General features: G+C 62.4%; 56 protein-coding genes. 23 read left to right on the top strand and 33 right to left on the bottom strand.

Annotated elements, in window-relative coordinates:
- Positions 1–54: 54 nt before the first annotated feature.
- From AC1D1Z_RS00555 to AC1D1Z_RS00540, 4 genes are all read left to right on the top strand, one after another.
- Positions 55–1,575, top strand: coding sequence for a sugar ABC transporter ATP-binding protein (locus AC1D1Z_RS00555; protein WP_131605508.1), 1,521 nt, complete (start codon positions 55–57; stop codon positions 1,573–1,575).
- A complete protein-coding gene (locus tag AC1D1Z_RS00550) occupies positions 1,559–2,581 on the top strand; it encodes an ABC transporter permease (protein ID WP_018447874.1) in 1,023 nt (340 codons plus the stop codon). The genes AC1D1Z_RS00555 and AC1D1Z_RS00550 overlap by 17 nt, the downstream gene beginning before the upstream one ends.
- Positions 2,582–2,727: 146 nt before the next feature.
- Complete coding sequence (gshB, locus tag AC1D1Z_RS00545; RefSeq protein ID WP_477849154.1) at positions 2,728–3,675, top strand: glutathione synthase; 948 nt, start codon at positions 2,728–2,730, stop codon at positions 3,673–3,675.
- A 214-nt stretch (positions 3,676–3,889) separates the two neighbouring features.
- Positions 3,890–5,422 carry a YifB family Mg chelatase-like AAA ATPase gene (locus AC1D1Z_RS00540; RefSeq protein ID WP_128408390.1) on the top strand — a complete coding sequence of 511 codons (1,533 nt, stop codon included), beginning with the start codon at positions 3,890–3,892 and terminating at the stop codon, positions 5,420–5,422.
- A gap of 584 nt (positions 5,423–6,006) precedes the next feature.
- Here the strand turns inward: AC1D1Z_RS00540 and AC1D1Z_RS00535 are convergent.
- The 3 genes from AC1D1Z_RS00535 to AC1D1Z_RS00525 form a co-directional block, all read right to left on the bottom strand.
- Positions 6,007–6,261, bottom strand: a complete 255-nt coding sequence (locus AC1D1Z_RS00535; protein ID WP_205928507.1) for a hypothetical protein — start codon at positions 6,259–6,261, stop codon at positions 6,007–6,009.
- Positions 6,262–6,425: 164 nt separating this feature from the next.
- The gene (gene cysK / locus AC1D1Z_RS00530; RefSeq protein ID WP_064648382.1) at positions 6,426–7,388 is read right to left on the bottom strand and encodes a cysteine synthase A; all 963 of its coding nucleotides are present in this window, start codon (positions 7,386–7,388) and stop codon (positions 6,426–6,428) included.
- A gap of 143 nt (positions 7,389–7,531) precedes the next feature.
- A complete protein-coding gene (locus tag AC1D1Z_RS00525) occupies positions 7,532–8,149 on the bottom strand; it encodes a LysE family translocator (protein ID WP_131605473.1) in 618 nt (205 codons plus the stop codon).
- Positions 8,150–8,382: 233 nt separating this feature from the next.
- On the opposite strand from AC1D1Z_RS00525, the gene AC1D1Z_RS00520 reads away from it, so the two are divergent.
- Positions 8,383–8,901 carry a Dps family protein gene (locus AC1D1Z_RS00520; RefSeq protein WP_018447826.1) on the top strand — a complete coding sequence of 173 codons (519 nt, stop codon included), beginning with the start codon at positions 8,383–8,385 and terminating at the stop codon, positions 8,899–8,901.
- Positions 8,902–8,946: 45 nt separating this feature from the next.
- Here the strand turns inward: AC1D1Z_RS00520 and AC1D1Z_RS00515 are convergent, their stop codons facing one another.
- A complete protein-coding gene (locus tag AC1D1Z_RS00515) occupies positions 8,947–9,861 on the bottom strand; it encodes a DMT family transporter (protein ID WP_205929479.1) in 915 nt (304 codons plus the stop codon).
- 99 nt (positions 9,862–9,960) lie between these two features.
- Here AC1D1Z_RS00515 and AC1D1Z_RS00510 point away from each other — a divergent pair, with 99 nt between their 5' ends.
- Positions 9,961–10,425, top strand: coding sequence for an Lrp/AsnC family transcriptional regulator (locus AC1D1Z_RS00510; protein ID WP_131605475.1), 465 nt, complete (start codon positions 9,961–9,963; stop codon positions 10,423–10,425).
- A gap of 73 nt (positions 10,426–10,498) precedes the next feature.
- On the opposite strand, the gene AC1D1Z_RS00505 is transcribed toward AC1D1Z_RS00510, so the two are convergent.
- Entirely contained in the window at positions 10,499–11,398 is a 900-nt protein-coding gene (locus AC1D1Z_RS00505) for a GNAT family N-acetyltransferase (protein WP_131647536.1), read from the bottom strand.
- Entirely contained in the window at positions 11,398–11,868 is a 471-nt protein-coding gene (dut, locus tag AC1D1Z_RS00500; RefSeq protein WP_028731714.1) for a dUTP diphosphatase, read from the bottom strand. The genes AC1D1Z_RS00505 and dut overlap by 1 nt, the downstream gene beginning before the upstream one ends.
- Positions 11,869–11,959: 91 nt before the next feature.
- Here dut and AC1D1Z_RS00495 point away from each other — a divergent pair, with 91 nt between their 5' ends.
- The gene (locus AC1D1Z_RS00495; RefSeq protein WP_131605476.1) at positions 11,960–13,543 is read left to right on the top strand and encodes a peptide chain release factor 3; all 1,584 of its coding nucleotides are present in this window, start codon (positions 11,960–11,962) and stop codon (positions 13,541–13,543) included.
- A 35-nt stretch (positions 13,544–13,578) separates the two neighbouring features.
- Here AC1D1Z_RS00495 and AC1D1Z_RS00490 read toward each other — a convergent pair whose 3' ends face one another.
- Positions 13,579–14,472: a LysR substrate-binding domain-containing protein gene (locus AC1D1Z_RS00490; protein WP_131605477.1), complete on the bottom strand. Its 894-nt coding sequence runs from the start codon at positions 14,470–14,472 to the stop codon at positions 13,579–13,581.
- A gap of 114 nt (positions 14,473–14,586) precedes the next feature.
- Here AC1D1Z_RS00490 and AC1D1Z_RS00485 point away from each other — a divergent pair, with 114 nt between their 5' ends.
- On the top strand, positions 14,587–15,294 hold the full coding sequence (locus AC1D1Z_RS00485; RefSeq protein WP_131605478.1) for a glutathione S-transferase family protein: 708 nt from the start codon (positions 14,587–14,589) through the stop codon (positions 15,292–15,294).
- A gap of 44 nt (positions 15,295–15,338) precedes the next feature.
- Here AC1D1Z_RS00485 and AC1D1Z_RS00480 read toward each other — a convergent pair whose 3' ends face one another.
- The gene (locus tag AC1D1Z_RS00480) at positions 15,339–15,725 is read right to left on the bottom strand and encodes a RidA family protein (protein WP_131605479.1); all 387 of its coding nucleotides are present in this window, start codon (positions 15,723–15,725) and stop codon (positions 15,339–15,341) included.
- A gap of 24 nt (positions 15,726–15,749) precedes the next feature.
- Between AC1D1Z_RS00480 and AC1D1Z_RS00475 the strand changes: the two genes are divergently transcribed.
- The gene (locus AC1D1Z_RS00475) at positions 15,750–16,331 is read left to right on the top strand and encodes an Lrp/AsnC family transcriptional regulator (protein WP_130653481.1); all 582 of its coding nucleotides are present in this window, start codon (positions 15,750–15,752) and stop codon (positions 16,329–16,331) included.
- 40 nt (positions 16,332–16,371) lie between these two features.
- On the opposite strand, the gene AC1D1Z_RS00470 is transcribed toward AC1D1Z_RS00475, so the two are convergent.
- The 4 genes from AC1D1Z_RS00470 to AC1D1Z_RS00455 all read right to left on the bottom strand — a co-directional run bounded on the left by AC1D1Z_RS00470 (position 16,372) and on the right by AC1D1Z_RS00455 (position 20,477).
- Complete coding sequence (locus AC1D1Z_RS00470) at positions 16,372–16,773, bottom strand: GFA family protein (RefSeq protein ID WP_131605480.1); 402 nt, start codon at positions 16,771–16,773, stop codon at positions 16,372–16,374.
- A 109-nt stretch (positions 16,774–16,882) separates the two neighbouring features.
- The gene (locus AC1D1Z_RS00465) at positions 16,883–18,412 is read right to left on the bottom strand and encodes a S10 family peptidase (RefSeq protein WP_131605481.1); all 1,530 of its coding nucleotides are present in this window, start codon (positions 18,410–18,412) and stop codon (positions 16,883–16,885) included.
- 98 nt (positions 18,413–18,510) lie between these two features.
- Positions 18,511–19,803, bottom strand: coding sequence for a CynX/NimT family MFS transporter (locus AC1D1Z_RS00460; protein WP_477849145.1), 1,293 nt, complete (start codon positions 19,801–19,803; stop codon positions 18,511–18,513).
- On the bottom strand, positions 19,800–20,477 hold the full coding sequence (locus tag AC1D1Z_RS00455; protein ID WP_477849143.1) for a FadR/GntR family transcriptional regulator: 678 nt from the start codon (positions 20,475–20,477) through the stop codon (positions 19,800–19,802). The genes AC1D1Z_RS00460 and AC1D1Z_RS00455 overlap by 4 nt, the downstream gene beginning before the upstream one ends.
- 464 nt (positions 20,478–20,941) lie before the next feature.
- Between AC1D1Z_RS00455 and AC1D1Z_RS00450 the strand changes: the two genes are divergently transcribed.
- The gene (locus AC1D1Z_RS00450) at positions 20,942–21,802 is read left to right on the top strand and encodes a class II glutamine amidotransferase (protein WP_477849141.1); all 861 of its coding nucleotides are present in this window, start codon (positions 20,942–20,944) and stop codon (positions 21,800–21,802) included.
- Positions 21,803–21,832: 30 nt separating this feature from the next.
- On the opposite strand, the gene coaBC is transcribed toward AC1D1Z_RS00450, so the two are convergent.
- From coaBC to AC1D1Z_RS00435, 3 genes are all read right to left on the bottom strand, one after another.
- Positions 21,833–23,038 carry a bifunctional phosphopantothenoylcysteine decarboxylase/phosphopantothenate--cysteine ligase CoaBC gene (coaBC, locus tag AC1D1Z_RS00445; RefSeq protein WP_018244466.1) on the bottom strand — a complete coding sequence of 402 codons (1,206 nt, stop codon included), beginning with the start codon at positions 23,036–23,038 and terminating at the stop codon, positions 21,833–21,835.
- Positions 23,039–23,215: 177 nt separating this feature from the next.
- Positions 23,216–23,965, bottom strand: a complete 750-nt coding sequence (locus AC1D1Z_RS00440) for an SDR family oxidoreductase (protein ID WP_018244467.1) — start codon at positions 23,963–23,965, stop codon at positions 23,216–23,218.
- Between the two features lie 135 nt (positions 23,966–24,100).
- Positions 24,101–24,865 carry an SDR family oxidoreductase gene (locus tag AC1D1Z_RS00435; RefSeq protein WP_131605483.1) on the bottom strand — a complete coding sequence of 255 codons (765 nt, stop codon included), beginning with the start codon at positions 24,863–24,865 and terminating at the stop codon, positions 24,101–24,103.
- A gap of 125 nt (positions 24,866–24,990) precedes the next feature.
- Between AC1D1Z_RS00435 and AC1D1Z_RS00430 the strand changes: the two genes are divergently transcribed.
- Positions 24,991–25,896: a LysR family transcriptional regulator gene (locus tag AC1D1Z_RS00430; protein WP_018244469.1), complete on the top strand. Its 906-nt coding sequence runs from the start codon at positions 24,991–24,993 to the stop codon at positions 25,894–25,896.
- A 100-nt stretch (positions 25,897–25,996) separates the two neighbouring features.
- Here the strand turns inward: AC1D1Z_RS00430 and AC1D1Z_RS00425 are convergent, their stop codons facing one another.
- A complete protein-coding gene (locus AC1D1Z_RS00425; protein ID WP_018244470.1) occupies positions 25,997–26,872 on the bottom strand; it encodes a LysR family transcriptional regulator in 876 nt (291 codons plus the stop codon).
- Positions 26,873–26,963: 91 nt separating this feature from the next.
- Between AC1D1Z_RS00425 and AC1D1Z_RS00420 the strand changes: the two genes are divergently transcribed.
- The gene (locus AC1D1Z_RS00420) at positions 26,964–28,214 is read left to right on the top strand and encodes an MFS transporter (RefSeq protein ID WP_131605484.1); all 1,251 of its coding nucleotides are present in this window, start codon (positions 26,964–26,966) and stop codon (positions 28,212–28,214) included.
- On the top strand, positions 28,211–28,597 hold the full coding sequence (locus tag AC1D1Z_RS00415; RefSeq protein ID WP_018244472.1) for a VOC family protein: 387 nt from the start codon (positions 28,211–28,213) through the stop codon (positions 28,595–28,597). The genes AC1D1Z_RS00420 and AC1D1Z_RS00415 overlap by 4 nt, the downstream gene beginning before the upstream one ends.
- Positions 28,598–28,614: 17 nt before the next feature.
- On the opposite strand, the gene AC1D1Z_RS00410 is transcribed toward AC1D1Z_RS00415, so the two are convergent.
- From AC1D1Z_RS00410 to ubiE, 8 genes are all read right to left on the bottom strand, one after another.
- Positions 28,615–30,276, bottom strand: coding sequence for a urocanate hydratase (locus AC1D1Z_RS00410; protein WP_018244473.1), 1,662 nt, complete (start codon positions 30,274–30,276; stop codon positions 28,615–28,617).
- Between the two features lie 33 nt (positions 30,277–30,309).
- The gene (locus AC1D1Z_RS00405; RefSeq protein WP_020052607.1) at positions 30,310–30,639 is read right to left on the bottom strand and encodes a TfoX/Sxy family protein; all 330 of its coding nucleotides are present in this window, start codon (positions 30,637–30,639) and stop codon (positions 30,310–30,312) included.
- A 3-nt stretch (positions 30,640–30,642) separates the two neighbouring features.
- Positions 30,643–31,740 carry a DUF917 domain-containing protein gene (locus AC1D1Z_RS00400; protein WP_130718728.1) on the bottom strand — a complete coding sequence of 366 codons (1,098 nt, stop codon included), beginning with the start codon at positions 31,738–31,740 and terminating at the stop codon, positions 30,643–30,645.
- Entirely contained in the window at positions 31,721–33,001 is a 1,281-nt protein-coding gene (locus tag AC1D1Z_RS00395; protein ID WP_131605485.1) for a Zn-dependent hydrolase, read from the bottom strand. Before AC1D1Z_RS00395 ends, AC1D1Z_RS00400 begins: the two co-directional genes overlap by 20 nt.
- Complete coding sequence (locus tag AC1D1Z_RS00390) at positions 32,998–34,377, bottom strand: dihydroorotase (RefSeq protein WP_018447803.1); 1,380 nt, start codon at positions 34,375–34,377, stop codon at positions 32,998–33,000. The genes AC1D1Z_RS00395 and AC1D1Z_RS00390 overlap by 4 nt, the downstream gene beginning before the upstream one ends.
- A gap of 24 nt (positions 34,378–34,401) precedes the next feature.
- Entirely contained in the window at positions 34,402–35,988 is a 1,587-nt protein-coding gene (locus tag AC1D1Z_RS00385) for an aromatic amino acid lyase (protein ID WP_477849133.1), read from the bottom strand.
- Between the two features lie 202 nt (positions 35,989–36,190).
- Positions 36,191–37,765 carry a 2-polyprenylphenol 6-hydroxylase gene (gene ubiB, locus AC1D1Z_RS00380; RefSeq protein WP_130718732.1) on the bottom strand — a complete coding sequence of 525 codons (1,575 nt, stop codon included), beginning with the start codon at positions 37,763–37,765 and terminating at the stop codon, positions 36,191–36,193.
- A gap of 62 nt (positions 37,766–37,827) precedes the next feature.
- Complete coding sequence (gene ubiE / locus AC1D1Z_RS00375; RefSeq protein WP_131605486.1) at positions 37,828–38,604, bottom strand: bifunctional demethylmenaquinone methyltransferase/2-methoxy-6-polyprenyl-1,4-benzoquinol methylase UbiE; 777 nt, start codon at positions 38,602–38,604, stop codon at positions 37,828–37,830.
- Between the two features lie 149 nt (positions 38,605–38,753).
- Between ubiE and mutM the strand changes: the two genes are divergently transcribed.
- The 5 genes from mutM (at position 38,754) to AC1D1Z_RS00350 (ending at position 44,569) form a co-directional block, all read left to right on the top strand.
- Positions 38,754–39,659, top strand: coding sequence for a bifunctional DNA-formamidopyrimidine glycosylase/DNA-(apurinic or apyrimidinic site) lyase (gene mutM / locus AC1D1Z_RS00370; RefSeq protein WP_131605487.1), 906 nt, complete (start codon positions 38,754–38,756; stop codon positions 39,657–39,659).
- 39 nt (positions 39,660–39,698) lie between these two features.
- On the top strand, positions 39,699–40,472 hold the full coding sequence (locus AC1D1Z_RS00365) for an enoyl-CoA hydratase (RefSeq protein ID WP_017966711.1): 774 nt from the start codon (positions 39,699–39,701) through the stop codon (positions 40,470–40,472).
- Positions 40,473–40,664: 192 nt separating this feature from the next.
- Positions 40,665–40,943: a 30S ribosomal protein S20 gene (gene rpsT, locus AC1D1Z_RS00360; protein WP_003556028.1), complete on the top strand. Its 279-nt coding sequence runs from the start codon at positions 40,665–40,667 to the stop codon at positions 40,941–40,943.
- A gap of 855 nt (positions 40,944–41,798) precedes the next feature.
- Positions 41,799–43,349: a chromosomal replication initiator protein DnaA gene (gene dnaA / locus AC1D1Z_RS00355; RefSeq protein ID WP_018244482.1), complete on the top strand. Its 1,551-nt coding sequence runs from the start codon at positions 41,799–41,801 to the stop codon at positions 43,347–43,349.
- Between the two features lie 137 nt (positions 43,350–43,486).
- Positions 43,487–44,569, top strand: coding sequence for a saccharopine dehydrogenase family protein (locus tag AC1D1Z_RS00350; protein ID WP_131605488.1), 1,083 nt, complete (start codon positions 43,487–43,489; stop codon positions 44,567–44,569).
- Between the two features lie 67 nt (positions 44,570–44,636).
- Here the strand turns inward: AC1D1Z_RS00350 and hemW are convergent, their stop codons facing one another.
- The 4 genes from hemW to rph are packed head-to-tail and all read right to left on the bottom strand — an operon-like array spanning position 44,637 to position 47,635.
- The gene (hemW, locus tag AC1D1Z_RS00345; protein ID WP_131605489.1) at positions 44,637–45,839 is read right to left on the bottom strand and encodes a radical SAM family heme chaperone HemW; all 1,203 of its coding nucleotides are present in this window, start codon (positions 45,837–45,839) and stop codon (positions 44,637–44,639) included.
- Between the two features lie 9 nt (positions 45,840–45,848).
- Positions 45,849–46,493 carry an RdgB/HAM1 family non-canonical purine NTP pyrophosphatase gene (rdgB, locus tag AC1D1Z_RS00340; RefSeq protein WP_018447798.1) on the bottom strand — a complete coding sequence of 215 codons (645 nt, stop codon included), beginning with the start codon at positions 46,491–46,493 and terminating at the stop codon, positions 45,849–45,851.
- On the bottom strand, positions 46,494–46,919 hold the full coding sequence (locus AC1D1Z_RS00335; RefSeq protein ID WP_131605490.1) for a VOC family protein: 426 nt from the start codon (positions 46,917–46,919) through the stop codon (positions 46,494–46,496).
- Positions 46,916–47,635 carry a ribonuclease PH gene (rph, locus tag AC1D1Z_RS00330; RefSeq protein WP_011650181.1) on the bottom strand — a complete coding sequence of 240 codons (720 nt, stop codon included), beginning with the start codon at positions 47,633–47,635 and terminating at the stop codon, positions 46,916–46,918. Before rph ends, AC1D1Z_RS00335 begins: the two co-directional genes overlap by 4 nt.
- A gap of 128 nt (positions 47,636–47,763) precedes the next feature.
- On the opposite strand from rph, the gene hrcA reads away from it, so the two are divergent.
- Positions 47,764–48,852 (top strand): heat-inducible transcriptional repressor HrcA, encoded by a 1,089-nt coding sequence (gene hrcA, locus AC1D1Z_RS00325; protein WP_018244487.1) that lies wholly within the window; start codon positions 47,764–47,766, stop codon positions 48,850–48,852.
- 111 nt (positions 48,853–48,963) lie between these two features.
- On the top strand, positions 48,964–49,596 hold the full coding sequence (grpE, locus tag AC1D1Z_RS00320) for a nucleotide exchange factor GrpE (RefSeq protein WP_018244488.1): 633 nt from the start codon (positions 48,964–48,966) through the stop codon (positions 49,594–49,596).
- A 41-nt stretch (positions 49,597–49,637) separates the two neighbouring features.
- Here the strand turns inward: grpE and AC1D1Z_RS00315 are convergent, their stop codons facing one another.
- On the bottom strand, positions 49,638–50,582 hold the full coding sequence (locus tag AC1D1Z_RS00315) for a nucleoside hydrolase (protein WP_131605491.1): 945 nt from the start codon (positions 50,580–50,582) through the stop codon (positions 49,638–49,640).
- Positions 50,583–50,860: 278 nt separating this feature from the next.
- On the opposite strand from AC1D1Z_RS00315, the gene AC1D1Z_RS00310 reads away from it, so the two are divergent.
- Both AC1D1Z_RS00310 and AC1D1Z_RS00305 read left to right on the top strand, forming a co-directional pair.
- A complete protein-coding gene (locus tag AC1D1Z_RS00310; RefSeq protein ID WP_003583826.1) occupies positions 50,861–51,286 on the top strand; it encodes an Hsp20 family protein in 426 nt (141 codons plus the stop codon).
- A 47-nt stretch (positions 51,287–51,333) separates the two neighbouring features.
- Complete coding sequence (locus tag AC1D1Z_RS00305) at positions 51,334–51,591, top strand: BQ00720 family protein (protein ID WP_003556039.1); 258 nt, start codon at positions 51,334–51,336, stop codon at positions 51,589–51,591.
- 278 nt (positions 51,592–51,869) lie between these two features.
- On the opposite strand, the gene AC1D1Z_RS00300 is transcribed toward AC1D1Z_RS00305, so the two are convergent.
- Entirely contained in the window at positions 51,870–52,268 is a 399-nt protein-coding gene (locus AC1D1Z_RS00300; protein ID WP_131605492.1) for a VOC family protein, read from the bottom strand.
- 89 nt (positions 52,269–52,357) lie between these two features.
- Here AC1D1Z_RS00300 and AC1D1Z_RS00295 point away from each other — a divergent pair, with 89 nt between their 5' ends.
- On the top strand, positions 52,358–53,065 hold the full coding sequence (locus AC1D1Z_RS00295) for a helix-turn-helix transcriptional regulator (protein ID WP_477849121.1): 708 nt from the start codon (positions 52,358–52,360) through the stop codon (positions 53,063–53,065).
- Positions 53,066–53,194: 129 nt separating this feature from the next.
- On the opposite strand, the gene trmB is transcribed toward AC1D1Z_RS00295, so the two are convergent.
- The 3 genes from trmB to AC1D1Z_RS00280 form a co-directional block, all read right to left on the bottom strand.
- Entirely contained in the window at positions 53,195–53,896 is a 702-nt protein-coding gene (gene trmB / locus AC1D1Z_RS00290; RefSeq protein ID WP_028731683.1) for a tRNA (guanine(46)-N(7))-methyltransferase TrmB, read from the bottom strand.
- 8 nt (positions 53,897–53,904) lie between these two features.
- Positions 53,905–55,143, bottom strand: a complete 1,239-nt coding sequence (gene metK, locus AC1D1Z_RS00285; RefSeq protein ID WP_018244493.1) for a methionine adenosyltransferase — start codon at positions 55,141–55,143, stop codon at positions 53,905–53,907.
- Between the two features lie 178 nt (positions 55,144–55,321).
- Positions 55,322–55,738, bottom strand: a complete 417-nt coding sequence (locus AC1D1Z_RS00280; protein ID WP_018244494.1) for a helix-turn-helix domain-containing protein — start codon at positions 55,736–55,738, stop codon at positions 55,322–55,324.
- Positions 55,739–55,794 lie beyond the last annotated feature (56 nt).

Below are 55,794 nucleotides of genomic sequence, written 5' to 3'. Positions count from 1 at the left end.
AGCCCCTGGGATGCGTGCTGCGTGGAGTTCGAACAGAGCGTGCATGAGGTCGACGTGTCAGACGCAACAGATGACGAGATTTTGAGGCTGGAAGGGATCGGCAAGCGCTTCCCGGGCGTCGTGGCGCTCAAGGATGTCTCCATGCGGATCGGCCGCGGCAAGGGGCACGTTCTTCTGGGCGAGAACGGTGCTGGAAAGTCGACCCTGATCAACCTGCTCGGCGGTGTCTTCAGGCCGGATGACGGTCACATCCTGTTTGACGGCAAACAATACCATCCGGCCTCGCCGCTGGAGGCGTTCAAGGCGGGCATCCGGGTCATTCACCAGGAGCTGCATCCGCTTTCCAACCTCACGGTGGCAGAAAACCTGCTGTTCGAGCATCTGCCGCGCCGATATGGCCTGGTGAACTATCAGGCGATGAACAGCAGAGCGGCGGAACTGCTGGAAGAGGTCGGCCTCGACGTGGCTCCGACGACACTGGCGAGCCGCCTCAGCGTTGCCCAGCTTCAATTGGTCGAGATTGCCAAGGCGCTTTGCTACGAAAGCAAGCTTCTCGTTCTCGACGAACCGACAGCAACCTTGACCTCCAAGGAGGTCGATCGCCTTTTTGAAATTCTCAAGCGCCTGAAGCGGCGTGGCGTGACCACGCTCTACATCTCTCACAGGCTGGAGGAGATCTTTGACGTCGGTGACGATGTGACGGTGCTGCGCGACGGCCAGCATGTGATCACGCGTCCGCTGTCCGGACTTGCTATTCCTGACATCGTCGAACTCATGGTCGGGCGGAAGCTTTCGGATCATGGCATTTTTCGCAGCGACAGCACCGTGTCCGGCGAGGCGCTCGGTGTGTCCGGCCTGAAGGTGACGCGCACTAGCCCGGAATTGTCATTTTCCGTGGCAAAGGGGGAAATCGTCGGCATTGCCGGCCTTGTCGGCAGCGGCCGGACGGAGGCGGTTCGCGCCATATTCGGCGCCGACGCCAAAGCGACCGGCGAAATTCGCGTGAATGGCGAGCCGGTTGAGATCCATTCGCCAAAGGACGCCGTTGCTGCCGGGCTCTGCCTGGCAACCGAAGACCGCAAGATGCAGGGCTTGATGCTCGATATGAGCTGCGCCGAAAATGCCACCATAACCGATCTCGCCAAGATCTCCCGCAACGGCTTGATCATGCGAAGGGCGCAGGATGATCATTCGCAGCGCCTCGTGCGCGAACTGCGCATCAAGACCCCGTCCATCCATCAGGCCGTCAGGACGTTTTCCGGCGGCAACCAGCAAAAGGTCGTCATTGCAAAATGGCTGTTCCGCGGCCCTAAGGTGCTGATTTTCGATGAGCCGACCCGTGGAATCGACGTCGGTGCAAAGGCCGAGATTTATGAGCTTCTGTGGAAGTTTGCGGCTCAGGGAAAAGGCGTTCTGGTCGTCTCTTCGGATCTGCCGGAGCTCATGGGCATTTGCCATCGCATCATCGTATTCTCCGACGGCAAGATATCGGGCGAAATAGTTCGGGAACAATTTGACGAGAGCAGGATCCTTTCGCTCGCCTACAAGGAGTACAGTCGTGTCCGCCAACATTGAAAAACAGACCGAGGCGAAAGAGGTGAGCGTCTGGGACAAGCTTATCCGGATCTCGCTGAAGGAGGCGGGCGTCGCCATTGCCCTCATTCTGATCCTGGCGTTTTTCTCGGCGACGGCGCCCTATTTCGCAACGCCGGAGAACTTCCTGAAGATCTTTGTGCAGATTGCCATCAACACCGTGCTTGCTGCCGGCATGACCTTCGTCATCCTCGTTGGCGGCATCGATCTCTCGGTCGGGTCGCTGCTTGCCCTTTGCACGGTGATCGGTGCGACGATCATGATCAATCCGGCGTTTTCGCCATGGCAGGCGATTGTTCTCGCATGTCTTGCGTCGATGGGCACGGGTGCTGCCCTTGGCGCCGTCAACGGGTGGATTTGCGAGAAGTGGAAGCTTCCTTCCTTTATCGTCACCCTTGGCATGCTGAACGTCGCGAGCGGCCTGGCGCGCGTGGTCAGCGACAATTCCACGATCACCGGCCTGCCTCAGCCTTTCGTCGATTTCGGCAACCTGATCTTCTGGGGCATATTTCCGTCGATCTTTCTGATTGCGATCGTTGTCGTCCTCATCGGCTGGTTCGTGCTGCGCTACACCGTCTTCGGGCGCTTCGTCTTCGCGATCGGCACCAATGAAGAGGCTGTCCGGCTGTCGGGGCATGAGCCCAAACGGTACAAGATTGCGGTCTTCACGATCTCAGGGCTGACGGCCGGCATTGCGGCCATGGTCTATCTGCTCCGTCTCAATGTCGGCAGCCCGGTTGCGGGCATCGGCTACGAGTTGAATGCGATCGCCGCCGTCATCATCGGCGGAACCAGCCTTTCGGGTGGCAAAGGCTCGATTGTCGGCACGCTGGTGGGCGCCTGCATTCTGCAGGTGCTGTCGACGGGATTGCAGCTCTTGGGCGCCGACGACAATATCAAGCCGATCGTCATCGGCGCCGTCATCGTGCTCGCCGTCATTCTCGATAGCTATCGCGGCCGTTTGATGCGGAAACTCGAAACGCGGTGAAAAGCAATTCCAGCAAAACTGCGCAGCGGTTTTGCGTCCGGAATTGCGCAAAAAACAAAAATGCTCCAGTGCCGAAGCCCTTGATTGGCCGTTGCGTTTGATATCTGGCCGACCTACATCTGTCCGGCATTCAGCGAGGGATGGAAATGGCCAAGATCACCAATGTAGCGGTCCAGATGGATCATGTCGCAGGCATCAATATCGCGGGTGATTCCACCTTCGCCATGAGCCTGGAAGCGCAGGCGCGCGGCTACAGGCTCTTCCATTACACCCCCGACCGCCTGAGCTTCCGTGACAACAGGCTTTATGCCAGCGTCGAGCCGATGGTGCTGCGCGACGTCAAGGGCGACCACTACGAGCTTGGCGCGCCGGAGCGCGTCGATCTCGCGACCATGGATGTCGTGCTGCTGCGCCAGGATCCGCCCTTCGATATGGCCTATATCACCTCGACGCATCTGCTCGAGCGCATCCACCCGAAGACGCTCGTCGTCAACGATCCGGCCTGGGTGCGCAATTCGCCGGAGAAGATCTTCGTCACCGAATTCTCCGATCTGATGCCGAAGACGTTGATCACCAAGGATGCCGCCGAGATCCGCCGCTTCCGCGACGAGATGGGCGATATTATCCTGAAGCCGCTTTACGGCAATGGCGGCGCCGGCGTCTTCCATTCGACCCGCGACGACCGCAACCTCTCTTCGCTGCTCGAAATGTTCGGCCAGCTTTTCCGCGAACCCTTCATTGCCCAGCAATATCTGCCCGATGTGCGCAAGGGCGACAAACGCATCATCCTGGTCGATGGCGAATTCGCCGGCGCCATCAACCGCGTGCCGGCCGAACACGACAGCCGCTCCAACATGCATGTCGGCGGCCGCGCCGAGGCGACCGAGCTGACGCCGCGCGAACAGGAAATCTGCACCCRCATCGGCCCGGCGCTGAGGGAGCGCGGCTTCCTGCTCGTCGGCATCGATGTGATCGGCGATTACATGACCGAGATCAACGTCACGTCGCCCACAGGCATTCGCGAGGTGAAGAAGTTCGGCGGTGCCGATATAGCAGCCCTTCTTTGGGATGCGATCGAGCGCAAGCGCGGCTGAGCCAGCCGCCCATGACCGTTCTGGTCCAGCGACCGAGCGCAACCAAGGTCACAGCGGATGCCTGATTCCGTTCTTTGATTGTTCTTGTTTTATTCCTGTTTCCATGCCAGATTGCAACCGCTAACCTTAATGCATGTCGCCCAAGGGGCCACGACATGCATCGAATAAAGGCTGCAGGGCGGTATATAAAAGTTTGCGGCAAGAGGATGGGTTGATGGTCGCGCGTGTCAGTACGGTTGCATTTCAGGGTATCGAAGGTGTGCCGGTCGAGGTCCAGGTCATGGTCGCTCCCGGAAAGGTCGGGATGCAGATCGTCGGCCTGCCTGACAAGGCGGTTGCCGAAAGCCGCGAGCGCGTGCAGGCCGCCCTCCACGCCTCCGGCCTGGCGCTGCCGGCCAAGCGGGTGACCGTCAATCTGGCGCCGGCCGATCTGCCGAAGGAAGGTTCGCATTTCGATCTGCCGATCGCGCTTGCCCTGATGGCTGCCCTCGGCGCCATTCCCGCCGATGCGCTGTCCGATTTTGTCGTCGTCGGCGAACTCAATCTCGACGGCACGATCGCCGCCATATCAGGCGCGCTGCCGGCCGCGATCGGCGCCAATGCGCTCGGCAAGGGGCTGATCTGCCCCGCCGAAAGCGGCGCCGAAGCCGCCTGGGCAGGCGCCGACGTCGATATCCTTGCACCCCGCAGCCTGATTGCCCTTGCCAATCATTTCCGCGGCACGCAAGTCCTATCCAGGCCGGAGGCGTCGATCCGCGCCAATGCCGCAAACCTGCCGGATCTCGCCGAGATCAAGGGCCAGGAAAGCGCCAAGCGGGCGCTCGAGGTGGCGGCCGCCGGTGGCCATAATCTGCTGATGGTCGGTCCTCCGGGCTCCGGCAAGTCGATGCTGGCAGCCAGGCTGCCGTCCATCCTGCCGCCGCTCTCGGCCGCCGAGCTGCTTGAAGTCTCGATGGTGCATTCGATCGCCGGCCAGCTCTCCGGCGGCAAGCTTTCCGATCGCCGGCCCTTCCGCACCCCGCATCATTCCGCCACCATGGCAGCCCTCGTCGGCGGCGGTCTGCGCGCCCGTCCAGGCGAAGCCTCGCTTGCCCATCACGGCGTGCTGTTTCTCGACGAGTTCCCCGAGTTCACGCCGCAGGCGCTGGATGCGCTACGCCAGCCGCTCGAAGGTGGCGAATGCGTGATTGCCCGCGCCAACCACCGCGTCTCCTATCCGGCGAAATTCCAGCTAATCGCGGCGATGAACCCCTGCCGCTGCGGCATGGCCGGCGAGCCGGGCCATAGCTGTGCCCGCGGGCCGCGCTGCATGAGCGATTACCAGGCCCGCATCTCCGGCCCGCTGATGGATCGCATCGATATCCGCATCGATGTGCCGGCCGTCTCCGCCGCCGACCTCATCCGGCCGATGGCGGCCGAAACCAGCGCCGATGTTGCCCGCCGTGTCGCCCGCGCCCGCGCAATCCAGCAGGAGCGCTTCGAAAGCACCGGCGCAAAGGGCATCGGCACCAATGCCCGCTGCTCTACGGCGATGATCGAGAAACTGGCCGAGCCCGATGCCCCTGGCCTGCAGCTGCTGCGCGACGCCGCCGAGAAGATGAAGTTCTCCGCCCGCGGTTACCACCGCGTGCTCAAGGTCGCCCGCACGCTGGCCGATCTCGACGGTAAGCCGACAGTCGGCCGCATCCATCTCGCCGAAGCGATCTCCTACCGCATCGCCGGCGAAAGGCTGACGGCGGCGGCTTAAGAAGAAGAGCGTATGCGCGCAGATATTTTGAAGTACTAGTCGTCAGGCCGCTCACCGATCTGCCGATCGCGCTGGCGCTGCCCTCAGCGAAATCCCCGCTGGTGCGCTGCCGGATTATGAGATTATGTCGCTATCCGCGAACCCAACCCCGACGGAACGATTGATCGCTGCCGTTATGGCGCGCTGCCGGCCGCGAATGCTCTTGGCAGGGGCTGACCTGCCAAAAGCGGTGCCGAAGCTGCCTAGGACGCCGATTTAAACATCCCTCCGTGTTGCTTATCCGTTAGGGGTAAGGGCCTCTCCTCACTTCGTCGCTATTTACAATATTAGATTCGGCTGAAAAAATTTCGAGAAGGATGTCTGTCCGTTCGGCACAGTCGATCGGAGGTGACGGATAAGAAAAGCTGCCGGGGATGTAGATGAGTAACTAATATCCGGGCTCGAACGCCAACGCATCGGAGGTTCTAGACTTAGCGAATGCCTACTCTCGCGCTTCGAAACTCCTGTTCGGGAAGGGTCAGAAGCGAGTTCCAATATCCATTGCCCCAGCTCGAATGTGCGCCATTCACGCTATTGAACTCTACTTAAATGCCTTCCTGCGCCATGAAGGCGTTGCCCCAGAAGAAATACGAAAACGGATGCACAATCTCGCTGAGCCTTTGTTCGTTGCCAAACTTAAACTGAGAAAGAAGACCGCCTTGCATCTCGAGGCAATGACAGCAAAGCGTGAGTACATCATATCGCGCTATGCTCCAGAGCGGACGAGAGAGCACACTGAGCTGAATCGTTTGACCGCGACGCTGGCGGAAGTCATGGCGAAGGTTGGCAAACACCTGCATTCAACGAGCTCAGATGGACATCGACAATCGTTATTACGGACTGCCACAGAACTTTCGTCCCACTTCGATTGGGATGCAGGTGACGGCACAAATGAAGGGGCGCCGAAGCGCCCCGATATTCTGCAGGATATATTGCCGGCGGAAAGGCTCCGCCATAGCCACCTTTAGCTCCCCAATCCCTCAAACAGCGCCGTCGACAGATAACGCTCCGCAAAGGAGGGGATGATGATGACGATGTTCTTGCCGGCGTTCTCGGGACGGATGCCGACCTTGATGGCGGCGGTCAGTGCTGCACCCGAGGAGATGCCGACCGGCACGCCTTCGAGCCGGGCGACGAGGCGCGCCTGTTCGAAGGCCTCGTCATTGGTCACGGTGACGACCTCGTCATAGATTCCGGTATCGAGGATTTTTGGCGCAAAGCCGGCGCCGATGCCCTGGATCTTGTGCGGACCGGGATTGCCGCCGGACAGGATCGGCGAATCGGCCGGTTCGACGGCGATGATCTTGATCTCGGGCTTGCGGCTCTTCAGCACTTGTCCGACGCCGGTGATCGTGCCGCCGGTGCCGATGCCCGATACGACGATATCGACCGTGCCGTCGGTATCGTTCCAGATTTCCTCGGCCGTCGTCTTGCGGTGGATCTCGGGATTGGCCGGGTTTTCGAACTGCTGCGGAATGACGGCATCGGGAAGCGACGCCGCCAGTTCCTCGGCCTTGGCGATGGCGCCCTTCATGCCCTTTGGCCCCTCGGTCAGCACCAGCTCGGCGCCAAGCAGCGCCAGCATCTTGCGGCGCTCGACCGACATCGTTTCCGGCATGGTGAGGATCAGCCGATAGCCCTTGGCGGCGGCGGCAAAGGCGAGCGCGATACCGGTATTGCCGGAGGTCGGCTCTATCAGCACCGTCTTGCCGGGGGTGATCTTGCCTTGCGCCTCGAGGCCCTCGATCATCGCGACGCCGATACGGTCCTTCACGGATGCGATCGGGTTGAAGAATTCGAGCTTGCCGATCAGGTTCGCCACGACGCCTTTTTCCCGCGCCAGCTTGTCGAAGCGCACGAGCGGCGTGTCGCCGATGGTCTCGGTGATCGAGGAATAGATGCGGCCGCGGCCGGGCTTGTGCGACATGGTGCTCTCCCTTTGAAATCCTGCTCTGAAATCGAGGGGGAGAATAGGGTCAAAGGCCCGTCTAGGCCAGACCGCGTTCGACCTGGAGTGGCGATCAGGAGAGAAAAAAACCTTTGAAAACCGTTTCTTGCCGAATGTTTATTTCAGGCCGCCCGCGTGGCGATGAAGGCTGCCGTGCCGGCGAGGATGCCGGCGGCAACCCGGTTCAGCGCCTGCAAGGCCCGCGGCTGCTTCAGCATTGTGCGGGCCCGCGAGGCAAGCAGCATATAGGGCACAAGCACGACGATCAGCACGACGAAGGTGGCGGCGAGCAGGATCGCATAGTCGCGTAGCCCGATATTGCCGATATCAATCAGCGTCGGCACCAGGGCGACATAGAAGAGCATCGTCTTCGGATTGCCGAGCGTCACCAGCAGGCCGGAGAGGAAGGACAGGCCGATGTTGGTCGATTTCCGTGCCGCAATATCCTGCGGCAGCAGCCCCGCCGTCCAGAGTTTCCAGGCGATGTAGCCGAGATAGAGGACGCCGGCGATCTTGATTGTTATGAACACCTCGGTAAAGGTCTGCGCCACGAAGGCAAGGCCGAGAATGACCGCTGTGAGATAGGTCATGTCRCCGATCACCAGGCCGAGACCCATGAAGAAGGTCTCGCGGAAATTCGAGCCGAGCGCACGCGCGACGATTGCGGTAATCCCGGGTCCCGGAATGGCCGCGGCGATGAACAGCGCTCCGGCATAGGTGATCAGGACGGTGAGGCTCATCTTCTTAACCCTCAGGGCTTCCACCGCCCATCTATAGGCAAGCGCCGCTTCCTCATCAATGCTTTGGCGCTGATCGGTCCATAACCATAAGGAATAGGTCTGCTAGACGATGATCTACTTGGAAAGCGACCCGGCCTTGCTATTTCTCTCTCTGCAAATGCGCGATCAGCGCGGCCCGCCGCGGTTGTCCCGGTCGGTGGCGCTAGAGATTTTCATCACCAAGGAGAGATTAAATGTCCCATACGCCAGCCGAAACCCGCAGGCTTTCGCCACTCAAGACGCCGTCCAGCCTGCCGACCAACGCCATTACCGATATTTCGGCGGCGCTGACCGCGCTGCTCGCCGATGTCTTTACGCTTTATGTGAAGACCAAGAATTTCCATTGGCACATGTCCGGCCCGCATTTTCGCGACTATCATCTGTTGCTCGACGAACAGGCGGAACAGATCTTCGCGATGACCGACGACATTGCCGAGCGTGCCCGCAAGATCGGCGGCACGACGCTCCGCTCCATCGGCCAGATCGCACGTCAGCAGCGCCTTTTGGACAATGACGCGGATTTCGTCACGCCCGAAGACATGTTGTCGGAACTGCGCGAGGACAACGCTCAACTCGTTTCGCTGCTGCGCGAGGTGCATGGCCTCTGCGACGAGCACAATGATGTCGCAACCGCCAGCCTGATCGAGAACTGGATCGACGAGGGCGAGCGCCGCACCTGGTTCCTGTTCGAAACGACGCGCCCGCAGAGGTAATATCGGCAACCGGGCGTCTCGGCCATCCCGATCGGAACGCCCGGTTCAGCTCTCCACCGCCCGCGGCCGCAGCCAGCGCGGCGTCCAGCCGAGATTCATGCCGGCGGCGGCAAGGAGAATGATCGCGGCGCCTGCGATCTGCATCGGCTGCAGCGCGTGGCCGAAGGCCAGCCGGTCGACCAGGATCGCCGCGATTGGATAGATGAAGGACAGAGCGCCGGTCAGATGTGTCGGCAGCCGCTGGATCGCACCATAGAGCAGCACATACATCAGCCCGGTATGGACGACGCCGACGGTCACCAGGATCGCCCAGCCTCCGGCATCCTGCGGCGGATTTGAAAAGTCCGTCATCGGCGCCAGCATCAGCATGCCGGTTGCGACCTGGATGAGCGCGATCAGATGCGGCGGCGTGCCGTTCAGCCATTTCGCGGCAAGGGCGGCGAGCGCGTAGAAGAAGGCGGCACCGAGCGCCATCAGGATGCCGAGGCCGTAACCGTCAGATGCCGCCCCGCCTGTCCCCGGTTTTGCCTCGACGATGGCAATCATCCCAGCGAAGGCGAGTGTCAGCCAGACCAGCTTGGTGGCGGTGATCTTCTCGCCGAGAAAAAGCGCGCCGAGCACGAGCAGCATGAAAGGCTGGGTGTTGTAAACCGTCGTCGCGATCGAGATCGTCGCATGCGAGTAGGAGGCAAACAGCAGCAGCCAGTTCAAGACGATGGCGATACCGCCTGATATGGCGATGCCGAAGGCGCGCAGCGTGATGACGCCTGGCCGCAGCAGCCCGAGAGCACCGCAGATGACGAGCAAGGTGAGCGCGCCGAACAGGCAACGCCAGAAGACCACGCCGCTGACCGACTGTCCGGACATGACGACGAACCAACCGATCGTCCCCGAGATCAGCATCGCTGCCGTCATTTCCACCGTGCCTCTTTTGATGTCACTGCCCATGATTGCCTCCATTTCGGTGGCATAAGAATATTGCGGCGATCGGCGATTTTATATAAGGATAAAAAGGAGGATGATCGATATCGCCTAATCATACGAGGAGAATGTCTCGCCGTGGCTAATGATGTGCAATCGCTCGACGAAATCGATCAGGCCATTCTGGAGGCGCTGGCCGGGAATGCGCGGATCTCGCTGAAGGAACTGGCCCAGCAGGTCGGCCTCTCCTCGCCGAGTGCGGCCGAGCGCCTGCGGCGGCTGGAGGAGCGTGGCGTCATCAAGGCCTTCACCATTGATCTCGATCCCGCCGCCGTCGGTTATCCCCTGCAGGCGATCGTGCGCGTGCGTCCGCTGCCGGGACAGCTGCACATCGTCGAGCGCATCATCGAGGAAATTCCCGAAATCATCGAATGCGACAAGGTGACGGGTGATGATTGTTTTATCGCCCGCCTGGTCATCCGCTCGATGTCCGATCTCGACGGCATCCTCGACCGGGTTGCCGAAAGGGCGGAGACCAACACCGCGATGATCAAGGCCTCGCCCGTCAAGCGCCGCCTGCCACCGCTTTCCCGGCGGAAATAGGGGGCGGCGAAACGCCTTTTTGTTTTTGCGCATTCCGGTCGCAAAACCGCTGCGCAGTTTTGCTGGAACTGCTCTAGAATTCCGCCATCGGCGACAACATCGCCGGAAAATCCGGGGTGGCATGGCCGAGCCCGCGCAGCATCAACCTCGTGCCGCTTTCCAACGGTTGCGGAACACCGTCCCAGCCGAGCTTGTCGGGACGGAAAAGCACTTCGACAGAGGCGGGGGCGATTTCCAGTCCGCCAAGGATCGCTGCAAGCGACGGTATGTCAGCCGCCACGACGTCGAGGAGGCTGAAGCGGCCTGCCTCATCCATCTTCCATGCGATCGCCGCCTGCCGGTCTTCCAGGAAGCTGATGCGGATATCGGGATCGAGCTGGGTGTTGATCAGAAACATCGCCGCATTGACTGTGACCGCCAGCGAGGTCGAAACCGGGCTTCGTCTTTTCAGCAGCGATTGCAGCAGGGCAAGATCATCCGCGGTTGTCGGCAAAAGCGGCCGGGCGCGGGCGACGGAAGACGAAGGGTCGGGCGCCGGTCCCTCGTATCGGTGCAGCGGTATCGCGCGGAAACCATAGGGCGCGTAGAGCGACGGCTTGTCGGTATAGAGGATGATGGCTTCAAAGCCCTGCTTCTCGCACCAGTCGAGCGCTTTTACCGTGACGTCGCGATAGAGCCCGCGGCCGCGCCATGGCGGCCGCACGGCACCTGATTGCAGGCCGGCGGCATGGACGTTCCTGCCGTTGAGGACGAAGGGCAGCGCAAAGGCCGAGATATTCGCCGCAAGTTCCCCTTCGGCGTCGAACCAGCCGAAGGGCATGCTGGTGGGGTCGGGGCCGCCGAGCTGTTGCAGCGGTCCGATATCGATGCCGAAAATATCCCTGAGCAGGCAGACCAGTGCCGCCCAGCCGGCGGGGTCGCCGAAATAATCCTGCCGGAAGGTCAGGCCCGCGCTGTCGAGGCGCTGTGCCATCAGACGCCGGTGGAGCCGAAACCGCCTGCGCCGCGCACCGTTTCGCTTGCCTCGGTGATCTCCACCACCCGTGCCTGGGTCACCGGCGCGATCACCATCTGGGCGATGCGCATGCCGCGCGAAATGACGAAGGCTTCCTCGCCGAGATTGACGAGCAGCACCTTCACTTCGCCGCGATAGTCGCTGTCGACGGTACCAGGCGAATTCAGGCAGGTGATGCCGTTTTTGAAGGCAAGGCCGGAACGCGGCCGCACTTGTCCCTCGAAATGCTCGGGGATCTCGAAGATGAAGCCGGTCGGCACCAGCGCCCGTTTGCCGGGCAGAAGCGTCAGCGGTGCTGCCTCGTCGACGGCAGCGCGCAGGTCCATGCCGGCCGCCCCCTTGCTTTCATAGGCGGGCAGATCGAGGCCTTCGCCATTCGGCAGGCGGATGAGGTTCAGCCTGGGGCTGACGTCGTGATGAATGTTCATGGGCCATTACTTTGCGCGCGCGACGCCGAGGTCAATTGCAAAGTCGGCCTTTAGTCGCTAGATACGCGGCAATTCCACAGGATTCACAAGTATGGCCGAAAGTCTCGCCGAGGCGGTCTCCCGCCGCCGCACATTCGCTATTATCGCCCACCCGGACGCGGGTAAGACGACGCTCACCGAAAAGCTGCTGCTGTTCGGCGGCGCCATTCAGCTTGCCGGCGAAGTCAAGGCGAAGAAGGATCGCATGCAGACGCGCTCCGACTGGATGAAGATCGAGCGCGAACGCGGCATCTCCGTCGTCACCTCGGTGATGACCTTCGAATATAACGATAATGTCTTCAATATCCTCGACACGCCGGGTCACGAGGATTTCGCCGACGACACCTATCGCACGCTGACGGCCGTCGATGCCGCGGTCATGGTCATCGATGCCGCCAAGGGCATCGAGCCGCGCACGCTGAAGCTCTTCGAAGTCTGCCGCATGCGCGATATTCCGATCATCACCTTCATCAACAAGATGGACCGCGAAAGCCGCGATCCCTTCGAGATCCTCGACGAGGTGGAAGAGAAGCTGGCGCTGGATACCGCGCCGATCACCTGGCCGATCGGCCGCTCCAAGACCTTTTGCGGCTCCTACAATATCGCCGCCAACACGGTGCGCGGTTCGGATACCGAAATCGAGGGAACGCCGGTCAACGGCCCGCAAAGCGTCGCCGGCAGGTTGCCGGAAAACGAGCGCCAGGTCTTCATCGAGGAGACCGAGTTGGCGATCGAGGCCTGCCGTCCCTTCGACCGCGAATCCTTCCTGGAAGGCCATATGACGCCTGTCTTTTTCGGCTCGGCGCTGCGCAATTACGGCGTTCGCGATCTCATCAACGCGCTCGGCGATTTCGCGCCGCCGCCGCGTGACCAGGTCGCCGATACCAGGACCGTGCATGCGACCGACGACAAGATGACGGCCTTCGTCTTCAAGATCCAGGCCAACATGGACCCCAACCACCGCGACCGCATCGCCTTTGCCCGCATCTGCTCCGGCAAGCTCGAGCGCGGCATGAAGGCAAGGCTCGCCCGCACCGGCAAGCAGCTCGGCCTGACGGCGCCGCAATTCTTCTTCGCCTCGCAGCGCCAGCTCGCCGACACCGCCTATGCCGGCGACGTCGTCGGCATTCCCAACCACGGCACGCTCCGGATCGGCGATACGCTGACCGAAGGTGAATCCCTGGTCTTCCAGGGCGTGCCGAACTTCTCGCCGGAAATCCTGCGCCGCGTGCGCCTGGAAGACGCGATGAAGGCGAAGAAGCTCAAGGAAGCCCTGCAGCAGATGGCCGAGGAAGGGGTCGTCCAGCTGTTTTCGCCGGAAGACGGCTCGCCGGCAATCGTCGGCGTCGTCGGCGCCCTGCAGCTCGACGTCTTGAAGGAGCGGCTGATGGCCGAATACGGCTTGCCGGTCTCCTTCGAAATGTCGCGTTTCTCCGTCTGCCGCTGGATCTCGGCCGAGCAGCCGGCCGATCTCGAGAAATTCCTCACCGTCAAACGCGGCGATATCGCCCGCGATCTCGACGGCGACCCGGTCTTCCTCGCCCAGGACGGTTTCTCGCTGCGTTATGAGTCCGAGCGCCATCCGGCGATCAAGATGGTCGCCATCAAGGAATATCACGCCGCCAAGGCGGCGTGATCACCAAGCAATCACAGGAAAAGTGAGAAGCGGCTCTAGCCGCCGAGCCGTTCGGCCAGGAAATCGACGACGGCGCGCACTGCCGGCAACTGGCCACGCCGATGCGGCATCAGGATCGTCGTTTCGATGCTGCCCGCCGTCCATTCCGGCAGCACCCGCACCAGCCGCCCGTCTGCCAGCGCCTTGCGGCAGACGGATGTCGGCAGGCAGGTAATGCCAAGCCCCGACACGGCCATTTCCATCAGGACATAGGGCTCATCCGCCGCCATGACGGAATGCAGCGTGACGAGAACCTCGTCGCCGCCATCGAAGTAGAGCCGCCACTGATCCTCCGTCAGGCTGGTCATGATCGTCGCATGCTGTGCCAGTTCCTCCGGCCGGTGCGGTTGCCCATGGGTGCTGATATAATCCGGCGAGGCGAGGATGAAGAAAGGGTGGCTGGCGAGCTTCCGCTGTACCAGAGCGGAATCCGGCAGCGGCCCGCGATGGCTGCGCAGCGCGATGTCGAAGCCTTCCTGCACGATGTCGACGAAGCGGTCCGTCACGTGCACGGAAAGCCGGAGCTTCGGATAACGTGCCGTCAGCGCCGGCAGATGTTCCGCCAAGGTGAACTGTGCCGTCGGCACCGAGGCGGTGAGGCGAACGCTGCCTGCGGGTTCAGCCAGATGCCGCCGCACGATGCCTTCGGCCATCTCCGCCTCGATGATCGAGGCCTGGGCGTGCTGAAAGAATTCCCGGCCGAGCTCGGTCAGCGCGAAGCTTCGTGACGTGCGCTGGATCAGCCGGACGCCGAGCCGTGCCTCCAGCTCCGCAACCCGTTTGCTCACAGTCGATTTCGGAATGCCGAGATGCCTGGCGGCGGCGGTAAAACTGCCGCTGTCGACGGCCTGCACGAAAAGATGGAGGTCGTTGAGGTTGAAGAGCGCCATTGTCATCTTCCAGATATGTGGACATTACGATGCATTTATAGCCTCTACCGCAGGATCGTCCACATCTTCACATTCATCGTGTCCAAACGGGGTCAATTCTGAAAGGAACGATTGATGTCACCCATATTGTTTTACGGCGTGCCGGAGGGCTGCTCCTTTGGCTCGATCGTCGCGCTGGAATGGTCCGGCCTGCCTTATCGGCTCTGCCGCGTCGAGATGCCGGAAATGGTCTCCACCGATGACTATGCCAGGATCAACAAAGTCGGCGAAACGCCGTCGCTGCTGCTCGAGGATGGCAGGACGATCAGCGAAAGCATGGCGATCCTCCATCATATCGGCGCTCGGGCGATCGGCGGCGGTCTGGGTTTTGCGCAGGGGTCGGAGGATTTCGATCGTCTGAACCAGATGCTCGCCTTTCTCAACACCAGTTTCTTCAAGGCCTTCGGCCCGCTCTGGTATGCGTTCGAACACCCGCTGGAGCCGCAGCAGAAGCAGGCCCTCACGGCCTATGGCAGCGCGGCGGTCGAAAAGGCGCATCAGACGCTTGAGCGTCTGCTCGATGGCCGCGAATGGCTTCTCGGCAACGGGCCGAGCCTGGCTGACGCTTATTTCGTCGGGGTCGCCCGCTGGAACGATTTCCATAAGGTCGTCGACCGCCGGCAGTTTCCCGGCCTGCATCGCCTCTATGAGCGCATGCAGCAGGAGCCGGCCGTGCGTTTTGCCCATGCGATCGAGCATCGACAGGAGGCGAAAAGCAGCGGCGGTTTCCGCGGCGAGGTCGGTCTGGCCGAGGCGCTCGGTCTGTTGAAACAGGCGGCCTGATCGCCGCCGCCGTCGCACCCCTGCGGTGCGACGGCCAATGTGCCTTAGCCGGCAGCGATGATCTCGATCTCGACCAGCCAGTCGTCACGCAGCGTTTCGACGATGATCGCCGTGGTCGGCACGGCGCGGCCGACAAGGGCCCGAAGGCGGGCATTCTGGTTCGCCTCCATAAAGGCGCCGTCGCTGAGATAGCTCGTCAGCCGCACGATATTGTCCACGGTCATATCAGCGGAGGCGAGGATGGCGCGCAGATTGGACCAGATGAGCTCCAGCTGTGCTTCCAGATCGGCCGCCGCCATTCCCTCTTGATCGAGACCCATCGTGCCGCTGACGAAGAGCAACCGGGATGGATGCCTGATCTCCAGCGCATGGATGTAATCAGGGCTGGCCGGATAGACCCCGCTTGCCGGATTGCGCATGATCATCTCCATGAAATCTCTCCTCCGAATATTCTATTGAATAATGGCAGTATCGACGATTATTCTTCGGCAGAAAGAGGGTTTTGCGGAATGGCGAAAAATACAGAGGATCTTCGGAAAAGACGCCCACAGCAACCGGTCATCGATGCCTTCGACCGAAAAATATTAGCCGCGCTCGCCGCCGACAGCAGCCAGAGCTATGCCAGGCTTGGCGAAACGGTCGGTCTGTCGGCGCCGGCCGTGCATGAGCGTGTGCGCCGCCTGAGACAATCCGGCACCATCAAGGGCGTGCATGCCGCGCTGGACGGCGCAGCGCTCGGCAAGCCGTTGCTTGCCTTCGTGCATGTGGAGGCGGCCGGCTGGGGCAAGAGCGAGCGGCTGATGCAGGTCCTGCGTTTTCCCGAGGTCGAGGAGATGCATTCGGTCGCCGGCGACGCCAGCGTTCTCTTCAAGGTCCGTACCGAAAGCCCGCAGGCCTTGGAGGCTTTTCTCTCGCAGATCCATGCCGTTCCCGGCGTCACCGGCACCCGCAGCTATATCGCGCTTTCCACCTATCTCGAGCGCCCAGTACAGGCCGGCGTCACCGACAGTTGGCCTGATATGCATCTGCCGGAATAGACGAGCGCTCCCGGTTTCCGGTCTAAGCGTCGCTGTCTCGCTAATCCTCACCCTCGAAACGTGGCAGCGGCTCGATATTCTCCACCCCGGGCAAAGCCGACCGGCACCATATCTGTTTCCTGGGCGTCAGCTCCCGCCGCTGGTCGATGCTGCCGACGCGGATACCGATCGCGCCGCCTTCGCCATCCGTGCGGTAGAGCGGCGATCCGCAATTCGGGCAGAAGAATTGCCGGCTGAGACCGCCGCTGTCGCCATATTTTGCGTAGCCTCTCGGCTCGCCTGATAGGAGTGTGAAACTTCCCGGCCGCGCCGGTGCGGTGATGCGATAGGCGGAGCCCGTCAACCGCTGGCAATCGGTGCAATGGCAGATCGAGATCCGCTCCGCATCGATCTCCGCCTGATAGCGGATCGCGCCGCAATGGCATCCTCCGGTGATATGCATCGGCAAGCCCCCAAAAGCATGTCGCGCAAAAGTGTAGAGCGGTTTTGCGATCATGACAGCGGAAAACAAAGAACCAAAGCATGGCAGGCGAATCTGATCGCGCTACGCTTTACTCAGCGGGCTGGGCGGCCGGGTGGGCGGCGTAGAAGGCCTTCGCATCCGCCGTGAAGGCGGCCCGCTGATCGGCTTTCGTATAGAACATATGCCCGCCGCGATAAAGCTTTAGCCCGACGCGGCCGTCGGCGAGCGAGGGCGGCAGATGGTCGACGACGTAGCGGCTGACGCTGTAAGGCGTCACCAGATCGCTGTAGCCATGCGCGATCAGCAGGTGGAATGCTGAGTTCGAGGCGAGCAGTTGCCGGATGTCGTCGGTAGCGCTGGCCTGGAAGCGCGATCCGCCGCCGCGCCCGCCGCCCCATTCCCAGCGCCGGCTGATATCGCCGTCGAGCAGCGAATAGGTCATCTCCGTCTTGAAGCCGAGCTCGTTGCGGGCGTAATCGGCAAAGGCGCCGCCATAGGCGCGGGTGAAGCCGTCGAGGATGGCGTCGTCGCCGCGGTCGTAATCGGATTCCGGATAGGGATCGGGTGCTGCAAAGGAGGCGTCGTAGGCGCTCATCACCTCGCCGCCCCCATCTGAATGTTTGACGAAGGAACTGCCGAGGAAGCCGCGGTTGCGGGTGACGATATCCTCTGGGATGCCCGTCAGGCGAGCGATCCTGCCATAGAAGGCGGCGGCATCGGCACCCGTCGGCGGTGGTCCGGCCAGCGTCGTCAGATAGTCGCCGAGCGCGAAGGTCTCGGCCTCCTTCTGCTTCTCTTCGTCAAAGGCCTCGTGCCGGTCGAGTTCGGCCGCCGCCAGTGACGGCAGCTCCAGCGCCGCGCCGAGCGCAAATTGATCGGCATTGAACATCAGCTGGCCCTCGAGCAGGGGGGAAAGCATCACCGCGCCGGCGACGATGATGCCCTGGCTTTCCTGCAGCACCGAGGCGACCTTGGCCGCACGGAAGCCGCCATAACTCTCGCCGAGAAGATATTTCGGCGAGTTGGAACGGTTGTTGTGCGCGACATAGAGCGCAATTGCCTTGGCGATGCTCTGGGCATCGGCACTGACGTTATAATAATTGGAGGCGTCGTCGGCCTTTGCCGTCCGGCTCCAGCCGGTGCCGATCGGGTCGATCAGCACGAGATCGGTGAAATCGAGCCAGCTTTGCGGATTGTCGACGAGTTTCGCATTGGCGCCGTCGCGTCCGTCCGGCCCGAAATCGAGTACCTTCGGCCCGACCAGCCCGAGATGCAGGAAGGCGGAAGCAGCACCCGGCCCGCCGTTGAAGGCAAAGGTCAGAGGCCGGTTCGGCCCGCCATCCCTTGCGACATAGGCGGTGTAGAAGACCGCGCCGGTCTGTACGCCGTCCTGGCCGAAGAGATCCAGCATGCCGGCGGTGGCAGTATAGGCAATCTTCCGGCCGCCGATCGTCAGCGCGTGCTCGGTGACGGAATCGGCCGGCAGCAGCTTCAGCACGCCATCGCGTGCGCCGCTCTGGACATTCGCCCTCGGTGGATCGCTTTCCTGCGCATGGGAAAGGGCGGGGGCCAGCATTGCTGCGAGCGCGGTGAACAGAAACAGGGTTCGTATGCGCAAGATGTCTCCTCCGGCGTGGGGAATGAGAGGCTGAGATAGCGTAGCATCCGCGGCCGACGACGGGCATCAAGAGATGGTGATGGGCCAGTGAGCGAGCTTCAGCCGACCTTCTCGACCGCGTGAACATTGATCTCGATCGCACGGCCGGCCTTCCAGCCGTTGATCGCCGCGCCCAGCCCGAGCGCGACGAAGAGGGCAGCGCACCAGGAAAAGCTGCCGGTCCAGCCGCGGATGAGGCCGACGATGAGCGGGCCGATGGCGGCAAGCAGGTAACCGACGCATTGCGCCATGCCGGAAAGATGGGCGGCGACATCGGGATCGCGTGAGCGCAGCACGATCGTCGTCATGGCCGCCGCGATCAGCCCACCCTGGCCGATGCCCTGCAGCACCGCCCATAGCCAGACCGTCGAAAGTGGCGCGAAGAGCAGGCCGAGCAGGGCGATGACGGCGACGCCGCAGAGGCTCGCATTGATCAGCCGCTGGTCGCGGCCGCGCACGGCGATATGCGGAACGATCAGGCAGGATGCCGCCTGTACCATCACCGACAGGGAAACGATCGCCCCTGATGTGACGCCGTCGAGCCCGCGTTCGCGTAAGATCRGAACCAGCCAGCCGAAGACGCAATAGGCAAGTGCCGATTGCAGCCCCATGAACAGCGTGACTTGCCAGGCGAGCCGGTCGCGCCAGAGGCCTTTGACGTGGAAGCCATTTCGTCTTGCCTGCCGGCCGCTGCGAAGAACTTCGGGCAGCCAGAGCAGGCTGACGATCAGGGCGGGCAGCGCCCAGGCAGCGAGGGCACCCTCGAGAGAGCCGCCCAATCCATGCTCGATCGGCAGTGTCAGCCCGGCGGCACTTGCCGCACCGGCGCAAAGCGCCATCGTGTAGAAGCCGGTCATCAGTGCGGCGCGCCCGGCGAAATCGCGCTTCACCAGCCCCGGCAGCAGCACGTTGCCGACAGCAATACAGGCGCCCGCAAGGGCGGTGCCGATGAAGAGCAGTGGCACGGAGGAAAGTCCGCGCAAACCCGTGCCGAGTGCGAGAAGCAGCAGAACGCCGAGCAGCGTGCGCTCCGTCCCGAGGCGCTGGGCAAGACGAGGCGCAAGCGGCGAGAAGGCACCAAGGCAGACGACCGGTAGCGTCGTCAGTAGGCTGGCGCCCAGCGCGCTGAGACCGAGCTCCGAGCGGATCTCCGGCAGCAGCGCCGAGGCGCTCGAGAAGACCGGGCGCAGGTTGAAGGCGATCAGCACCAGGCTCGCGCCGAGCAGGAAACGCCCGGCAGCTCCCCGCACCGGCGTTGCCTGCGGCGGCGGAAGGCTGCCGGCCTCGGCGTCGATCAGCAATTCGTCGGCGGGGTCGAGCGCGCTGGCGGCATGGCTGGACGGCGCGTTCATGACAGGATCATCCTGTCGAGGGCGGCAACAACGGGCGCCATGAAGCGGCGCACCGCCGCATCCGCCTCGTCGGGATCGCCGGTTTCGATGGCGTCGACGATATCGGCATGCGCCTGCATATCCGGCTCGGGAATGTCCTTGCCGAGCGTCGCCGCAATGGTATCGGCGATCGAGGCCGAAAAGAAATCGTAGATCTCGATCATCGCCCGGTTGCCGGAAGCGGCGATGACAGCCTTGTGGAAGGCGAGGTCGCGTTCGATGAAGGCGGCCTGATCGCCGCCGTCGTAATTGCCACGTTCGGCAAGCAGCCTGCGAAGCCCGGCAACCGTCTTCGGCGTCTTGCGGATCGCCGTCAGCCGGGCTGCCTCGACGTCGAGCGCCAAGCGCGCCTCGAACTGGTCACGCAGGCTGGCGCGCCGGGCCATCGTCAACGGCCGGCCGGCATCGGTCGTCGAGCGGACATAGGTTCCCGAACCCTGTCTTGTTTCGAGATAACCCTGGGAGACGAGAACGCGCACCGCCTCGCGCACGGTGCCGCGGCTGACGGAAAGCATGGCCGACAGCGAGGCTTCATTCGGCAATTTCTCGCCGACCGCCCAGCGTTTGCCGAGAATGTCGCCGCGGATCGCCTCGATCGCCTCATCCGCGAGATTGGTCTTGCTGAGCGCTCGCATCTCACTACTCATAAAGTCATCTGATGACTTTATGAGTAGTGAGATTTCGATCTTTCGTCAACGCCTGACATCAAGACGATAAAGACATCAAGACAATAAAAAAGGGCCGCCTCGGCGACCCTTTCCATGAGTTTGGCCTCAAACTGGCCTGGACTGTCTATGCAGCCCTAGGAAGGCGGGGATTAGAGCGAGGGCTGCCTCGCCTTCGTCACCTCTTCCATGCCCGTTACGAGGTCCGAAATCTCATTAGACATTGGATCACCTTCCTTTCGTTCTGTTGCTGATGGCTTAAAGTTAGGCTGATTCTTCTGAGATGCAAGCAGAAATGCACGCATGCGCTGCTTTGAGAGAAGCGCGGGTGTTCACAAAAGAACACGGCTTTTCGCCGAATGTGAAGGTGCCAGACGTCACGAAACCGTCATGTTGCCCTTGCAAACCGGCAACGCGTTAAGCTGTTATTAGCCGTGACATCAGACAATTTAGAGCATTCCCGCCGATGCGGCGGCGGGTTCCGGTGTCGCTGGGCAGCCTATCGCGGAGACCCTCTCTATCTTGAGGAACTGGTATCCTCGCCTGCGCACTCGCTGATCGAGCAGTCCCATTGCGCCACCCGCGCCAAGACGGCGACGAATGGTGATGGCTTCGGTATCGCCTGGTATGGCGACAGGCCCGAGCCCGGCCGCTACCGCGATATCCTGCCGGCCTGGTCGGATTGCAATCTGAAGAGCCTGGCACGGCAGATCCGTTCGCCGCTCTTCCTCGCCCATGTCCGCGCTGCCACAGGCGGCGGCACGCGCCGCGACAACTGCCACCCCTTCACCCATGGCACCTGGTCTTTCATGCACAACGGCCAGATCACCGGTTTCGAGCGTCTGCGCCGGCCGATGGAGGCGATGCTCGACGACGAGCTGTTCAATGCCCGCGGCGGCACGACCGATTCCGAACTGATGTTCCTGCTGGCGCTGCAATTCGGTCTGCGCGAGGCGCCGATCGCTGCGATGGCTCACATGATCGGTGTCGTCGAGGACCTGGCCGACAGCGTCATCGGCTCGATCCTGCTGCGCTTTACCGCTGCCTTCTCCGATGGCAACATGCTCTATGCTGTTCGCTATGCGACCGACCGCAAGGCGCCGACGCTCTATGCCTCGCCTGTGGGTGCGGGCTATTGCCTCGTGTCCGAGCCGCTGAACGACGATGGCGATGCCTGGGCGGAAATTCCGGATGGCAGCGCCGTCACCGTCGGTAAAGACGGCATCGACGTCGCCGACTTCCGGCCGGAGAAGCGGAGTGCCTCCAAGCCGCCGCGCGTGGCTATTCCTGCCTGAGCCGCTCGACGATAGCTGAGCCGCTGGCGATTAGCTGAACTGCCTGGCGATCAGCGCCGCGAGCCGTTCGGCAACCTCTTCCTTCGCCAGGTCAGGCCATTGCTCGACGCCGTCGCGGCGAACGAGTTTGACGCGGTTGTGGCTGCCGCCCATGATGCCAGTCGCAGGAGAAACGTCATTGGCGACGATCATGTCGGCGCCTTTCCTTTCGAGTTTTGCCTTTGCATTGCTTTCGACGTCCTGGGTCTCGGCGGCAAAGCCGATCACCAGCTTCGGCCGCATCGTATGATGGCCGACGGTTTTCAGGATGTCCGGGTTCTCGGTCAGCGCCAGCGTCGGGATGGATTCGCCCGGATGTTTCTTCAGCTTCTGGTCGGCCGCCGAGGCGACGCGCCAGTCCGCCACCGCTGCGACCATCACGGCGATGTCGGCCGGCAGCGCCGCAAGCACGGCATCACGCATTTCTTCAGCCCGCTCGACATGCACGACTGTCACGCCGACGGGGTCGGCGATTGCCACCGGCCCCGATACGAGCGTCACCTCCGCTCCGAGCTTTGCAAGGGCTGCGGCGATCGCATGCCCCTGCCGGCCGGAGGAGCGGTTGGCGATATAGCGCACCGGATCGATCGGCTCATGCGTCGGTCCTGACGTGACGATTGCCTTGCGTCCCTTGAGCGGCTTTTCTCCGTCGTCGAGCATGGTTTCGGCAGCAGCGACGATCTCCAGCGGTTCCGCCATCCGGCCGAGCCCTGCCTCCCGGCTTTCCGCCATCTCGCCGGCCATCGGCCCGACGAAGCGGATGCCGTCGGCTCTGAGCATCGCGGCATTCCGCCGCGTTGCCGGATGCGCCCACATGGCGGGGTTCATCGCCGGTGCGGCAAGCACCGGCCCATTGGTCGCCAGAAGCACCGTCGAGGCGAGATCGTCGGCAAGCCCATTCGCCATCTTCGCCATCAGATCGGCGGTGGCAGGGGCGATCAGCACGAGGTCGCAGTCGCGCGCCAGCCGGATATGACCGATATCCTGTTCGTCCTGTCGCGAAAACAGATCGAGGTACACATGGTCCGCCGCCAATGCACCGACGGCAAGCGGCGTGACGAATTCCTGGGCGCCTTTGGTCATCACAGGGCGCACGCTCGCGCCGCGCTCGCGCAGCCGGCGGATCAGATCCAGGCTCTTATAGGCCGCGATGCCGCCGGAGATGATGAGGAGGATGCGTTTGCCGCTGAGAGCCATGGCCTTCTACCCGTTGCCTTTTCTGACCGCCCTCGACCCTAAGCCTTTGGCGGAGAACATGCAATCGCGCCGCCGATAGGCATTGGAGCTGCTCCGGAAGCCGCCGCATGACGATCGCAATCGCCATGCCGAGGCGGGCAAGCTGCGGCGGCAGCCAGTCTCCGCCGCACTCGTGGGTCAGAGGTTGCTCATCCCGCCGTCGATGATGAGTTCGCTGCCGACGATATAGGCCGCCTCATCGGAGGCGAGGAAAACGATGGTCTTGGCGACTTCGCCGGGGGTTCCGAAACGGCCGACGGGAATCTGGGCCTGGATCTGCGCAGTCATCGCTTCGGATTGGGCTTGTGAAGCGCCGAGCTTGCTGTAGAGCGGCGTGGAGATCGGACCGGGGCTCACGGCGTTGACGCGGATGCCGCGGCCGATGAGCTCGCCCGACAATGTCTTGGCAAGCGTCAACAGCGCGCCCTTCGTCAGCGAATAGACGCTGGAATTCGGCATGCCGATATGGGCGTTAATCGAGGTGTTGAGCACGATCGCGGCCTGCTTCGAAAAAATCGGCAGCAGCGCCTGAATCAGGAAGAACGGGCCCTTGACGTTGATATCAACCGACTTGTCGAAGGCGGCTTCGCTCCACTGTTCCAGCGGCCCGAATTCGGCGACCCCGGCGTTGACGAAGAGGATGTCGAGCGTGCCGAAAGCCTCTCTCACGCTATCGGCGACGGCTTTCTGGCCGACCGCATTGCCGGCATCGGCCTGGATGACGGTGGCTTTGCCGCCGAATTCGGCGCGGGCCGCCTCGACGCTTGCCGCGCTGCTGCCGGTAACGACGACGCGGGCGCCCTCAGCGATGAACTGGCGGGCGGTCTCGAGACCGATGCCACTGGTGCCGCCGGTGATGAGCGCTGTCTTGTTCTGCAGGCGTGACATGATGAAGTTCCTTTGACCGAATGTTGGGGCGTGGCCCGTTCTTGTTCAATGCGAGAATGCTCTGAAAAAAGCGGCGCGATAAGCCGGCGTGTTGAAGGATCATCAACCCGCAGCGGATAACCGCGCCGCGCCGCCTCAGGTGCGGGTGATCGAAGCGCCGCCGTCGACCAGCGACGCCGTACCGGTGACGAAGCTCGCATCGTCGGAGGCGAGGTAGAGGACCGAGCGGGCAAGTTCTTCGGGTGTTGCGACACGCTTCAGCGCATGCAGATTGGTGACGAAGGCCTGCTTCTCAGGCGTATCGTTCATGTCCCGATACATGTCGGTATCGACCGCACCCGGCAGGATGGCATTGACGCGCACGCTCTGCTGGCCGAATTCGGCGGCAAGCGCCTGTGTCAGGCCGATCAGGCCGGATTTGCTGGCGGCATAGGCGGCAACCCCCGGGAAGGCGAAGCTGTAGCCGACGAAGGTCGAGGTGAAGATCACCGAGCCGCCGCCATTTTCCACCATCGCCCCGATCTGGTGCTTGGCGGCGAGGAAGGAGGCCGTCAGATTGATCGCCAGCGCCTCGCTGAAGCCCGCTTCGGAAACGGCGGTGCTCGCACCGGCTTCGCCGAGCGTGCCGGCATTGTTGAAGGCGATGTCGAGCTTGCCGTAATTCGTCACGGCGGCGGCGACCAGCGCCTTGTGATAATCTTCCGAGCGCACGTCGCCGGCAATGGCGATGGCATCGCCGCCCTCTGCCTTGATCTCCGCAACGAGGCTGTCGAGTTCGCCTTGACGGCGGGCGCCGACGACGACCTTGGCGCCTTCGGCGGCAAAGAGTTTTGCCGTGGCCCGGCCGATACCGGAGCTTGCGCCGGTGACGATCGCGACCTTGTTGTTCAAGCGGTTCATGGTTCCATCTCCTGTGTTGAGGTGAGGCGGCCCTTGCCGTCCCTTCCGTTGAATGGAAGATGGCATTTTCCTTTCGTTCGGATTAGTCTCCAGATCGGGGAATTCGAATTCGGAAAGACCGAACGATGATCAGGATAGAAGGCATTGCGGCTTTTGTCGCCGTGGTCGAGGCAGGCTCGGTCAGCGAGGCGGCCCGGCGTCTTCGGCTGTCCAAATCCGTCGTCAGCGAAAGGTTGGCCGAGCTGGAGAAGTCGCTCGGCGGCATCCTGCTGCACCGAACGACCCGCAAGCTTACTTTGACCGAGGACGGCACGGTCTTCCTGGAGCGGGCTGCGCGCATCGTGCGCGAGATCGAGGAGGCCGCGGCCGATATGGCGGAGCGGCGCGGAACGCTGTCAGGCCCGATCCGCATCGCCGCCCCCGTCACCTTCGGCCGCATGCATCTCGGCCCGGCGCTCTATCCCTTTCTCGCCGAGCATCCCGAGATCGAATTGACCCTCGATATTGATGACCGGCGGGTCGATGCCGCTTCGGACGGCTATGACGCCATCATCCGCAATGGTCCGATCGCTGATAGCCGGCTGGTCGCCTGGAAGCTCACGCGAAGCCGCCGTCTTCTCTGTGCCTCGCCGGATTATCTCGCCCGCCAGGGAATTCCGTCGTCGCTGGCTGATCTCAACGGCCATCGCGGCATCTTCTACACCAATCGCGGCGTTGCCGACTGGCGCTTCCAGACGCCGGAGGGTGCGATCGTCGTCCGTGCGAAACTGGCGCTCGGCATCAACAATGGTGACATGCTCCGCGACGCCGCGATTGCCGGCCTCGGCATTGCGCTGCTGCCCGCCTTCATCGCCGGCCCGGCCATCCGCGAGGGCCGGCTTGCCGAAATCGATGTCGGCCATAGGCCGGAGGTCGAATTCATCTATATGGCCCATCCCGAGGGCCGAAATCCCTCCGCCAAGCTCCGCGCCATCGCCGATCACCTGAAGAAGAGTTTCGGCGATCCGCCCTATTGGGATCCGGCGGGCTAGAGCATGTCGCGCAAAAGTGTGCAGCAGTTTTGCGACAACGACATGCGTAAAAACAAAGACCTAAAGCGCGAAGAGCGAATCTGAAAGATCGCGACGCGCTTTAGCTCAGCAGGCTCATCAGGTTCTCGGTGACCGGCGAGCGATGTGTTTTCAGGATTGCCAGCGCCAGGCGCGCCACGGCCGGCGGCCCCTCGATCGGCCGGTAGGCCACACCTTCGAGCTTGATCTGCGAAATCGAGGCCGGCACGATCGAGACGCCGAGATCGGCCGCCACCAGATTGACGACCGAGGAAATCTGCGGCGCCTCCTGCGCCACGGTCAGCTCGAATCCCGCCTTGCGGCAGGCGAGCACGACATCGTCGTAGAGGCTCAAGCCCACGAGCCGGGGAAAGAGGATGAAGGGTTCGTCCGCCAGCATTGCAAGCGGCAGGCTACGATGTCTTGCCAGAGGATGGCTGGCGGGCAGGGCAATCACCATCGGCTCGTCCGGCAGCCGCCGCAGCCGGATGCCGGCGGGATCGTCCAGGCCGGGGCGCATGAAGGTGGCGTCGAGCTCCCCGCGTTCCAGCTTCTGCATCAGCGCTAGCGTATTCATTTCCGTCAGCGACAGCTGCACCTCCGGCCAGCGCGCGCGAAACCGGCGGATCGTCGTGCTGACCACCGGGTTGAAGGCGGAGGATGCGGTGAAGCCGAGCGACAGGCGGCCGGACTCGCCGCGATTGGCGCTTTGCGCCGCAAGCTTCGCCTTCTCAGCTGCCACCAGCGACGCCTTTGCCTCGCCAAGGAAGGCCGCGCCCGCTGCCGTCAATTCGGCGCCGTGCGGCACACGGTGAAACAGCGCCGCACCCACTTCCCTCTCCAGGTCGCGGATCTGCTGGCTGAGCGGCGGCTGCCCGATGCCGAGCTTGCCGGCGGCACGCGTGAAATTGCCTTCTTCCGCCACCGCCAGAAAATACCTGAGATGCCGCAGCTCCATCACTATCTCCAAAACCTATCGGAATCGACGGTCTCATATATTGGACAAATGGAGGCGCTTTGACTAGATCGGAGGCTGGAAGGATGAAGATATGCCGACGTCAGTGCATGCAGTGAAGACCTCCGAGACAGCTGCGACCCCAGGGCAGAAGCACTACCTGACCCGTGGCGCCGGCGCCTATCGCCGCGCCAGCCTGGCACTCTTCCTTTCCGGCTTCTCCACCTTCTCGCTGCTCTATTGCGTCCAGCCGCTGCTGCCGATCTTCTCGCAGGAATTCGCTGTCAGCCCGGCCGAAAGCTCGCTGTCCCTTTCGCTCTCCACCGGTTTCCTGGCGGTCGCCATCGTCTGCGCCGCCGCCGTCTCGGAAGGTCTCGGCCGCCGCAGCCTGATGTCGATATCGCTGGTCGGGGCGGCATTGCTGACCATTGCCACCGCCTTTGCCCCGAACTGGCATCTGCTGCTCGTCATCCGCGCGCTTCAGGGCCTTGTTCTCGGTGGTGTGCCGGCCGTTGCCATGGCCTATCTCGCCGAGGAAATCGATCCGCGCGGCCTTGGCGCCACCATGGGCCTCTATGTCGGCGGCACGGCCTTCGGCGGCATGTCCGGCCGTGTGCTCACCGGCATCTTCGCCGAATATCTCACCTGGCGTCCGGCGCTCTTCATCATTGGCACCATCGGCCTTGCCGCCGCGCTCGGCTTCATCGCCCTCTTGCCACCGTCACGCAATTTCGTCCGCCGGCCGGGCTTCGACCCACGCTTTCATGCAAAGGCCTGGCTCGGCCATCTCCGCAATCCGGCGCTGCCCTTCATCTTCGCCATCGCCTTCCTGGCGATGGGCTCCTTTGTGACGATCTACAATTATGCCGGCTTCCGCCTGGTGGCGCCGCCCTACGGCCTCAACCAGACCGAACTCGGCCTGATCTTCACCGTCTACCTCTTCGGCATCGGCGCCTCCTCGATCGGCGGCCTGTTGGGAGACCGGATCGGGCACTTTTCCGTGCTTCTCTTCGGTCTGGCACTCACCGCCGCCGGCAGCGCGCTGACGCTCTTTGCCTCGCTCCCGGCGATTATCCTCGGTATCATCGTGCTCACGACCGGCTTCTTTATGAGCCATTCGATCGCCAGCGGCCTTGTCGGCAAGCTGGCACATGGCACCAAAGGGCACGCCTCGTCGCTCTATATGCTCGCCTATTATGTCGGCTCCAGCCTCATGGGTTCGGCGGGCGGCTGGTTCTTCGCGGTTGAAGGCTGGGCCGCCGTCGTTATCTTCACGCTTGCCATGCTGGCGCTGGCCTTTGTCTCCGCCTGTCTTGCGCAGCACCTCGCGAGGAGAAAAGCATGATCCGCATAGACCGGCTTGACCATCTCGTGCTGACCGTCGCCGATATCGCGATCAGCTGCGACTTCTATTCCCGCATCCTCGGCATGTCGGTCGAAACCTTTGCTGAAGGCCGTAAAGCACTGAAATTCGGCGGGCAGAAGATTAATCTGCACCATGCCGGCCACGAATTCGATCCCAAGGCAAGGCAACCCACACCCGGCTCCGGCGACCTCTGCTTCATCGCCGAGACTCAGCTTGCCGATGTCATCGCCCATCTGGAGGCCTTAGGCGTTGCCATCGAAGAGGGTCCGGTCGAGCGCACCGGCGCGACCGGGCGTTTGCGCTCGGTCTATTTCAGGGACCCCGACGGCAACCTCCTCGAGGTCTCCAATCTGATTGCCTGACGTCGGCCTCCCGCACATCAACCGAGCCGGATATAGGGCACGTCCTTCTTCGCCACCTCATCCAGCGCCTCCTCGTAACCGGCATCGGCGTAACGCATGACGCCAAGCGCCGTATCGTTGGTCAGCGCATGGTCGAGCCGTTCGTCGGCGGCATCCGTGCCGTCGGCGACCACGGTGACGCCGCAGCTCGTCATGTAGCCGGCATAGCCGCCGCCGCCGGAATGGATGACGACCAGATCGGCCATCGACGAGCAGAGCATCATCGCATCGATCAGCGGCCAGTCGGCGATTGCGTCGGAGCCGTCCTTCATCCCCTCGGTCATGATATTCGGATGCGCCATGGCGCCGGCGTCGAGATGGTCGCGGGAGAAGGCGACCGGGCCTTTGAGTTCGCCGCTCGCAACCAGCGCGTTGACGCGCCTTGCGAGTGCGGTGCGTTCGCCGTGGCCGAGCCAGGCGATGCGGGCCGGCAGCCCCTCGAAGGGCACATGCTCGCGCGCCAGCCGGATCCAGTTGGTGATGATCTTGTTATCGGGAAACATCTCGAGCAGCAGATCGTCGATCCGGGCGATATCGCTCTCCTCGCCTGACAGAGCCATCCAGCGGAACGGGCCGATCGCCCGGGCAAAGAGCGGCCTGAGATAGGCTTCGGTGAAGATCGGAATGTCGAAGGCATTGGCGACACCGCCCTCGCGGGCCTGCGTGCGGATTAGATTGCCGTTGTCGAAGACTTCCGAGCCACGCTTCTGGAATTCCAGCATCGCCGTCACATGCTCGACGATCGAGGCCCGGCTTGCCGCCATCAACTGCCCCTGGCCATCGTCGCGCAGGCCCTTGACCTGATCGAGGCTCATGCCCTTCGGCACGTAACCGTAGACGAGGTCATGCGCCGAGGTCTGGTCGGTGACGATGTCGGGCACGATGCCGCGGCGGGCGATCTCGGGATAGACCTCCGCCGCATTACCGACGAGGCCGACGGACAGCGCCCGCTTGTCCTTCACCGCTGCATCGATCATCTGAAGGGCGGTATCGAGATCGGGAGCGATTTCCTGGAGATAGCCGATCTGCTGGCGCTTGCGGGCGCGCTCCGGATCGATGTCGATACAGAGGATTGCAGCCCCTGCCATGCGGCCGGCGAGAGGTTGCGCCCCGCCCATGCCGCCGAGGCCGGCCGTCAGCACGAACCGGCCGAGGAGATCGCCGCCGAAGCGCCGCTCGGCAATGCGCATGAAGATCTCGTAGGTGCCCTGGATGACGCCCTGGCTGCCGATATATTGCCAGGCGCCGGCCGTCAGCCCGCCCCAGCAGATCAACCCCTTGCGCTGCAGCTCGTAGAATACTTCGGCCTTTGCCCATTGCCCGACGATATTGCAGTTCGCCATGATGACCAGCGGCGCCTTGGCATGCGTTCGAACGAGGCCGATCGGCTTGCCGGACTGGATGAGCAGCGTCTGGTCCTCGTCCATCTCGGTCAGCGCTTTGACGATGCCCCTATGCGCCGCCCAGTTGCGGGCCGCCTTGCCGAGCGCGGCATAGACGATCAGATTGTCGGGGTCCTCGCCGACGGAGAGCACGTTTTCGAGCAGCCGCAGCAGCGCCTCCTGCCGCCAGCCCTTGGCGCGCAGTTCCGGCCCTCCGGGAATCGGAAATTTCGGATGACGTGGATTGGCCTTCGGCATCGTGGGTTCCTCGTTTTGCTCTGCCTTCGTTCGTTATTTGCTGGGCAGCGATTCCACATAGGCGAGCGCCGCATCGAGCAAACGCCGCCTCAGGGCATCGTCGCCGTAAACTTCGGCGCCGCCTCGCACCCAGCCATGCATGACACGCTCCCCCGACAGCATCTGGATCACGCCAGGCAGTGCCAGCGCCCAGCCGTCATTGCCCTTGCCGAGACGGATCAGCATGCCGTCATGGCGTGCGCAGCAGAGAAGATTGCCGTTCAGCATGAAGGCCCAGCCGCCGAACATCGATTTTTCGGCAAGACCCGGCCGATCGCCGAGTTCCTCACGCATCAGTTCTTCGAGACCGGGATCGCGCGCCATGGCTCAGGCCTTTGTCGCCAGTGCGTAGCGTGCGATCTCGATCCCCATCGCCTTTTCGACGACGGGATAGACGGTCCGATCGAGCACGCTTGCCGACAGCGGAATGATATCCATCGGTACATGCAGGATGAACACCCGCATGCCCTCCTTGAGCTGGCCTACGCTGAGCGGCTCGCCCTCTGGTGAAAGCGTGGTGATGACGGCGGGAAAGGTGGCAAGCCGCCCGCCATCCGCGTCGTCCACCGCCATATATTCGTTCATCACATGCAGCGTCACCGACTTTTCGCCCGCGCCGACGGTGATCGTGCCGATGTCGAAGGCTTCCTTGGTGTAGACGACGTCCTTGCGGGTAATGACGCCCTCGGCAAGGATATGTCCGCCCGTCGTCTTGCAGATCGCGTCGATGACATCAGATCCGCCTTTCTTCTCCGCCGCGATGATCGCCTCACCGAGCGAAAGCGCCATCGAGATGCCGCCGAGCGCCGCATGGCTGCGGACATAGGAGGCTCTGAGCGGATTGCGGCAACTGGCGATGAAGCCGCCGGATTGATCGGCGGCAGCGCGCAGCACCGGCGAGATCTTCGCCGTCGCGCCCTTCACCACCAACTCGATATAACGGTTTTCGGCCCGATTGCCGCCGACAGCGGTCTGGATCATCTGCTCGGGCGAGCCGGCCATGCCGATCGAGCCCATGTCGCCTGTGGGATGTGCGCGGATATCCCCGACCGCGTCGACCACCTTGGTGCCGAGGATTGCCGACGGCAGCCAGCCGTTCAGCGTCGAGGATTTGCCGTTCTGGCCGATGATCAGCCCGGAAAGCTTTTCACCCAGTGCCTCCTGCAGCAATTGCACCGCCTTCACATAGTCGATGCCCTGCATTTCCCAGGGGGTGGTGGAAGCCGGCGCGCCGATCGCAGCCGCAGTCGCAATCCAGTCCTCGTCCTTCAACTCGTCGATCGAGACCAGCTCGGGCTTGCCGACATTGACGGCGGCATAACCGAGCATCCGCCCGTGATCGGCCCAGCCGCCGCCACCGGCGGCATAGACGGAGCCACCCTTGACGGCAGCTTCCACGTCCTTCTCAACGAGTATGCGTCCCATCGGTCCTCTCCTGATTCAAATCCTTGTCCATCTCGCGCACCGCCTCGAAAAGTACGGCGGCGCCGAGCGCGATATCGTCATTTTCAGCCCATTCGTCGGCCGAATGGCTGCGGCCTTCCCGGCAGGGCACGAAGATCATCGCCGCCGGTGCCACCTTGGCGATCCAGGCCGTGTCGTGCCCCGCGCCGGAGGCCATGCGCCGATGTTTTGCACCGACACGTTCGCAAGCGGCCTCCAAGGTCGACAGCAGCCCGGAATCAGCAGGCGTCGGCAGATTGTCGGAAACCCGGTTCGGGGTCTTGATCGTCACGCTGTAGGCCCCCGCCAGCTTTTCGACATGGCCGTCGAGCCAGCGGCAGAATGCCTCCATGTCGGCACGGATTTCGGCACGGCCATCGATCAGCAGCACTACTTTCGACGGCACGACATTGGCGGCATTCGGCTCGATCCGGAATTCGCCGACCGTCGCTGCAAAATGGCCCGGCGTTTTCGCAAGCTCGGCGGCGGCGTTGCGGATGTCGAGCACCAGCTGCGACGCCGCCACCAGCGCATCCGCCCGCCGGTCCATCGGCGTCGTGCCGGCATGGTCGGCCCGCCCTTCGACGGTGATCTCGATGCGGGTGATGCCTGATATCGCGGTGACGATGCCGACATCCTCCTTTTCGGCTTCGAGCACCGGGCCTTGTTCGATATGAAGTTCCAGAAAGCCTGCTATATCGGGTCTCTTCTGCTGCATCAGCACGTCAGGTCGGCCACCGACCTGCGCGATACCCTCGGCTAGGTCGCGCCCGTCGCTGACGCGCGAAAGCCAGGCCTCCGGCAATTGGCCGGTCATGCCGCGGCTGCCGATGCAGGACACGCCGAAGATACTGACCTCCTCGGCAAGGAAATCGACGATTTCGAGATCGTGATCGAGCTCGATATTCTGGTCGCGCAGCGCGCGCACCACCTCCAGCGCCGCAATTACCCCGGCAATGCCGTCAAAGCGGCCGCCGTCCGGCACCGTGTCAGAATGCGAACCGACCATGATCGTGCCGAGCCATGGTTTCCGGCCAGTCCGTCGGCCGATCAGATTGCCGGCGGCATCGACCCGCGTTTCCAGTCCCGCCGCCTTCATCCGCGCGTCGATATAGGCCCGGCCTTCGAGGAAGAGCGGCGAGAAGGCCCGCCGCGTCCAGGGATGCCCCGGCTCGGTAATCCCGGCCAGGGCCTCGATATCTCCAGCGATCCGGCCGGCATTGACGGGAAGATTGCGGCTCATGCTTCGGCTCCCGCAATGACCTGGCGCGGCAGCGGCCGCACGAAGCGCCCGGTGCCGGGCTCAGCCAGCACCTTGGCGCCCTCGGCAATCTTTTCGCCGCGCAGATAGGTGGCGGAAACGGTCCAGGGCAGGCGGATGCCGTTATAGGGGCTCCAGCCGACGACGTTGTTGCCGCTCGCGGCGGCATCATAGACGCTGTCGCGCGGCTCCAGCACGACGATATCGGCATCCTTGCCCGGCGTCAGCGCGCCCTTGATATGGTCGAGCCGGAAATGCTTCGCCGGGTTCTCCGCCATCAGCCTGGCTGCCCATGTCAGCGGAATGCCGCGTTCGATGGCCCCTTTGACGAAAAGCGGCACCATCACCTCGAGGCCGGGAACGCCGGAGGCGTTGGCGAGCATGTCGGGATTGGTCTTGCGGTTTTCCGACCAGCTGACGTGATCGGTCGAGACCAGCCAGACATCACCCTCGGCCACCTTCCGCCAGAGGCTCTCCACCTCGGCGCGCGGCCGCACCGGCGGATTGATCTTCGCCTTGCCACCGAGGCGCTTCACGTCGTTTTCCTCGTCGAGCGTCAGATAATGGATGCAGCATTCGACCGTCGCCGCAAAACCGTCGCGGCGATAGGCGCGCGCGATATCATAGCCGCGCCCGAGCGAGCAGTGCACCACATGCGCCGGGCAGCCCGTGTCGGCACCGGTCTCGAAGATCGTGTGCATCGCCAGCAGCTCGGTGATCGGCGGTCGCGACAGGCCGTGCGCCCGCCAGTCGGTGATGCCGCTCGCCTTCACCTGCTCCATATAGGTGCGCACCGCCTCGTCGTCCTCATTGTGCACGCCGGCTGTCAGCCCCGTCGGAGCGATCGCCGCGAAGCAGGCGTCGAGCAGTGCCGGCGGAATGCGCGGAAAGCGCTTGGGGTCGGTGCCGAAGGTCGAGAATTTGAAGGCTGCAACGCCTACCTCCACCATCTCGCGGATCCGCGCCGGGCCTTCTTCCGGATCGACGGTGCCGTAAAGCGCGAAATCGACGCGCGCCTGCGGTCCGGCATGGTCGACTTTCCGCTTCACCGCCGCTGCCGAACAGACGAGATTGCCTTCGTCATAGGGCATGTCGACGATTGTAGTCACGCCGCCGGCCGCCGCCGAGCGCGTCGACCAGATGAAATCCTCTTGGTCCTTCTGGGAAAGCGAATGTACCTGCGCATCGATCGCGCCGGGCAGGATCAGCGCTTTTCCGAGCAGATGCCGTTCGCGCGCCGCAGGCGGCACGCCGAGGCCGACCTCGGCGATCTTGCCGTCGCGCACGGCGACATAGCCCTCTTCGACAATGCGGTCCGGCAGCACCACCGTGCCCTGCAGAACGAGATCGAAGTCCATGTTGCTTCCTCCGTAGACCGGAAATCAGACTGCTGCCGGCTCGTCATGGGTTAGCCGTTCCTCGATGTGCTCCAGCGAGCCGAGGGCGAAGAAATCGTCGAAGGAGGCGATCGGAACCTGCTCAGTCAGCTTCGTGACGAAATCGTCCGAACCAAGTTCCTCCTCGATCGCCTCCACCTCAGCCGAAAGCGGCCGGTCGACCGTATAGAAATCCGCATGTTTGCGCACGACCGCGTAGAGCATGGCTGCAACACCCTTCGGTTCATCGCCGAGAATGTCGATCGCCTGGGCCGAGAGCAGCGCCTCGAGGGCTGCGAGGCGCTTCAGCGCTCGCATCTGCCGGTCGAAGCGCTCGATGAYGAGCGGCAGGAAGGCCGCCTCGTCCTCCAGCCCGGCTGCGACGACCAACGACTGCGCAGAAACAGGATTGGACATTGACAGCACGCGCGAGAAAATCTCGCCGGCAAGTTTGATGATCGGCCCGAAACCGGTGGCAATCCGCCCCGGCGGCACGAGATTGACCGGCAGGTCGCGCCGCTGGCCGTTGCCGAGAATGACGCAGCGGTTGAAGGCGTTGCGCGCCGCATGCGCCATGCAAAGCGCGGCCGATTCGAGCAGGATCGTCACATCGAGCGGAAGAGAGCCGCCCGACGTCATCACCCGGCCTTCAACCACGACGGGATTGTCGTCCGAACGCCCGGTGGCGGCAAGGATCTTATGGCCGGTCGATAAAAGGTTTTCGATCACCGCGCCGAACACCTGGGCGATCATGCGCAGGCTCAGCGGATCCTGCACATGCGTTGCGACGGGCCAGTTCCATTCGTCGGAGGCATTGCAGAGCCAGGCACCGATCAGCGCTTCGCGCGCAGTTCCGACATGCCGGACCGCCTTCCAGGGATCGCGGGAAGCACCGAGCGCACCGGCCGCCATCATCGCCGTTGCCAGCAGGACGCGGATCGAGGCCGCGGCGTTGCGCGTCGTTTCCGCCGCCGAGGCAAAGCTTACCGCATTGATGCTGAGCGAGGCGAGGCTGTCGCGCGGCGCCATCCGCATCGGTTCCAGCCCGGCCGCCTGGAAAGCCTCGGCCGCCTGCATCCGGTTGCCGCGATAGATCGCTTCGCCGACGCCGGTCAGCACCGCTCCGATCTGTCCCATCAGGCCGATATCCGCACAGCCGATCGAGCCGGTGCGGCGCACGACCGGGATGAGATCGGCCTCGAGCATCCTGATATAGGCCTGGATCAGCTCCGGCGTGCAGCCGACCTGGCCGGTCAGCGCCGTGTTGATACGGATCGCCATGGCATTGCGGACGATATTGCAGGAAAAGGGTGTGCCGGTGCCGAAATGATGGGCGCGCACCAGGCCGAGATTGAAGGTGTCGAGTTCGTCGGCCGACCACTCCACATCTTTCATGGCGCCGACGCCTGTCGTCGAGCCGTAGACGGGCATGCCGGAGGCAATCGCATCCTCGACGACCTCGCGGGCGATCGCGATGCGGGCCATGCCTGTCGCCGAAGCCGAAATCTTAGCCTTGCCCGCACCAATCGTCACCATCTCGGCAAAACCGAGCGGTTGTCCGGAAAGTTCGATGCCAAGGCGTTCGTGCTTCATGTGCCTATCTCCCCAGAACAGGATGATTTTAGGCCGGATCGGCCGAAAATCTGAATCCTGTTCTAAACTAAAGAGTCAGAGCATGATGTCGCCCGAAAACCGCTCACACTTTTCGGCATCATGCTCGGAACGTGAGACKAAGCGAGCCCTCTGTCACATGGGATATCCCAAATGCCGAACACAGCATGTTTTTGGCAGGCGGTCAGCTCAGCATCCAGGCAATATAGACAAGCGTCAATGCAATGATCCAAAGCGCGATCCTGGCCGAGCGGTTGTGCCGCGCTTCGGCCTTGCCGATCGCCTCCGCCGTCTCAGCATCGAAGCGCAACCCGTGCTCGCTCATATGCAGGAGCTGATGGTGGAATTTTTCGGTCTTCGCTGCGATTTCGGGCACGGCTTCGGCGAGCTTTACCGCCGCCTTCAGCCCGTCCTTAAGATCGGTGGCGATCCGCTTCGGCCCGAGATTGGTGCGGATCCAGTCGCCGACGACAGGCTCGGAGGCCTTCCACATGTTGAAGCGCGGATTGAGCATGCGCGATACGCCTTCGACCACGACCATGGTCTTCTGTAGCATCACCAGCTCCGGCCGTGTCGCCATGTCGAAGAGTTCGGTCACTTCGAACAGCAGCGTCAGCAGCTTGCCCATCGATATCGTCTCGGCCGGCTGTCCATGGATCGGCTCGCCGATCGCCCGGATCGCCTGGGCGAAGCTTTCGACATTGTGGTGGCCGGGCACATAGCCGGCCTCGAAATGCACCTCGGCGACGCGGATATAGTCGCGGGTGATGAAGCCATAGAGGATTTCGGCGAGGAACCGCCGCTCCTTCTTGCCCAGCCGCCCGACGATGCCCATGTCGACGGCGACGATCATGCCGTCAGCGTCGACGAAGAGATTGCCCGGATGCATGTCGGCATGGAAGAAGCCGTCGCGCAGCGTGTGGCGCAGGAACGACTGGATCAGCGTATCGGCAAGCAGGTTGAGATCGTGGCCCGCCGCACGCAGACCCTCGACGTCGGACATCCTTGTGCCGTCGATCCACTCCATGGTGATGACGTCGCGCCCGGTGCGCTCCCAGTCGACCTTCGGCACGCGGAAGCCGGGATCCTTTTCGGTATTCTCGGCGATCTCGGAAAGGGCTGCCGCCTCCAGGCGAAGATCCATCTCCACCTTCGTCGTCTGCTCCAGCGTCTTCGTCACCTCGACCGGCCGCAGCCGCCGGCTGGACGCCAGGAAACGCTCCTGCATATGGGCAACGAGATACATAGCCTCGATGTCATGGGCAAAGCGCTGGCGCACGCCGGGCCGCACGATCTTGACGGCAACCTTCTTCCGGCCCTCGGCGCTATCGACCTCGGCCGGATGCACCTGCGCGATCGAGGCGGCGGCGATCGGATCGCCGAAGCTCGCATAGAGCTCGCCCATCGGCCGTCCGAGCGAGCCTTCGATATTGGCCTTGGCCGCAGCTGAGGGAAAGAAGGCCATCCGGTCTTGAAGCTGCGACAGGTCATTGGCGAATTCGACGCCGACGACATCCGGCCGCGTCGCCAGGAACTGCCCGATCTTCACATAGGAGGGACCGAGCCGCTCGACAGCTTGCGCCAACCGGTCGCTGCGCTTCTGATGYCGCGCCTTGCTTCGTTCGAAAATCGTGACGAAGGATTTGGCGAGTGCGACCGGAGGCGGCAGCCCTTCGGAAGGAAGAGCTGAGACGACACCCTCACGCACGAGCACCCAGCCGACGCGCCAAAGGCGGAAATATGCGCCGAAAGTACTCATCTTCTGTTTGATTCTCGCGCGACGCTATTCGAAAACCGCTCTACATTTTTCGGCGTCATGCGTCAGAGCTTCCAGCCGGAATGGAGTGCGGCGATGCCGCCGGTATAATTGGTGTAGGTGACGCGCGAAAAGCCGGCCTGGCGGATCATTGCCGCGAAATTCTCCTGGTTCGGGAATTTTCGGATCGATTCCACCAGATATTGGTAGGGTTCGGCATCGCCGGTAATCGCCTTGCCGAATTGCGGAATGGCATTGAACGACCAGGCGTCGTAGATCTTGTCGAGAAGCGGCATATCGACTTCGGAAAATTCCAGCACCAGCAGCCGTCCGCCGCGCTTCAACACGCGATAGCCCTCCGACAGCGCTACGTCGATCCTCGGCACGTTGCGGATGCCGAAGGCGATCGTATAGGCATCGAAGCTGCCTGCCTCGAACGGCAGTTCCTCGGCATTCGCCTCGACGAAGGTGAGATTGCCGGAAAGCTTCTTCTTTTCCGCCCGCTCGGCCCCGACACCAAGCATCGAGCCGTTGATATCGAGCACCGTGGCATGCGCCTGTCTGCCCGAGGCCTCGACGATGCGGAAGGCGATATCACCCGTGCCGCCGGCGACGTCGAGCACCTTGTAGCCCGGCTCCTTGCGCGGGTTCAGCGCCGAGATCATCGCATCCTTCCAGGCGCGGTGCATGCCCATCGACATGACGTCATTCATGATGTCGTAGCGCTTGGCAACCTTGTGGAACACCTGGTTGACCATGCTTTGCTTCTCGCCATTAGGCACCTCGCGGAAGCCGTAGGAGGTCTCCATGCCGCCATCGGCGGAAGTGCGGCTTTCTGACATCAGACTGCTCCGTTCCTGAAGATTCGGGCGCGGCGGCCATAGCGAAAGACCGCGCGCGACGTTATCTATGGGCCGCGTTCTCCACGGCACACTGGCGCTATAGCGCACATCGTCGTCGGTTGAAACACGTTAGATATAGATGGGTTAAGATGCCGGAATTGCCAGAAGTCGAAACGGTGAAACGCGGCCTGACGCCGGCGATGGAGGGCACCCGCATCACCAAGCTGGAGCTGCGGCGCGGCGATTTGCGCTTCCCCTTTCCCGACGCTTTCGCGGACAGGGTTTCGGGCCGCACCATCGTCAGCCTTGGCCGCCGCGCTAAATATCTGCTGGTCGATCTCGACGACGGCAACACGCTGATCTCCCACCTCGGCATGTCCGGTTCCTTCCGGATCGAGGAGGGCCGCATCGAGGAGGCTGCTGCCTCCGCCGCGCCGGGCGAATTCCACCATGCCCGGTCGAAGGACGAGAAACACGATCACGTCGTCTTCCATCTGGAGGGCGCAAGCGGCCCGCGCCGGGTCGTCTACAACGATCCGCGCCGTTTCGGCTTCATGGATATGGTGGGGCGTGCCGATCTCGCCGCCCATCCCTTCTTCCGCGATCTCGGCCCGGAGCCGACAGGAAACGAGCTTGGCGCCGGCTATCTGGCCGAACGCTTCCGCGACAAGGCGCAGCCGCTGAAAAGCGCGCTGCTTGACCAGAAGAACATTGCCGGTCTCGGCAATATATATGTCTGCGAGGCGCTGTGGCGCGCGCATCTTTCGCCGATCCGCGCCGCCGGCACGCTGGTGACGGCAGGGGGCCGGCCGAAGGCGCAGCTCGACCTGCTCGTCGCCTCGATCCGCGACGTCATCGCCGACGCGATCGCCGCCGGCGGATCGTCGCTGCGTGACCATATCCAGACCGACGGATCGCTCGGCTATTTCCAGCATTCCTTCTCCGTCTATGATCGCGAAAGTCAGGCTTGCCGCACGCCCGGCTGCGGCGGTACGGTCGCCCGCATCGTCCAGGCGGGTCGCTCCACCTTCTATTGCGCCACCTGCCAGAAGTAAGCCTGCCAGAAGCTAAGAGTGAGAAACCGGGAGAACAGCATGGCCTATGAGACCCTGATCGTCGAAACCCGAGGCAATGTTGGCCTCGTCACGCTGAACCGCCCGCAGGCGCTGAACGCGCTGAACTCCACCGTCCTGAAGGAACTGAAAGAGGCCTATGCCGCCTTCCACGCCGACGAGACGGTTGGAGCGATCGTGTTGACCGGTTCCGAGCGTGCCTTTGCCGCCGGCGCCGATATCAAGGAGATGCAGCCGCTTGAGTTCGCCGATATCTATAAGAGTGATTTCATCAGCGGCTGGGATGAGGTCGCCAAGGCACGCAAGCCGGTGATCGCTGCCGTCAGCGGTTTTGCGCTCGGCGGCGGCTGCGAGCTCGCCATGATGTGCGATTTCATCATCGCCTCGGAGACGGCGAAGTTCGGCCAGCCTGAAATCACACTGGGCGTCATTCCCGGCATGGGCGGCTCGCAGCGGCTGACGCGCGCCGTCGGCAAGGCGAAGGCGATGGATCTCATCCTGACCGGCCGCATGATGGATGCGGCCGAGGCGGAACGTTCGGGACTCGTTTCGCGTGTGGTGGCACCCGAACGTCTGCTCGACGAGGCTTTTGCCGCGGCCGAAAAGATCGCTTCGCTTTCGCGTCCCTCGGTGATGATGGCCAAGGAGGCTGTCAACCGCGCATTCGAGACGACGCTGGAGGAGGGCTTGCGTTTCGAGCGCCGCCTGTTTCACAGCCTCTTTGCCACGGACGATCAGAAAGAAGGCATGGCGGCCTTCGTCGAGAAGCGCAAACCGGCTTTTACGCACCGTTGAATGCTTTTAGGCGCTTGCCGGTGGTAAAGCTTGAAAATCCGCGTTGACGTGGGCCGGCTTTAGAGTTATATGCCCGCCCACGGTTCGGAAAGCCGGTTTGGTTTTCCGCGATTGCTCCCGCATTGCTGGATTTTGTGGCCGCAAGGCCCGCGGTAATGGCGGAGTTTGTTCGAATTCTTGAGAGAGGCATCCATGGCCAATACAACTTCGGCGAAAAAAGCGACCCGCAAGATCGCCCGCCGTACCGACGTCAATAAGGCTCGTCGCTCGCGCGTTCGTACTTTCGTTCGCCAGGTCGAAGAGGCCATCGCATCCGGTGACGCCGCCAAGGCGAAGGAAGCTTTCCTGGCTGCTCAGCCCGAGCTTGCCCGCGCCGCCAGCAAGGGCGTGCTGCATGCCAACACGGCATCGCGCAAGGTCTCGCGTCTGGCCGCTCGTGTGAAGGCTCTTTCGGTCACCACGACCGCGTAATCTTCCATTAAGGTCTTCTTCTTTATGATTAGCCCGGTAATTTTACCGGGCTTTTTCGATTCCACCGATCAGCCCCTGCATGGTTAATCTGACGACTGTTTCGTGTCAGCGCCATGACAGGAAAAATTGTTTAAAAACAATGGCTTGCGCAAGGATGCTTTGACGCCGCGCGACTCTGCCCCACGCTTTCGGGACCACAGGCGAGTCAAGAGGATTTTATTTTTTTTTCTTTCAATGCGTGTCAAAATAGCCCGAACGGGGAATCTCTTTGATTCAACTGCGATTCTTTTTTGACGCTGGTGTGACGCCCGAAAAGGGCAGGCGGAGTCAATGCCCGCTTCTTAATTTTGCGTAAAATTCATCGTTGATATTGCCTTTTGATCCTGCCTAAATGGCTTTCAACAAAGGGCGCGGACATCACCTGCAGAGGCTCGGTCTTAACTGCCACGTCGGCAGGGCGATAAGTTTGTGCCGTTTGTTACGGAGCATTGCGCTTCCGTTTTTTCAAGCACTCGACGGATTTGAGCCGTAACGTGGCTGTTACGGAGCGGGGATGTTTTGTGCCTTCAGTGGCCACACGTTTAAGGCGAGGCCATCGGAGAAGGTAAAGTAATATTGCGTTCGGGCTGGTCGGCCGAAAACGAGGTTCGACCGTCAGCTTGGCACGGAAAGCCGATGAAGGTTGCCGCATGAGCGCGGCACCTGCAACGGAGTTCTGCGCCGGTTCCTTCGGGGGCAGTGTTTGAGTGAACCGGCAGGCGAGCGGCTCATGAGGATCCGTCAGCCCGCCAAAGCGGGGAATGATCGGGCGGCCGTTTTAGCGGATGCCGCCCGGTGGAATTGAAAGGCGGCATTATGCAGATGAATACGATGACGACGAGCGGGCTCGACAATGCGGATGCGGCACCGCAGGCGTTCGGCTCAATTCGCCTGGAGGCGGCGGAAGTAAAGGCGGATATGAAGCAGAACGTATTGTTTGAGCGCGTCAGTGCGCGCTTGAAGGCTCAGGTCGGTCAGGATGTTTACGCCAGCTGGTTCGCCCGGCTGAAGCTGCATTCGGTATCGAAGAGCGTCGTTCGCCTTTCGGTCCCCACGACCTTCCTGAAGTCGTGGATCAACAATCGTTATCTCGATCTCATCACCGGTCTGTTCCAGGCCGAAGATCCGGAAATTCTGAAAATCGAAGTCCTGGTGCGTACGGCGACGCGCCATGGCATGAAGCCACTCGACGAAGCGGCGGTGCCGGAACCAGCCGCCCCCACGCAGATGCGCCGCCCGACAAGCGCCCAGCCGGCCGGTCAGGCCGTCCAGCAGGCGGTGTCGGCTGTTGCCGCCGCAAGGCCTGCAAGCTTTGGCTCGCCGCTCTTCGGTTCGCCGCTCGATAGCCGCTTTACCTTCGACACCTTCGTCGAAGGCAGCTCGAACCGGGTCGCGCTTGCGGCGGCAAAGACGATCGCGGAAGCCGGTCAGGGCGCCGTGCGCTTCAACCCGCTCTTCATCCATTCGACCGTCGGCCTCGGCAAGACCCACCTGCTGCAGGCGGTCGCCAATGCGGCGGTGCAGAACCCGCGGGCGCTGCGCGTCGTCTATCTGACGGCCGAATATTTCATGTGGCGCTTCGCCACCGCGATCCGCGACAATGATGCGCTGACGCTGAAGGATTCGCTGCGCAACATCGATCTCCTGATTATCGACGACATGCAGTTCCTGCAGGGCAAGATGATCCAGCATGAATTCTGCCACCTCCTGAACATGCTGCTCGACAGCGCCAAGCAGGTCGTCGTTGCCGCCGACCGTGCGCCTTGGGAGCTGGAGTCGCTCGATCCCCGCGTTCGCTCGCGCCTGCAGGGCGGTGTCGCGATCGAACTCGACGCGCCGGATTACGAGATGCGTCTCGAAATCCTCAAGCGTCGCCTTGCTGTAGCCCGGCTCGAAGATCCGTCGCTCGAAATTCCCGCCGAGCTGCTCCAGCACGTCGCTCGCAACGTCACGGCCAGCGGCCGCGAACTTGAAGGCGCCTTCAACCAGCTGGTCTTCCGCCGCTCCTTCGAGCCGAACCTGTCGATCGAACGCGTGGACGAACTGCTCGCCCATCTGGTCGGCTCCGGCGAGCCTCGCCGTGTGCGCATCGAGGATATCCAGCGCATCGTCGCAAGACACTACAACGTCTCGCGTCAGGAACTGGTCTCAAACCGCCGCACTCGCGTCATCGTCAAGCCGCGCCAGATCGCCATGTATCTGTCGAAGACACTGACGCCGCGCTCCTTCCCGGAGATCGGCCGCCGTTTCGGCGGGCGCGATCACACGACCGTGCTGCATGCCGTGCGCAAGATCGAGGAGCTGATTTCGGGAGACACCAAACTTTCGCACGAAGTCGAGCTTCTGAAGCGCTTGATCAACGAATAATCGACGGGTTTTCTTAAGGATTCAACGGCTGGAAGCGATTCCGGCCGTTTTCCTTTATAAGTTTTTTATTCTATACCTCCCGCGCATTACGTGCATGTCAAAGACTGAAGCGCCAAAACGGCGCGTGGGAGGAATGAATGAGTTTTGAAAAGATCGCCGTTCTCGGCTTGGGCAAGGTCGGACGGCTGGCGGCGACGCTTTTGCATGAAGGCGGCTTCGAGGTCATCGGCGTCGACGCGCAATTGCCGCTGAGCGACGTCCCCTTAAAGTGCCGCACCGGCGACATCTCCGATCCCCAAGTGATCGGCGAACTGCTCTCGAATGTCGAGGCTGTGCTCTCCTGCCTGCCCTATCATTTGAACATCGAGCTGGCGCGCGCCGCCCATCTTGCCGGCATCCACTATTTCGATCTGACCGAAGACGTTCCCACAACCAATTTCATCATCGAGCTGTCGAAGACCGCCCGCGGCCTGATGGCGCCGCAATGCGGCCTGGCGCCGGGTTTTGTCGGCATCGTCGGCGCAAGCCTGGCCGACGGCTTCGATCGCTGCCGTTCGATCCGCATGCGCGTCGGCGCCCTGCCGCAGCATCCGACCGGACTGCTCGGCTACGCCTTCAACTGGTCGCCCGAGGGCGTCGTCAACGAATATCTGAACGACTGCGAGGTCATCGAGGGCGGTGTGCGCAAGCTCGTCTCGCCGATGGAATGGCACGAGACCGTCTATGTCGGCGGCGTCAAGCTCGAAGCCTTTACGACGTCGGGTGGCCTTGGCACCATGTGCGATACGATGCTCGGCAAGATCGACAATCTCGATTACAAGACCATGCGTTATCCCGGCCATATGGAGCTGATGAACTTCTTCTTCCATGAGCTATTGATGCGCGACAAGCGCAAGCTCGCCGGCGAGATCCTGACCAATGCCAAGCCGCCTGTTGAAGACGATGTCGTCTATGTCCATGTCGCTGCCGAAGGCAGCGAGAATGGCAGCCTGCGCCGCAAGGAGTTCGTGCGCGCCTATTACCCGATCGAGATTGCCGGCGCGCGCCGCACGGCGATCGCCTGGACGACGTCAGCCTCCGTCGTCGCCGTCATCGAGATGGTCCGCGACGGCCTGCTGCCGGCAACCGGCTTCCTGCACCAGGAGCATATTCCGCTGGAGATGTTCCTGAAAACGCCAACTGGCAGCCTCTTCAAGGCGGGTGCGACCAGCCACCGCTGAGACACACTTTTCGGCGCGGCGACAACATCGATGCCGCCGCGCTGCAATTCCGCTCGTCGTATTGACGTCAGCAGGCGAGATCGGCGACGACGGAATCGAGGATCAGCATGCCGGACGGCGTGCAGCGCAGGCGTGAATTGCCGATCCGCTCGATGAATTTGTGTTCGAGCAGGAATTCCTCGCGTTTCGGATCGAGGTCGCGGCCCGAAAGCTGCTGCCAGCGGGCAAGATCGACGCCTTCCCTGAGCCGCAGCCCCATCAGCAGCAGCTCGTCGGACTGTTCCTCGAAGCCGAGCCGCTCCTCGTCGAGAATGCCGTGCCCGTCACGCTCGACCATGTCGAGCCAGGTTTCCGGCTTGCGCTCGGTCGCCGTCGCGAGCTTCTCCGGGCCACGCGTCAACCGGCCATGGGCGCCTGGACCGATGCCGGCATAATCGCCGTAGCGCCAGTAGGTCAGGTTATGCCGGCTTTCAGCCCCCGGCCGGGCATGATTGGAAACCTCATAGGCCGGCATGCCCTCGCGCGCGGTGATCTCCTGCGTCGCCTCGTAGAGCAATGCCGATTGCTCGCCGTCCGGCACGATCAGCTTGCCGGCCTTATGCAGGCCGTAGAAGGGCGTGCCTTCCTCGATGGTCAGCTGATAGAGCGAAAGGTGGTCGACCGCGTAGGAGATCGCCTCCTGCAGTTCCTTTTCCCATTCCTCGACCGTCTGGTCGGGCCGGGCATAGATGAGGTCGAAGGACATGCGCGGAAAAATGTCGCGCGCCAGCCTTATCGCCTTCAGCGCGTCGGCGACATCATGCAGCCGGCCGAGGAATTTCAGATCCCGGTCATTCAGCGCCTGTACGCCGAGCGAGACGCGATTGACGCCGGCCGCCCGATAGCCGCGGAAGCGTTCGGCCTCAACGCTCGAAGGGTTGGCCTCCATGGTGATCTCGATACCGGCAGGCACATGCCAGTGCCGCGCAATGCCGTCGAGAATGGCGGAAACCGTTTCCGGCTTCATCAGCGAGGGGGTGCCGCCGCCGAGGAAGATGCTCGTCACCGTCTTCGGCCCGCTCATGGATCGGACCGTCGCCATCTCCGTCAGGAAGGCTGATGTAAAGCGCTCCTGATCCACCGGCTGGTGGCGCACATGGCTGTTGAAGTCGCAATAGGGACACTTCGCCGCGCAGAAGGGCCAATGCACATAGACGCCGAAGCCCGGCTCGCCGGTATCGGGCAGCAGGGCCGCGTCGCGCGAGATGCTTGGCGTGTCGAGATTGACCACGGACCGACCTTATGCCTCCAGGCAGGTTTCGACAAAGAGTTTGAAGGCGCGGGCCCGGTGCGACAGCGCTTGCGGCTTGCCGACATTCCAGCCGTGTTTTTCTTCGCCGCTCATTTCGCCGAAGGTGATGCCGTAGCCCTCAGGCTGGAACACCGGATCGTAGCCGAAGCCCTGGGTGCCGCGCGGCGGCCAGACGACGCTGCCTTCCACCTCGCCGCGGAACAGCTCCGTGTGCCCATCCGGCCAGGCGAGGCAGAGCACGCTGATGAAACGCGCCGTGCGCTGTTCGGACTTTGTCGCGCCCGCATCCTGCAGCGCCTTTTCCACCTTGGCCATCGCCATGTCGAAATCGCGCGTGCCGTCGGCCTTCTCCGCCCAATTGGCGGTGTAGACACCAGGATCGCCGCCGAGTGCGTCGACCACCAGCCCGGAATCGTCCGAAAGCGCCGGCATGCCGGCGGCATTGGCCGAGGCGACCGCCTTGATCGTCGCATTCTCCTCGAAGCTCGTGCCGGTCTCATCCGGTTCGACGAAGTTCAGCTCGGCGGCCGATTTGGCGGTGAAGCCGAGCGGCCCGATCAATTCCTGGATCTCGCGGATCTTGCCGGCATTGTGGCTGGCGACGACGATGGTCTTCGTTTCAAGCTTGCGCATTCAGATATCCTGTTCGATGCCCCAGATTTTAGCCTCCGCGCATTCCAGGCTGTTGCCGGCCGGATCGCGGAAATAGATCGAGCGGCCGCCGTTCGGCCAGCGCACCTCGGATTCGATCGCGATGCCCGCCGCCGTCAGCCGTTCGGCCATGGCATCGATATTGCGGCCGGACACCCGGAAACAGGCATGGCCCTGGCCGGTCGTGCCATGCGGCGGCACCTGCAGTGCTTCAGGCGCCGGCGGCTTCACCGTTTGCTCGGGATTGAAGATCAAGAGAACGCCTGGCCCGCAGCGGAAGAAGACATGCCGATTGGCGGCGCGGGCGATCTTTTCAAGTCCGAGAACGTCTTCGTAGAACGTCTCGGCCTGGTCGAGATCCCGCGCATAGAGCGCCGTTTCCAACATGCCTTCCAGCATGGGGTTCATCCTTCGACGGCTTGCTTCTGCAGCGCCACGAGTTCGCCGATGCCGTTTCTGGCAAGCTGCATCAGCGAGGTGAATTCGCCTTCGCTGAACGGCGTGCCTTCGGCCGTGCCCTGGATCTCGACGATCCCGCCGGTTCCCGTCATGACGAAGTTCGCATCGGTCTCGGCCGAGGAGTCCTCGAGGTAATCGAGATCGATCACCGGCTGGCTGGCGAAGATGCCGCAGGAGATGGCGGCGACATGATCCTTCAGGACCCGGTCGACCTTGATCATGTTACGGCTTTCCATCCATTTCAGGCAGTCGTAAAGCGCGATCCAGCCGCCGGTGATCGAAGCGGTCCGCGTGCCGCCATCGGCTTGGATGACGTCGCAATCGAGCGTGATCTGCCGTTCGCCGAGCGCCTGCAGGTCGACGACGGCACGCAACGACCGGCCGATCAGCCGTTGGATTTCCTGGGTGCGGCCGCCCTGCTTGCCAGCGGCGGCCTCGCGCTTCATGCGTTCGCCGGTCGCCCGCGGYAGCATGCCGTATTCGGCCGTGACCCAGCCCTTGCCGGTATTGCGCAGCCATGGCGGCGTCTTTTCTTCGAGGCTCGCCGTGCAGAGCACATGCGTATCGCCGAACTTCACCAGGCAGGAGCCTTCCGCGTGCTTGGAAAAATTGCGCTCGAACGAGACCTTGCGCATCTGGTCGATTTTTCTGCCTGAAGGCCGCATTCTTATCTCCTGGAGTTTATTTGACCGCTTCTACGATTGGCGGCGCTCATTTGCAAATTCCCTTTTGCCACGGGTGCGAGTTTGACTTACTTTTCGGGAAGTATCATCAGCGCGGGTTCGAAAGCTTCATGGGCATCAGGTCGACGTCGGTTTCGGATGCCGTAGCTGCGCTGGACGAGCGCTCCAGGGAAATTTTTCGTCGCATCGTCGAAGGTTATCTGGAAAGCGGCGAGCCGCTCGGTTCGCGCAACCTGTCCCGGCTGCTGCCGATGTCGCTGTCGCCGGCCTCGGTGCGCAACGTCATGAGCGATCTCGAAGAGCTCGGCCTGATCTATTCGCCGCATGTCAGCGCCGGCCGGCTGCCGACCCAAATCGGCCTGCGCTTCTTCGTCGATGCCTTCATGCAGGTCGGCGACCTCTCCGCCGAGGAGCGCGCCAACATCGACCGGCAGGTGCGGGCCGAAAGCGGCGGCAACCCCGTGGAATCGATGATGAACGAGGCAAGCCGCATGCTATCGGGCATTTCGCGCGGCGCCGGCCTTGTCATCACCTCGAAAAGCGATCCGGTGCTGAAACATGTCGAGTTCATCCGGCTCGAACCGACAAAGGCGCTGGCCGTGCTCGTCGGCGATCACGATCAGGTGGAAAACCGCATCATCGAGCTGCCGGCGGGTGTCACCTCCTCGCAGCTGACGGAGGCGGCGAATTTTCTCAATGCCCACATGTCCGGCCAGACCCTGCCGGAGCTTCGCAAGCAATTAAGCCGGCTGAAGGACGACGTCCGCCACGAGCTCGATGCCCTGTCGCGCGATCTCGTCGAGCGGGGCATCGCTGTCTGGTCCGGCAGCCCGGACGAGGGAAAGCCCGCTCAGCTGATCATCCGCGGCCGCGCCAACCTGCTCGAAGGCCTGGCCGGCGCCGAGGATCTCGACCGGCTGCGCCTGCTGTTCGACGATCTCGAGAAAAAGGACAGCCTGATCGAGATCCTTAATCTCGCCGAAAGCGGTTCGGGGGTGCGCATCTTCATCGGTTCGGAAAACAAGCTCTTCTCGCTGTCCGGCTCGTCGCTCATTGTCGCGCCTTATCGTGACGATGATGATCGCATCGTCGGCGCCGTCGGCGTCATCGGTCCGACGCGGCTCAATTATTCCCGCATCGTGCCAATGGTGGACTATACAGCCCAACTCGTCTCCCGCCTTTCGCGCAATCAGCTTTGACACAGCAGCTATCAAGTGTGCGGAATTTTCGCTTCTTTGTCACGCAGACTTGATTTTTTTCGGTCAAACCTCGATATCGGGCGCATCTGAAGACACCAACCGGAGACCGTCATGACCGATGACACGACGAAAAACGGACCTGACGCAACTGCGGCCGATGCCGCAGCCGACGCTGCCGCCTACGTCGAGAACGAAACTGCGCAGCAAGAGCCCGCCCAGCCGGACCCGATCGAGCTTCTGAAAGCCGAAAACGGCGAACTGCGCGACCGCTATCTGCGCCTTGCTGCCGAGATGGACAATCTGCGCCGCCGCACCGAACGCGAGGTGAAGGATGCCAAGTCCTATTCCGTCGCGGGTTTCGCGCGCGACATGCTCGCCGTCTCGGACAATCTGCGCCGCGCGCTTGATGCCATCTCTCCGGAGACCAAGGCTGCGGCCGATGCCGGCCTGAGCACGCTGATCGAGGGTGTCGAGATGACCGAGCGCGCCATGCTGTCGGCTCTCGAGCGCCACGGCGTCCGCAAGCTGGAGCCGGTTGGCCAGAAGTTCGATCCGAATTTCCATCAGGCGATGTTCGAGGTGCCGAACCCGGACGTGCCGAACAACACGGTCGTCCAGGTCGTGCAGGCAGGCTTCACCATCGGCGAGCGCGTGCTGCGCCCGGCCATGGTCGGCGTCGCCAAGGGCGGCCCGAAGCCGGCCGAAGCCGAAACCAACTCTGTCTTCGACGAGAAGGACGCCTGATATCCCTTCCTTTTGCCTCGTGCAGAAGGAAAACCAAAGGATCAGATGCGGGCGAAGCGTTCGATCAGCAGATCGAAGAAGCCGTCCGCATCGACATAGCGCATGACCCTGGCATTGCGCTTGCGCTCGGTCACATGCCACCAGTCGACGACCGTCATGCCGACGGTGAGTTCGGACTGGACCTCGATCTCGACATTGCAATCCCGGCCCTGGAAAAGCTCCGGCTTCAGCAGGTAGGCGACAACGGTCGGGTCGTGCAGCGGCCCGCCGTCGGAACCGTATTTCTCGATGTCGAAGCGTTCAAAGAATTCCAGCATCTCGACCATGGCCTTTGCCGGCGCCGTGCCGATCTCGGCCATGCGTTTCACCCGGTCCTTGCGGGTCAGCAATTGATGCGTCACGTCAAGCGGCATCATCACGATCGGAACGCCTGAGCGGAAGGCGATGTCGGCGGCCTCGGGGTCGACATAGATGTTGAATTCGGCCGCCGGCGTGATGTTGCCGCCCTCGAAGAAGCCGCCGCCCATCATCACCAACTCGCGGATGCGGGGGACGATGTCGGGCGCCTTCTGGAAGGCCATGCCGATATTGGTGAGCGGCCCGAGCGTGCACAGCGTTACCGTGCCCTCCGGCTCGCGGCGCAGCGTCTCGATGATGAAGTCGACGGCATGGCCGGGCTGCAGCGCCATCGTCGGCTCGCTGAGTTCCGGACCGTCGAGGCCGGTCTTGCCGTGCACATGTTCGGCGGTTACCAGCTTGCGGGCGATCGGCGCATCGGCGCCGGCAAAAACCTTGGTCTCCGTCCGGCCGCAGAGCTCGCAGACGATGCGCGCATTGCGGCTGGTGAACGAAAGCGGCACGTTGCCGGCGACCGTGGTGATCCCCAAAACCTCCAGCTCATCGGGACTGCCGAAGGCAAGCATGATGGCGGCCGCGTCGTCCTGGCCGGGATCCGTGTCGATGATGATCTTTCTTGCGCTTGCCATTCCGATCGTTCCATCCTCGCACTGCGTGTTATCGGCATGCACCGATTTCTTCACTTCCCGTCACAAATCAGCACATTCCGCGCGGGCACGTTTTGATGCGAGGCAGCGGAGGCTTTGTCAAGGAAAGAGCCGGGCCGCCACCACCTCAAAATTGAGAGGGCGCGCCGACACGTCGCGCCCACGCCTTGCAGCGCCGGGCTCTTCTCCCCATATTAGCGGCATCCGGATGCTGCGTTTGAGGTCCGGGATGGTCGCTTGCGTCAAGGACTTGAAAAGAGATGAGCCGCATTACCCCTTTCGCCAGCCCCCTGCTTCTGGGCTTCGATGCCATGGAAAAGACGCTGGAGCGCATTTCCAAGGCGAGCGACGGATATCCGCCCTATAATATCGAACGCATCGGCGCCGACAGCGGCGCGCCGGAACGTTTGCGCATCACCCTTGCCGTGGCCGGCTTCAGCGAGGAGGAACTCGATGTCTCCATTGAGGAGAACCAGCTTCTGATCCGCGGCCGCCAGGTCGAACAGGGCGAGCGGGATTATCTCTATCGCGGCATCGCCGCCCGCCAGTTCCAGCGCACCTTCGTTCTTGCCGACGGCATGCAGGTGCTCGGCGCCGGCCTGAAGAACGGCCTGCTCTCCGTCGATCTAATTCGTCCGGAACCTGCGAGAATGGTCAAGAAAATTAACATTTCGGTCTCACAGTAGCACAACGGTTTGTCGAACCGTTGGTCCCTTCTCCCGGAGGAACAGGAATGTTGATGAAAGAAGCCACGTCTCACTTGACCAAATCCGAGCTTGCCCATATCGGCAACGGCGAGGTCGCCTATATCAGAAAAATGCGGACCGATGAGGTCGCCAAGTGCTTTCCCGAGGCGCCGGATATCGATCCGACCGTCGATCTCTGGGCACTCTTCGGCGCCGACGGCACGCCGATCCTTTTGACGGACAACCGCTCCAGCACCTTCTTCAAAGCTGCCGAGGACGAGTTGAAGACGGTCAGCCTGCACTGACCGTCAAATAGCGTCCGTCGCGTTTCAGCGCTCGTCCGGTGCGTGGCCGCTTATCCGATTTTGCTGCGGTTGAGGCTGCTTGTCGCGACCTATGCGCGGAGCCTCCTTTCGACGCCTTATGTGCGAAGACGTTGAAAATTCCAGGATTCGGTAGCACCTGTCACCAGGCCTATCGAGGGCAACTATGAGCCAGAGGCGGCCGACGAGTCGTGCTGGTTGCGGTCGTCGACGCGCGGAACGTTACTCAAACAAAAGCTCCGGCAAACAGCGTCGGTCAATCAACGGCCGGCGAAACGCTGTCTCGCGGCGTCGGTTACCGGTGTATAGAGGGCAACGCGTGTCCCCTCGGGATCGGAAATCTGCACTGTCCGATTGCCCCAAGGCAAATCCTTGGGGGCGTGCACGACCGTGACCTGGTCCTTGAGCCGTGCGAATTCCGCATCGACGTCCGATACCATGAACTCGAGAATGGCCGTCCTGTTGGCCCCGGGCTCCGCACTGCCTTCGCTGAACAAGGCCACGGTTTCCGCGCTGCCTATTGCGAGGCTCGCGCCGGGGGTGACGATCTCGGCGAAGTGGGGCGCAAGCCAGTCGGCGCGACAGCCCGTCACAAGCTCATAAAAGGCCACCATGCCGGTCATATCCGAGGCAATGAGGCGGGTGGATGCGAACTTCATGATCTTCTCCTTGGGTGCGCGACCGTCTCTTTCCTTGCTTTTGTGACATAGCCGTGCTGACAGCGTTGTGGCAGCAGGAGTCATCAGGCATGCGAAAAGCAGATCGACTTTTTCAGATCATCCAGATTCTTCGACGGTCGAGCCGCCCGGTGACCTCGTCTGAGCTTGCGGATGAACTTGAGGTCGCGCGGCGAACCGTCTACCGCGATATCGCACACCTGATTGCCCAGCGTGTTCCAATCGAGGGTGAAGCGGGGTTCGGCTACGTCCTCGATCCGCGATATGACATGCCGCCGCTCATGCTGACGCCTGACGAGATCGAGGCCGTCGTGCTCGGCGTTCAAATGGTGGCAAGGTTGAATGACGCGGCCATGCGGAATGCCGCCAGCGATGTGATGGCCAAGATCACATCGRTCATGCCGCAGGACCTTCTTCCCTATATTGCCCAACCCGCCGGCGGCATCAAACCGGATGATGTCGGCGGCGATGTGACATGCGATACGCGTCCGCTCAGGTTGGCGATCAGGGAAGGCCGCAAGCTTGAGCTCGACTATCGCGCGGCGGATGAGACGATCACCAGCCGCATCGTCTGGCCTGTGCTTCTCGGCTATGCCGACACGCACAGCCTCTTGATCGCTTGGTGCCAATCGAAACAAGCCTTCCGTCATTTCCGCACGGAACGGATCCTCAAAGTCGAGATTCTCGGTGAATCCATAGGCATGTCCCGGAGCAAGCTGAGGCAGCGATGGCAGCAGTGGCGCGATGCCGAAATGCGGAATTCCCGTGGGGCGCAGTGACCGTTTCGGGGCCGTTAGCGGTCATTGATGGCACTTGCCGCACAATACCGGAAATCCGTCAGGCCTGCGCCTCATGCGATCTTTCGCGCCGAGGAACATCCCGGCGCGTTCGCCGACTTGTCGGCAGCCTCAGATCTTCCTGAATGTCAGATAGGCCGAAGACCGGCCCTCGCGCCTGGCCTTGGCCTCGTAACGTGTGCTCGGCCAGCCCTCATAGGGCGTCAGCCAATCCGCTGCATTGTTGGCTATCCAGTCGAAACCGCCATGGTCGCGGCATTTGATCAGCGTCCAGTTGACATAGGTGTCGATGTCGGAGGCGAAGCAGAACAGGCCGCCAGGCTTCAGCACGCGATGAAAGCGGTCGAGATTGGTTTTCGAGACGAAACGCCGTTTCCAGTGTTTCCGCTTCGGCCAGGGATCGGGATAGAGCAAGTCGATCTGATCGAGTGAGCCGTCCGGCAGCCAATCGAGCAGTTGCGTCGCGTCGTCATTATAGACGCGGATATTGGAGGCACCCGTCTCGCCGATGCGCGACAACAGCTTCTGCATGGAATTGACGAAGGGTTCGACACCGATGAAGCCGGTCGAAGGCGTCTCCAGCGCGCGGTGGATCAGGTGCTCGCCGCCGCCGAAACCGATTTCCAGCCGCAATCTCTCCACCGGAACCGGGAAGAGGGATGTCAGCGGCTCCGGGGGAGCCGCTGAGAGATCGATCAGGAATGCCGGCAGGAGACTGTTCAGCGTCTCGGCCTGCTGTTCGCGCAGAGCCTTGCCCTTGCGACGACCGAAGAAGGCTTCGGTCGCCCGGCCGCGGCGTTCCATATCCGTCATGCTTTATCTCAGGCTTTCACGCTTTCCTTGAGCGCCTTCACGAGGTCGGTGCGCTCCCAGGAGAACGAGCCGTCGCGGCCGGCCTTGCGGCCGAAATGGCCGTAAGCGGAGGTCTTGGCATAGATCGGCTTGTTGAGGTCGAGATGGCGGCGGATGCCGGTCGGCGAAAGGTCCATGTTCTTGCGGATCGCTGCCTCGATCTGATCCTCGGTGAACTTGCCGGTGCCGTGCAGGTCGACATAGATCGACAGCGGCTGGGCGACGCCGATCGCGTAGGAGATCTGGATCGTGCAACGGTCGGCAAGGCCGGCGGCGACGACGTTCTTGGCAAGATAGCGGGCGGCATAGGCGGCCGAACGGTCGACCTTCGTCGTGTCCTTGCCGGAGAATGCACCGCCGCCATGCGGAGCGGCACCGCCGTAGGTGTCGACGATGATCTTGCGGCCGGTGAGGCCCGCATCGCCGTCCGGTCCGCCGATGACGAACTTGCCGGTCGGGTTGATGTACCACTTGCAATCGTCAGCGATCTTCAGCTCGCCGAGCGCTTCGCGGATATAGGGCTCGACGACGGCGCGGACCTTGTTCGAATCCCAGCTCTCGTCGAGATGCTGGGTCGAAAGCACGATCGAGGTTGCTTCCGACGGCTTGCCGTCGACGTAACGCACGGTCACCTGGCTCTTGGCATCGGGGCCGAGCTTGGCAACTTCGCCGTCGCCCTTCTTGCGGGCAACCGCGAGCAGCTGCAGGATCTTGTGGGAATAATAGATCGGAGCCGGCATCAGATCCGGCGTTTCGCGGCAGGCATAACCGAACATGATGCCCTGGTCGCCGGCGCCTTCGTCGCCCTGCTGGTCAGAAGCGCTGTCGACGCCCTGCGCGATGTCGGCCGACTGCGAGTGAAGCAGCACGTCGATCTTGGCCTTCTTCCAGTGGAAGCCATCCTGCTCGTAGCCGATATCCTTGATGGCGCGGCGAGCGGCGGCCTTGAACTTCGACGGGTTGATGACGTCCTTGCCGTCCTTGTCCTTCTTCATCAGGCTCGGCGGCAGACGAACTTCGCCGGCGATGACGACGCGGTTGGTCGTCGCCAGCGTTTCGCAGGCAATGCGCACGCCCCATGGATTGACGCCGGTCTTGGCCGCTTCGCGGTAGACCAGATCGACGATCTCGTCGGAGATGCGGTCACAGACTTTGTCCGGATGACCTTCGGCAACAGATTCGCTGGTAAAGAGATAATTCGCGCGCATTTCGGGATTCCCCTCAAAGAATAAAAGCCAGCTAGTAGGTACTCAGTTCGAGGGCCGATGACAAGCGCAGAAGGACATAAATATATCTTTATATCTGCGGCAAAGTGACAAATTTTGCCCCAAAAACGCAAAAAAGGCGGCCTTTCGACCGCCTTTCGAATTCTGCGATGGTCGTCGTTCAGTCGGCGTCGGCTTCAGCTGCCAAAGCTTTCACCAGCTCCACGACCTTGCGGCGAACCTTGGGATCGGAAATTTTGACGAAGGCGCGGTTGAGCTGCAGGCCTTCCGAGGAAGACAGGAAATCGACGACGTAATTCGAACTGGAGGCTTCGGCCATGCCGCCGCCGGCAGAATGTTCGCCGGGCGCGTCCTCGAAGAAAAAGGACACCGGAACATTGAGGATGTTCGAGATGTTCTGCAGACGGCTTGCGCCGACGCGGTTGGTGCCCTTTTCGTATTTCTGGATCTGCTGGAATGTGATGCCAAGGCTTTCGCCAAGCTTTTCCTGGCTCATGCCCAGCATCGTACGACGGAGGCGAATACGGCTGCCAACATGGATGTCGATCGGATTCGGCTTCTTTTTGTTTTCAATCATGGTCGTGCCCTAGCTAAGAATTTCAACCTGTTTCTAACCGGCATGCCCCTGATCCA

Source organism: Rhizobium sp. P1_E1 (genome assembly GCF_056406015.1).
The sequence above is the reverse complement of the archived record's forward strand: the minus strand, read 5'-3'. Positions and strand labels throughout refer to the sequence as shown.

Coding starts and splice junctions, on each gene's coding strand:
- AC1D1Z_RS00430 (WP_018244469.1), top strand. CDS start 24,991: ATGATCAGGATAGAAGGCATTGCGGCTTTTGTCGCCGTGGTCGAGGCA.
- AC1D1Z_RS00520 (WP_018447826.1), top strand. CDS start 8,383: ATGTCCCATACGCCAGCCGAAACCCGCAGGCTTTCGCCACTCAAGACG.
- AC1D1Z_RS00280 (WP_018244494.1), bottom strand. CDS start 55,738: ATGATTGAAAACAAAAAGAAGCCGAATCCGATCGACATCCATGTTGGC.
- trmB (WP_028731683.1), bottom strand. CDS start 53,896: ATGACGGATATGGAACGCCGCGGCCGGGCGACCGAAGCCTTCTTCGGT.
- AC1D1Z_RS00440 (WP_018244467.1), bottom strand. CDS start 23,965: ATGTCACGCCTGCAGAACAAGACAGCGCTCATCACCGGCGGCACCAGT.
- AC1D1Z_RS00315 (WP_131605491.1), bottom strand. CDS start 50,582: ATGGCAAGCGCAAGAAAGATCATCATCGACACGGATCCCGGCCAGGAC.
- coaBC (WP_018244466.1), bottom strand. CDS start 23,038: ATGGCTCTCAGCGGCAAACGCATCCTCCTCATCATCTCCGGCGGCATC.
- hrcA (WP_018244487.1), top strand. CDS start 47,764: ATGGGCATCAGGTCGACGTCGGTTTCGGATGCCGTAGCTGCGCTGGAC.
- AC1D1Z_RS00390 (WP_018447803.1), bottom strand. CDS start 34,377: ATGGACTTCGATCTCGTTCTGCAGGGCACGGTGGTGCTGCCGGACCGC.
- dnaA (WP_018244482.1), top strand. CDS start 41,799: ATGCAGATGAATACGATGACGACGAGCGGGCTCGACAATGCGGATGCG.
- AC1D1Z_RS00335 (WP_131605490.1), bottom strand. CDS start 46,919: ATGAACCCCATGCTGGAAGGCATGTTGGAAACGGCGCTCTATGCGCGG.
- AC1D1Z_RS00310 (WP_003583826.1), top strand. CDS start 50,861: ATGAGCCGCATTACCCCTTTCGCCAGCCCCCTGCTTCTGGGCTTCGAT.
- AC1D1Z_RS00405 (WP_020052607.1), bottom strand. CDS start 30,639: ATGGCGCGCGATCCCGGTCTCGAAGAACTGATGCGTGAGGAACTCGGC.
- AC1D1Z_RS00485 (WP_131605478.1), top strand. CDS start 14,587: ATGTCACCCATATTGTTTTACGGCGTGCCGGAGGGCTGCTCCTTTGGC.
- ubiE (WP_131605486.1), bottom strand. CDS start 38,604: ATGTCAGAAAGCCGCACTTCCGCCGATGGCGGCATGGAGACCTCCTAC.
- AC1D1Z_RS00400 (WP_130718728.1), bottom strand. CDS start 31,740: ATGGGACGCATACTCGTTGAGAAGGACGTGGAAGCTGCCGTCAAGGGT.
- AC1D1Z_RS00480 (WP_131605479.1), bottom strand. CDS start 15,725: ATGGAGATGATCATGCGCAATCCGGCAAGCGGGGTCTATCCGGCCAGC.
- AC1D1Z_RS00350 (WP_131605488.1), top strand. CDS start 43,487: ATGAGTTTTGAAAAGATCGCCGTTCTCGGCTTGGGCAAGGTCGGACGG.
- AC1D1Z_RS00305 (WP_003556039.1), top strand. CDS start 51,334: ATGTTGATGAAAGAAGCCACGTCTCACTTGACCAAATCCGAGCTTGCC.
- dut (WP_028731714.1), bottom strand. CDS start 11,868: ATGAACATTCATCACGACGTCAGCCCCAGGCTGAACCTCATCCGCCTG.
- AC1D1Z_RS00455 (WP_477849143.1), bottom strand. CDS start 20,477: ATGCGAGCGCTCAGCAAGACCAATCTCGCGGATGAGGCGATCGAGGCG.
- AC1D1Z_RS00365 (WP_017966711.1), top strand. CDS start 39,699: ATGGCCTATGAGACCCTGATCGTCGAAACCCGAGGCAATGTTGGCCTC.
- AC1D1Z_RS00515 (WP_205929479.1), bottom strand. CDS start 9,861: ATGGAGGCAATCATGGGCAGTGACATCAAAAGAGGCACGGTGGAAATG.
- metK (WP_018244493.1), bottom strand. CDS start 55,143: ATGCGCGCGAATTATCTCTTTACCAGCGAATCTGTTGCCGAAGGTCAT.
- AC1D1Z_RS00300 (WP_131605492.1), bottom strand. CDS start 52,268: ATGAAGTTCGCATCCACCCGCCTCATTGCCTCGGATATGACCGGCATG.
- AC1D1Z_RS00425 (WP_018244470.1), bottom strand. CDS start 26,872: ATGGAGCTGCGGCATCTCAGGTATTTTCTGGCGGTGGCGGAAGAAGGC.
- AC1D1Z_RS00470 (WP_131605480.1), bottom strand. CDS start 16,773: ATGCATATCACCGGAGGATGCCATTGCGGCGCGATCCGCTATCAGGCG.
- AC1D1Z_RS00420 (WP_131605484.1), top strand. CDS start 26,964: ATGCCGACGTCAGTGCATGCAGTGAAGACCTCCGAGACAGCTGCGACC.
- AC1D1Z_RS00395 (WP_131605485.1), bottom strand. CDS start 33,001: ATGAGCCGCAATCTTCCCGTCAATGCCGGCCGGATCGCTGGAGATATC.
- AC1D1Z_RS00490 (WP_131605477.1), bottom strand. CDS start 14,472: ATGGCGCTCTTCAACCTCAACGACCTCCATCTTTTCGTGCAGGCCGTC.
- AC1D1Z_RS00540 (WP_128408390.1), top strand. CDS start 3,890: ATGGTCGCGCGTGTCAGTACGGTTGCATTTCAGGGTATCGAAGGTGTG.
- grpE (WP_018244488.1), top strand. CDS start 48,964: ATGACCGATGACACGACGAAAAACGGACCTGACGCAACTGCGGCCGAT.
- AC1D1Z_RS00415 (WP_018244472.1), top strand. CDS start 28,211: ATGATCCGCATAGACCGGCTTGACCATCTCGTGCTGACCGTCGCCGAT.
- mutM (WP_131605487.1), top strand. CDS start 38,754: ATGCCGGAATTGCCAGAAGTCGAAACGGTGAAACGCGGCCTGACGCCG.
- AC1D1Z_RS00505 (WP_131647536.1), bottom strand. CDS start 11,398: ATGGCACAGCGCCTCGACAGCGCGGGCCTGACCTTCCGGCAGGATTAT.
- rpsT (WP_003556028.1), top strand. CDS start 40,665: ATGGCCAATACAACTTCGGCGAAAAAAGCGACCCGCAAGATCGCCCGC.
- AC1D1Z_RS00435 (WP_131605483.1), bottom strand. CDS start 24,865: ATGAACCGCTTGAACAACAAGGTCGCGATCGTCACCGGCGCAAGCTCC.
- AC1D1Z_RS00410 (WP_018244473.1), bottom strand. CDS start 30,276: ATGCCGAAGGCCAATCCACGTCATCCGAAATTTCCGATTCCCGGAGGG.
- rdgB (WP_018447798.1), bottom strand. CDS start 46,493: ATGCGCAAGCTTGAAACGAAGACCATCGTCGTCGCCAGCCACAATGCC.
- cysK (WP_064648382.1), bottom strand. CDS start 7,388: ATGTCGCACAAGCCCGGCCGCGGCCGCATCTATTCCTCGATCACCGAG.
- AC1D1Z_RS00535 (WP_205928507.1), bottom strand. CDS start 6,261: ATGCAGGTGTTTGCCAACCTTCGCCATGACTTCCGCCAGCGTCGCGGT.
- AC1D1Z_RS00495 (WP_131605476.1), top strand. CDS start 11,960: ATGGCCGAAAGTCTCGCCGAGGCGGTCTCCCGCCGCCGCACATTCGCT.